General features: G+C 73.3%; 46 protein-coding genes, 1 tRNA gene, 1 other RNA gene, 1 pseudogene and 1 riboswitch. Of the genes and pseudogenes, 37 read left to right on the top strand and 12 right to left on the bottom strand.

All coding sequences use genetic code 11. From position 1 onward, the window contains the following. Positions 1-133: 133 nt before the first annotated feature. The 6 genes from AC07BF_RS27385 to AC07BF_RS27360 all read left to right on the top strand — a co-directional run bounded on the left by AC07BF_RS27385 (position 134) and on the right by AC07BF_RS27360 (position 7,276). Positions 134-1,270, top strand: a complete 1,137-nt coding sequence (locus AC07BF_RS27385) for a S41 family peptidase (protein ID WP_478319096.1) — start codon at positions 134-136, stop codon at positions 1,268-1,270. A 43-nt stretch (positions 1,271-1,313) separates the two neighbouring features. After that, a complete protein-coding gene (smpB, locus tag AC07BF_RS27380; RefSeq protein ID WP_350881115.1) occupies positions 1,314-1,790 on the top strand; it encodes an SsrA-binding protein SmpB in 477 nt (158 codons plus the stop codon). An 85-nt stretch (positions 1,791-1,875) separates the two neighbouring features. Further along, positions 1,876-2,257, top strand: a transfer-messenger RNA (tmRNA) gene (gene ssrA, locus AC07BF_RS27375). Positions 2,258-2,385: 128 nt separating this feature from the next. After that, the gene (locus AC07BF_RS27370) at positions 2,386-4,689 is read left to right on the top strand and encodes a HelD family protein (RefSeq protein ID WP_363587207.1); all 2,304 of its coding nucleotides are present in this window, start codon (positions 2,386-2,388) and stop codon (positions 4,687-4,689) included. A gap of 323 nt (positions 4,690-5,012) precedes the next feature. Continuing rightward, on the top strand, positions 5,013-6,485 hold the full coding sequence (locus AC07BF_RS27365; RefSeq protein WP_063349178.1) for an NAD-dependent malic enzyme: 1,473 nt from the start codon (positions 5,013-5,015) through the stop codon (positions 6,483-6,485). Between the two features lie 509 nt (positions 6,486-6,994). Next, positions 6,995-7,276 carry an HU family DNA-binding protein gene (locus AC07BF_RS27360; protein WP_030059737.1) on the top strand — a complete coding sequence of 94 codons (282 nt, stop codon included), beginning with the start codon at positions 6,995-6,997 and terminating at the stop codon, positions 7,274-7,276. A gap of 113 nt (positions 7,277-7,389) precedes the next feature. Here the strand turns inward: AC07BF_RS27360 and murA are convergent, their stop codons facing one another. Continuing rightward, positions 7,390-8,730: a UDP-N-acetylglucosamine 1-carboxyvinyltransferase gene (gene murA / locus AC07BF_RS27355; RefSeq protein ID WP_363587206.1), complete on the bottom strand. Its 1,341-nt coding sequence runs from the start codon at positions 8,728-8,730 to the stop codon at positions 7,390-7,392. A gap of 299 nt (positions 8,731-9,029) precedes the next feature. Between murA and AC07BF_RS27350 the strand changes: the two genes are divergently transcribed. The 6 genes and pseudogenes from AC07BF_RS27350 (at position 9,030) to AC07BF_RS27325 (ending at position 16,364) form a co-directional block, all read left to right on the top strand. Further along, positions 9,030-9,614: a YqgE/AlgH family protein gene (locus AC07BF_RS27350; RefSeq protein WP_063349180.1), complete on the top strand. Its 585-nt coding sequence runs from the start codon at positions 9,030-9,032 to the stop codon at positions 9,612-9,614. Between the two features lie 61 nt (positions 9,615-9,675). Next, positions 9,676-9,960 carry a DUF3039 domain-containing protein gene (locus AC07BF_RS27345; protein ID WP_063349181.1) on the top strand — a complete coding sequence of 95 codons (285 nt, stop codon included), beginning with the start codon at positions 9,676-9,678 and terminating at the stop codon, positions 9,958-9,960. 129 nt (positions 9,961-10,089) lie between these two features. Further along, positions 10,090-11,700 carry a beta-N-acetylhexosaminidase gene (locus tag AC07BF_RS27340; protein WP_478334049.1) on the top strand — a complete coding sequence of 537 codons (1,611 nt, stop codon included), beginning with the start codon at positions 10,090-10,092 and terminating at the stop codon, positions 11,698-11,700. 310 nt (positions 11,701-12,010) lie between these two features. Beyond that, positions 12,011-12,877, top strand: a complete 867-nt coding sequence (locus AC07BF_RS27335) for an FAD binding domain-containing protein (protein WP_363587211.1) — start codon at positions 12,011-12,013, stop codon at positions 12,875-12,877. Positions 12,878-12,948: 71 nt separating this feature from the next. After that, positions 12,949-13,399 (top strand): annotated as a pseudogene (locus tag AC07BF_RS27330) ((2Fe-2S)-binding protein); the annotation flags it as partial. Between the two features lie 637 nt (positions 13,400-14,036). Further along, entirely contained in the window at positions 14,037-16,364 is a 2,328-nt protein-coding gene (locus AC07BF_RS27325; RefSeq protein WP_079135849.1) for a xanthine dehydrogenase family protein molybdopterin-binding subunit, read from the top strand. A gap of 96 nt (positions 16,365-16,460) precedes the next feature. Here AC07BF_RS27325 and AC07BF_RS27320 read toward each other — a convergent pair. Further along, a tRNA-Cys gene (locus AC07BF_RS27320) sits at positions 16,461-16,532 on the bottom strand. A gap of 85 nt (positions 16,533-16,617) precedes the next feature. After that, positions 16,618-16,684: riboswitch (guanidine-III (ykkC-III) riboswitch) on the top strand. A gap of 43 nt (positions 16,685-16,727) precedes the next feature. Here AC07BF_RS27320 and AC07BF_RS27315 point away from each other — a divergent pair. Continuing rightward, positions 16,728-17,042 (top strand): DMT family transporter, encoded by a 315-nt coding sequence (locus tag AC07BF_RS27315; protein ID WP_350881126.1) that lies wholly within the window; start codon positions 16,728-16,730, stop codon positions 17,040-17,042. Between the two features lie 116 nt (positions 17,043-17,158). After that, on the top strand, positions 17,159-18,616 hold the full coding sequence (locus tag AC07BF_RS27310; RefSeq protein WP_478319090.1) for an MFS transporter: 1,458 nt from the start codon (positions 17,159-17,161) through the stop codon (positions 18,614-18,616). Positions 18,617-18,619: 3 nt separating this feature from the next. On the opposite strand, the gene AC07BF_RS27305 is transcribed toward AC07BF_RS27310, so the two are convergent. Continuing rightward, entirely contained in the window at positions 18,620-19,912 is a 1,293-nt protein-coding gene (locus tag AC07BF_RS27305; RefSeq protein ID WP_478319089.1) for a polysaccharide deacetylase family protein, read from the bottom strand. A 404-nt stretch (positions 19,913-20,316) separates the two neighbouring features. Here AC07BF_RS27305 and AC07BF_RS27300 point away from each other — a divergent pair, with 404 nt between their 5' ends. From AC07BF_RS27300 to AC07BF_RS27290, 3 genes are read left to right on the top strand one after another with little or no spacing between them, the layout of a single operon-like run. Continuing rightward, entirely contained in the window at positions 20,317-20,961 is a 645-nt protein-coding gene (locus AC07BF_RS27300) for a class F sortase (RefSeq protein ID WP_478319087.1), read from the top strand. Next, positions 20,958-22,274 (top strand): alpha/beta hydrolase, encoded by a 1,317-nt coding sequence (locus tag AC07BF_RS27295; protein WP_363628101.1) that lies wholly within the window; start codon positions 20,958-20,960, stop codon positions 22,272-22,274. The genes AC07BF_RS27300 and AC07BF_RS27295 overlap by 4 nt, the downstream gene beginning before the upstream one ends. Further along, the gene (locus tag AC07BF_RS27290; protein ID WP_400810313.1) at positions 22,271-24,811 is read left to right on the top strand and encodes a phosphatidylglycerol lysyltransferase domain-containing protein; all 2,541 of its coding nucleotides are present in this window, start codon (positions 22,271-22,273) and stop codon (positions 24,809-24,811) included. The genes AC07BF_RS27295 and AC07BF_RS27290 overlap by 4 nt, the downstream gene beginning before the upstream one ends. Before the next feature lie 74 nt (positions 24,812-24,885). Here AC07BF_RS27290 and AC07BF_RS27285 read toward each other — a convergent pair whose 3' ends face one another. Continuing rightward, complete coding sequence (locus AC07BF_RS27285; RefSeq protein WP_478319085.1) at positions 24,886-25,326, bottom strand: SsgA family sporulation/cell division regulator; 441 nt, start codon at positions 25,324-25,326, stop codon at positions 24,886-24,888. A gap of 310 nt (positions 25,327-25,636) precedes the next feature. Between AC07BF_RS27285 and AC07BF_RS27280 the strand changes: the two genes are divergently transcribed. The 3 genes from AC07BF_RS27280 to AC07BF_RS27270 all read left to right on the top strand — a co-directional run bounded on the left by AC07BF_RS27280 (position 25,637) and on the right by AC07BF_RS27270 (position 29,428). Then, positions 25,637-27,469: a DEAD/DEAH box helicase gene (locus AC07BF_RS27280; protein WP_363587210.1), complete on the top strand. Its 1,833-nt coding sequence runs from the start codon at positions 25,637-25,639 to the stop codon at positions 27,467-27,469. 466 nt (positions 27,470-27,935) lie between these two features. Then, positions 27,936-28,586 carry an IclR family transcriptional regulator gene (locus AC07BF_RS27275; protein ID WP_350881140.1) on the top strand — a complete coding sequence of 217 codons (651 nt, stop codon included), beginning with the start codon at positions 27,936-27,938 and terminating at the stop codon, positions 28,584-28,586. 35 nt (positions 28,587-28,621) lie between these two features. Then, positions 28,622-29,428, top strand: coding sequence for a S16 family serine protease (locus AC07BF_RS27270; protein WP_363620104.1), 807 nt, complete (start codon positions 28,622-28,624; stop codon positions 29,426-29,428). A 32-nt stretch (positions 29,429-29,460) separates the two neighbouring features. Here the strand turns inward: AC07BF_RS27270 and AC07BF_RS27265 are convergent, their stop codons facing one another. Then, a complete protein-coding gene (locus AC07BF_RS27265) occupies positions 29,461-30,021 on the bottom strand; it encodes an Lrp/AsnC family transcriptional regulator (protein WP_350881144.1) in 561 nt (186 codons plus the stop codon). Between the two features lie 203 nt (positions 30,022-30,224). Here AC07BF_RS27265 and AC07BF_RS27260 point away from each other — a divergent pair, with 203 nt between their 5' ends. After that, entirely contained in the window at positions 30,225-30,755 is a 531-nt protein-coding gene (locus tag AC07BF_RS27260) for a VOC family protein (protein WP_363587198.1), read from the top strand. Between the two features lie 7 nt (positions 30,756-30,762). Here the strand turns inward: AC07BF_RS27260 and AC07BF_RS27255 are convergent, their stop codons facing one another. Continuing rightward, entirely contained in the window at positions 30,763-31,320 is a 558-nt protein-coding gene (locus AC07BF_RS27255; RefSeq protein WP_363587197.1) for a hypothetical protein, read from the bottom strand. Between the two features lie 133 nt (positions 31,321-31,453). On the opposite strand from AC07BF_RS27255, the gene AC07BF_RS27250 reads away from it, so the two are divergent. The 4 genes from AC07BF_RS27250 to AC07BF_RS27235 all read left to right on the top strand — a co-directional run bounded on the left by AC07BF_RS27250 (position 31,454) and on the right by AC07BF_RS27235 (position 37,172). Beyond that, positions 31,454-32,158 (top strand): response regulator transcription factor, encoded by a 705-nt coding sequence (locus AC07BF_RS27250; RefSeq protein WP_350881149.1) that lies wholly within the window; start codon positions 31,454-31,456, stop codon positions 32,156-32,158. A gap of 17 nt (positions 32,159-32,175) precedes the next feature. Next, positions 32,176-33,591, top strand: coding sequence for a sensor histidine kinase (locus tag AC07BF_RS27245; protein ID WP_478334051.1), 1,416 nt, complete (start codon positions 32,176-32,178; stop codon positions 33,589-33,591). Positions 33,592-33,950: 359 nt separating this feature from the next. Then, positions 33,951-35,546 carry a glycoside hydrolase family 18 protein gene (locus tag AC07BF_RS27240; protein WP_478334048.1) on the top strand — a complete coding sequence of 532 codons (1,596 nt, stop codon included), beginning with the start codon at positions 33,951-33,953 and terminating at the stop codon, positions 35,544-35,546. A 225-nt stretch (positions 35,547-35,771) separates the two neighbouring features. Next, complete coding sequence (locus AC07BF_RS27235; protein ID WP_363587195.1) at positions 35,772-37,172, top strand: glycosyltransferase 87 family protein; 1,401 nt, start codon at positions 35,772-35,774, stop codon at positions 37,170-37,172. A gap of 107 nt (positions 37,173-37,279) precedes the next feature. Here the strand turns inward: AC07BF_RS27235 and AC07BF_RS27230 are convergent, their stop codons facing one another. Further along, positions 37,280-37,696: an SsgA family sporulation/cell division regulator gene (locus AC07BF_RS27230; RefSeq protein ID WP_063349195.1), complete on the bottom strand. Its 417-nt coding sequence runs from the start codon at positions 37,694-37,696 to the stop codon at positions 37,280-37,282. Between the two features lie 446 nt (positions 37,697-38,142). Between AC07BF_RS27230 and AC07BF_RS27225 the strand changes: the two genes are divergently transcribed. Beyond that, positions 38,143-39,801 carry an RDD family protein gene (locus AC07BF_RS27225; RefSeq protein ID WP_363628106.1) on the top strand — a complete coding sequence of 553 codons (1,659 nt, stop codon included), beginning with the start codon at positions 38,143-38,145 and terminating at the stop codon, positions 39,799-39,801. A 128-nt stretch (positions 39,802-39,929) separates the two neighbouring features. Continuing rightward, entirely contained in the window at positions 39,930-40,685 is a 756-nt protein-coding gene (locus AC07BF_RS27220; protein ID WP_363628107.1) for an RDD family protein, read from the top strand. Positions 40,686-40,727: 42 nt separating this feature from the next. On the opposite strand, the gene AC07BF_RS27215 is transcribed toward AC07BF_RS27220, so the two are convergent. Further along, on the bottom strand, positions 40,728-40,970 hold the full coding sequence (locus AC07BF_RS27215) for a hypothetical protein (protein WP_363620090.1): 243 nt from the start codon (positions 40,968-40,970) through the stop codon (positions 40,728-40,730). Between the two features lie 202 nt (positions 40,971-41,172). Between AC07BF_RS27215 and AC07BF_RS27210 the strand changes: the two genes are divergently transcribed. From AC07BF_RS27210 to AC07BF_RS27190, 5 genes are all read left to right on the top strand, one after another. Continuing rightward, entirely contained in the window at positions 41,173-41,907 is a 735-nt protein-coding gene (locus AC07BF_RS27210; protein ID WP_478334047.1) for an endonuclease V, read from the top strand. Positions 41,908-42,004: 97 nt separating this feature from the next. Then, positions 42,005-42,430, top strand: coding sequence for a hypothetical protein (locus tag AC07BF_RS27205; RefSeq protein WP_400986681.1), 426 nt, complete (start codon positions 42,005-42,007; stop codon positions 42,428-42,430). A 43-nt stretch (positions 42,431-42,473) separates the two neighbouring features. After that, positions 42,474-43,871, top strand: a complete 1,398-nt coding sequence (locus AC07BF_RS27200; RefSeq protein WP_478334046.1) for a WXG100 family type VII secretion target — start codon at positions 42,474-42,476, stop codon at positions 43,869-43,871. An 86-nt stretch (positions 43,872-43,957) separates the two neighbouring features. Next, the gene (locus tag AC07BF_RS27195; RefSeq protein WP_478334045.1) at positions 43,958-45,169 is read left to right on the top strand and encodes a S8 family serine peptidase; all 1,212 of its coding nucleotides are present in this window, start codon (positions 43,958-43,960) and stop codon (positions 45,167-45,169) included. Positions 45,170-45,256: 87 nt separating this feature from the next. Next, positions 45,257-45,823, top strand: coding sequence for a DinB family protein (locus AC07BF_RS27190; protein WP_363587187.1), 567 nt, complete (start codon positions 45,257-45,259; stop codon positions 45,821-45,823). 6 nt (positions 45,824-45,829) lie between these two features. On the opposite strand, the gene AC07BF_RS27185 is transcribed toward AC07BF_RS27190, so the two are convergent. Both AC07BF_RS27185 and AC07BF_RS27180 read right to left on the bottom strand, forming a co-directional pair. After that, a complete protein-coding gene (locus tag AC07BF_RS27185; RefSeq protein WP_063349204.1) occupies positions 45,830-46,270 on the bottom strand; it encodes an RNA polymerase sigma factor in 441 nt (146 codons plus the stop codon). Between the two features lie 714 nt (positions 46,271-46,984). Continuing rightward, entirely contained in the window at positions 46,985-47,581 is a 597-nt protein-coding gene (locus tag AC07BF_RS27180) for a hypothetical protein (RefSeq protein ID WP_400810298.1), read from the bottom strand. Between the two features lie 256 nt (positions 47,582-47,837). On the opposite strand from AC07BF_RS27180, the gene AC07BF_RS27175 reads away from it, so the two are divergent. Next, complete coding sequence (locus AC07BF_RS27175; protein WP_363620079.1) at positions 47,838-48,845, top strand: hypothetical protein; 1,008 nt, start codon at positions 47,838-47,840, stop codon at positions 48,843-48,845. A gap of 81 nt (positions 48,846-48,926) precedes the next feature. On the opposite strand, the gene AC07BF_RS27170 is transcribed toward AC07BF_RS27175, so the two are convergent. Together AC07BF_RS27170 and AC07BF_RS27165 are read right to left on the bottom strand one after the other, a co-directional pair. Further along, on the bottom strand, positions 48,927-49,517 hold the full coding sequence (locus AC07BF_RS27170; protein ID WP_363587184.1) for an isochorismatase family protein: 591 nt from the start codon (positions 49,515-49,517) through the stop codon (positions 48,927-48,929). 321 nt (positions 49,518-49,838) lie between these two features. After that, entirely contained in the window at positions 49,839-51,155 is a 1,317-nt protein-coding gene (locus tag AC07BF_RS27165) for a nicotinate phosphoribosyltransferase (protein WP_363628114.1), read from the bottom strand. 141 nt (positions 51,156-51,296) lie between these two features. Here AC07BF_RS27165 and clpS point away from each other — a divergent pair, with 141 nt between their 5' ends. From clpS to AC07BF_RS27145, 4 genes are all read left to right on the top strand, one after another. Continuing rightward, positions 51,297-51,590, top strand: coding sequence for an ATP-dependent Clp protease adapter ClpS (clpS, locus tag AC07BF_RS27160; RefSeq protein WP_063351371.1), 294 nt, complete (start codon positions 51,297-51,299; stop codon positions 51,588-51,590). Between the two features lie 153 nt (positions 51,591-51,743). Then, positions 51,744-52,316 carry a DUF2017 domain-containing protein gene (locus AC07BF_RS27155; protein ID WP_363620073.1) on the top strand — a complete coding sequence of 191 codons (573 nt, stop codon included), beginning with the start codon at positions 51,744-51,746 and terminating at the stop codon, positions 52,314-52,316. A 187-nt stretch (positions 52,317-52,503) separates the two neighbouring features. After that, positions 52,504-53,946: an amino acid permease gene (locus AC07BF_RS27150; RefSeq protein WP_363587181.1), complete on the top strand. Its 1,443-nt coding sequence runs from the start codon at positions 52,504-52,506 to the stop codon at positions 53,944-53,946. A 100-nt stretch (positions 53,947-54,046) separates the two neighbouring features. Further along, positions 54,047-54,478 (top strand): M67 family metallopeptidase, encoded by a 432-nt coding sequence (locus AC07BF_RS27145; protein ID WP_363587180.1) that lies wholly within the window; start codon positions 54,047-54,049, stop codon positions 54,476-54,478. Positions 54,479-54,589: the final 111 nt, after the last annotated feature.

The following is a 54,589-nucleotide window of genomic DNA, read 5'->3' as shown; positions in this document are numbered from 1 at the left end:
CCAACGCCCCTATCCACCCAGCCCTCCCAACCCCCCCCCCCCCCCCGCCCCCCCCCCCCCCCCCCCCCCCCGCCGCCGTTTCGCCCGCCGTTGCGGCCCGTCGGGCCCGACGCGGTGTCTACACTCCGGTGCCATGCTGGAAACTCCGCGCAGGGCACGTCAGGTGGCCACCCTCAGCCTGGTGTTCGGCGTCGTGCTGATCGCCGGGGCCGCCACCGGCGCCTGGGGCGACCCGCCGCGGCGCCCGGCCGCCGGTGCCGCCCCGGTCGCGGGCGCCGCCCCGGGCCTCCCGGCGGACCCGGCCGGCACCGCCCTGTCCGAGCAGCAGGCCGAGCACCTGCTCGGGGCCAACGGCGACCGCTGGGGCGCCTACTACAGCGCCCAGGAGTACGCCGCGTTCAGCCAGGGACTGGACGGCCGCTACCTGGGCGTCGGGCTCTCGGTCGGCCGCGGCCAGGACGGCGTCACCGCGATCTCCCAGGTGGCGCCCGCAGGGCCCGCCGCCACGGCCGGGATCGAGGCCGGCGACCGGCTGCTGCGGATCGACCAGGACCAGGCCGACCACCTGCCGGTCACCGAGGTGGTGGCCCGGCTGCGCGGGCGCGACGGCGAGCGCGGGGTGGGCTCCGAGGTCACCCTCGCCGTGCGGCGCGGTGTCGGCGAGGTCCGCGAACTGCGGCTGCGGCGGGCCCTGTTGGACAGCCAGCAGGTCACCGCCGAGCAGTTGGAGAAGGGCGTGCTGCGGATCGCCGTGCGGGCCTTCACCAGCGGCGTGACCGATCAGGTGCGCGCCGCGCTGCGCGCCCCGCACACCGGTGTGGTGCTCGATCTGCGCGGCAACTCGGGCGGGTTGGTTGAGGAGGCCGCCGGCACCGCCGGGATCTTCCTGGACGGCGGCCCGGTCGGCTCGTACCAGGAGCGCGGCGAGACCCGGGAGTTGACCGCCCCGCCCGGGGGCGACCAGCGCACCCCGCTGGTGGTGCTGGTCGACGGTGGCACGATGAGCGCCGCCGAACTGCTCACCGGCGCGCTCCAGGACCGCAGCCGCGCCGTGGTGGTCGGCTCCCGGACCTTCGGCAAGGGCACCGTCCAGCAGCCCAGCCGGCTCGCCGACGGCGCCGTGCTGGAGCTGACCGTCGGCCGCTACTACACCCCGGCCGGCCGCTCCCCGGAGGGCACCGGCCTGACCCCGGACGTCCCGGCGGCGGCCGGCGAGGACGCCGACGCGCTCGCCCTGCGGGTGCTGGCCGGGCTCGGTACCCGGGCCTAAAGGGGCTGCCCCGAACCGGCCGAAGTGCGAGAATGGCCGCGCTATGGCAAAGGAAACCGGACAGAAGCTGATCGCGCAGAACAAGAAGGCGCGACACGAGTACACGATCCTCGACACCTACGAGTGCGGCCTCGTGCTCACCGGTACGGAGGTGAAGTCACTGCGCGAGGGGCGGGCCAACCTGGTCGACGGCTACGCCTACATCCAGAACCACGAGGCCTGGATCGACAACGTGTTCATCCCCGAGTACACCCAGGGGACGTGGACCAACCACGCGGCCCGGCGCAAGCGCAAGCTGCTGCTGCACCGGCTGGAGATCCGCAAGATCGAGAGCACGGTCCGCGACGCGGGCCACACGCTCGTCCCGCTCTCGCTGTACTTCAAGGACGGCCGGGTGAAGCTCGAACTGGCGCTCGCGGTCGGCAAGAAGCTGTACGACAAGCGGCAGACGCTGCGCGAGAAGCAGGACACCCGCGAGACGGCCCGTGCGGTGGCGGCCGCCCGGAGGCGCCAGCGTTAATCCGCTGGACCCTCACCCGCTGCCTCGCGTACTATGGCGGCAGCAACACGGACGGTCACCGTCCGGCTGTTTCTCAACAAAACATGGGGATGATCGGTTTCGACAGGGGATGTTGAAACAGGGGAAGCGAGCCGAGGAACGCGGCAATGATCTCGTTAACCACGTGTCGCAAAAAAATAATCGCCAACTCTAAGCGCGATTCCCAGCAGTTCGCTCTCGCTGCCTAATAAGCACCGATAGCGCTTGGGTGTCAGACCGGGGAGTTCCCGACCCGGACCCTGGCATAATCTAGGGAACTCAACCGTCCACCCGGGCTGCGAGGGTGGATGGGAAATCAAACAGCAGCTGGGCCTGTTGGCGGCTTGTCCGTGTGACTGCCAGGGCCGAGAAAATCACAGCGGACTGCGCTCGGAGAAGCCCTGAATTAACTCCACTGGACCCGGGTTCGATTCCCGGCATCTCCACCACCCCATGTTGACAGTGAAGGCCGTCCACCGCTTTGCGGTGGGCGGCCTTCACGTTTACCCCGGCTGGGGCGTAGGATCATCCGTCCGCTCGTTTTCCGGAGCCGGATTCCGCCGCTACCACCGAGGCCATGCAGAGCAACACGGACACCACCGCCGCCACCGACCGCGAGACCGCGCGCGAGCGCGAGATCGCCGGTGAGCAGCAGCACCTCGACACCGTCTACCGCCGGCTGGAGGAGAAACTCGCCGAGGCCGAGTACATCCTGGAGGACGCCGCCAAGCGGGTCCACGTCGGCACCCCCGGCGCGCTCGCTGAGCGCGACGCCCAGGTCTACCGGGCCGGCGCCCACCTCCAGCGCCTGAACAACGAGTTCGAGGACTTCCTGTTCGGCCGGATCGACCTCCAGCGGGCGGACGCCCCGGAGGAACACGGCATCCCCTCCGACACGCCGCTCGACCCGGCCGACCCGGCCGTCGCCGAGACCCTGCACATCGGCCGTCTCGGCGTGCTGGACGCCGAGTACGGTCCGCTGGTGATCGACTGGCGGGCGCCCGCCGCCGCGCCGTTCTACCGCGCCACCCCGGTCGAGCCGGGCCGGGTGGTCCGCCGCCGGGTGATCCGGTCCAAGGGGCGCCGGGTGATCGGCGTCGAGGACGACCTGCTGCGTCCCGACCTCACCCCGACCCTGAACGGCCGGGAGCTGGCGGTGGTCGGCGACGGCGCGCTGATGGCCTCGCTTGGCCGCGCCCGCAGCCACTCGATGCGCGACATCGTCTCCTCCATCCAGAAGGAGCAGGACGAGGTGATCCGGGCGGCCGCCGCCGGCGCCACGCTCGTCACCGGCGGCCCGGGCACCGGCAAGACCGCCGTGGCCCTGCACCGCGCCGCGTACCTGCTGTACCAGGACCGCCGCCGCTACGCCGGGGGCATCCTGGTGGTCTCGCCGACCCCGCTGCTGGTCTCCTACACCGAGGGCGTGCTGCCCTCGCTCGGCGAGGAGGGGCAGGTCGCCATCCGCGCGGTCGGCTCGCTGGTGGACGGCATCGAGGCGGGCACCTACGACAGTCCGGAGGCGGCCCGGGTCAAGGGCTCGGGCCGGATGGTCCAGCTGCTGCGCCGGGCGGCCCGGGCCGCGCTGGAGCTGGGCGCGCCGCAGGAGCTGAAGGTGGTCGCCCGCGGCGAGGTGCTCAAGCTGGACGCGGGCCGACTCAAGGCCGTGCGCGGCAACGTGATCGGCTCCGGCGGCACCCCGCTGAACCTGCTGCGCCCGCGCGCCCGCCGCCTGCTGCTGGACGCCCTGTGGCAGGAGGTCACCCGGCACCTGCCGAAGCCGACCGACCACTACGCCCGCGAGCAGCGCCAGGAGGAGAAGGAGTCCTTCGACGAGTACGTCTCGGACGAGGCGTCGTTCCTGGACTTCCTGGACGCCTGGTGGCCCGCCGTGACCCCGCGCCGGGTGCTCGGCACGCTCAAGCAGCACCGGCACATCAACCGGATCGCCCGCCGCGCCGTCTCCCCGGACGAGGCGAGGCTGCTGGCGGCGTCCTGGCGCCGGCTGTCCCCGAACGGCGAGGGCGCGCTGTCCGCGCACGACGTCGCGCTGGTGGACGAGCTCCAGGTGCTGCTCGGCGAGGCGGCCCGGCCGAAGGTGCGCGAGGTGGACGCGGTGGACCTGCTGAGCGGGCTGGAGGAGGTCACCACCTTCGCCGACCGCAGCTCCCGCCAGCGCGAGCGTGTCCCCGTCGAGCGCACCGAGTACGCGCACGTGATCGTGGACGAGGCGCAGGACCTCACCCCGATGCAGTGGCGGATGATCGGCCGCCGGGCCCGGATGGCGACCTGGACGATCGTCGGCGACCCGGCGCAGTCCTCCTGGCCGTTCCCGCAGGAGGCGCAGGCCGCGCTGGACGAGGTGCTGTCCGGCAAGCCGCGCCGCCGCTTCACGCTGACCGTCAACTACCGCAACCCGGCGGAGATCGCCGAGGTCGCGGCCAAGGTGCTGGCGCTGGCCGCGCCGGGCACCCCGTCGCCGACCGCGGTGCGCCGGGTCGGCGTCGAGCCGCGCTTCGCGGCCGTCGTGGACCCCGCCCCGGAGGCCTTCGGCGCGGCGGCCCGGGCGGAGCTGGAGCGGCTGCTGGGCGAGGTGGACGGCACCGTGGCGATCGTGGTGCCGATGGACCGCCGGGCCGAGGCGGCCGGCTGGGCCGAGGGCCTGGGCGAGCGGGCGGTGGTGCTGGGCAGCCTGGAGGCGAAGGGTCTGGAGTACGACGCGACCGTGGTGGCCGACCCGACCGGCATCGCCGGCGAGTCGGAGGCCGGCCTGCGGGTGCTGTACGTGGCGCTCACCCGGGCGACCCAGCGGCTGACCGTGCTGTCCGGTCCGGACGACCTGCCGGACGCGGCCGGCGTGCCCGCGCTGCTGCACGGCTGACGGCCGGTCCGCCGGACGAAGAAGGCCCCTCACCGGATGGTGAGGGGCCTTCAGACGTTAGTGACACCGACCCGCCATGCTCGCCTCGCGGCAAGTGGTCCCTCGAAGGGACGAAGGTTGGGCCCGGGGGCTTGGATCGAGCCGGTGTCCCGTCCAATGTAACGCATCGGCCCGGAGAGGCAAGAAGTTGTCGGGTCCGCACACTCAATGAACGTTATTTCTGGCTACCCCTTGGAAGGTGCGACGATCGAGGTCTAGCATGCGCAGGCGATGCCTTCAACAAAATGTTGAACCTGCCGCACGGACGGAAGAAGGAAGCGTCGATGGCGACGGTGCCCAGTGTCTCCAACTCGATCACGGTGCGGCTGGAGGTCCCGGCCCGGGGCAACGCCGTCAGTGCGATCACCACGGCCGTGGAGTCCTCCGGCGGTTCGGTGACCGGTCTCGACGTCACCGCCTCCGGCCTGGAGGCGCTGCGGATCGACGTGACGGTGGCGGCCTCCTCGGTCGCGCACGGCGAGGAGATCGTCGAGAAGCTGCGGGCGATCGACGGCGTGTCGATCGGCAAGGTCTCGGACCGCACCTTCCTGATGCACCTCGGCGGCAAGATCGAGATGTCGTCCAAGCTCCCGATCCGCAACCGTGACGACCTCAGCATGATCTACACCCCGGGCGTCGCCCGGGTCTGCATGGCGATCGCCGAGAACCCCGAGGACGCCCGCCGCCTCACCATCAAGCGCAACAGCGTCGCCGTGGTCACCGACGGCTCGGCGGTGCTGGGCCTGGGCAACATCGGCCCGGCCGCCGCGCTGCCGGTCATGGAGGGCAAGGCGGCCCTGTTCAAGCGCTTCGCCGGGATCGACGCCTGGCCGATCTGCCTGGACACCCAGGACACCGACGAGATCGTGGCCATCGTCAAGGCGATCGCCCCCGGCTTCGCGGGCATCAACCTGGAGGACATCTCCGCGCCGCGCTGCTTCGAGATCGAGGCCCGGCTGCGCGAGGCCCTGGACATCCCGGTCTTCCACGACGACCAGCACGGCACCGCGATCGTGGTGCTGGCCGCCCTCACCAACGCGCTGAAGGTGGTCGGCAAGGAGATCAGCGACATCCGGGTGGTGATGTCGGGCGCCGGCGCCGCCGGTACCGCGATCCTCAAGCTGCTGCTGGCGGCCGGCGTCGAGCACGCCACCGTGGCGGACGTGCGCGGTGTGGTCCACCAGGGCCGGGAGGACCTCAACGACAGCCTGCGCTGGATCGCCGAGCACACCAACCGCTCGGGCCGCACGGGCAGCCTCAAGGAGGCCGTGGCGGACGCCGACGTCTTCATCGGCGTCTCGGCCCCGAACGTCCTGGACGGCGACGACCTGGCCACCATGGCCGAGGACTCGATCGTCTTCGCGCTGGCCAACCCGGACCCGGAGGTCGACCCGGCCATCGCCCGGCAGACCGCCGCCGTGGTCGCCACCGGCCGCAGCGACTTCCCCAACCAGATCAACAATGTGCTGGTCTTCCCGGGTGTCTTCCGCGGCCTCCTGGACGCCCAGAGCCGCACCGTCAACACCGAGATGATGATCGCCGCCGCCCGGGCGCTGGCCACCACCGTCGCCGACGACGAGTTGAACGCCAACTACATCATCCCGAGCGTCTTCCACAAGGACGTCGCCAAGACGGTCGCCTCGGCGGTGCGCGAGGCGGCGCTGGCGGGCGTCCAGGAGAGCACGGAGCCGGCCCGTCCGACCCCGGGAATCGTCGGCACGCTCGACGCCTCCTCCTTCCCCACCGTCAAGCTCTGACCGGCGAGGCGGCCGACGTGTCGCTGATCGGTCAAATGTCCGAATAGCGGCCTTACCCGCCCGAGCCCGCCCCGAACCCTTGCGACACAAGGGCGAGGGGCGTGTTTGGGCTTGTCGTGCCTAGGGCGTACGGTAGCCCTGCACGGGGCAGGCGTGTCCGACAAGTACGGAACGTCCCCCTGGTCTTCCGGCGCGTCATCCCGACCGCCGCCCGGGCCCGGTCCGCCGGAGCCGACGGAGCGTCACACCTCCAACGGGTGGGGTTCGTTCGGGTGTCGTGGCCGGGGCCCGATTGGCTTTCTCGGGGCTGGTCGGGGCAGGATTCGTATCCAGGCAGGCGGACGGGCCTTCGACGGCACCGGCGCGCGGCATCGGGTACGGACCCGGCCTGCGACCACGCATTGCCTGCATGAGCACAGTGTGCGGACCTGCGGCCTATCCGGGTGCCCCCCGGTGGGAGTACCGATGGGCCCCCGCACACCGCAAGCGAACAGACCACAGGAGTACACATGAACCGCAGTGAGCTGGTGGCCGCGCTGTCCGAGCGCGCCGAGGTGACCCGCAAGGACGCCGACGCCGTTCTGGCCGCCTTCGCCGAGATCGTCGGCGAGGTCGTCGCCAAGGGCGACGAGAAGGTCACCATCCCCGGTTTCCTGACCTTCGAGCGCACCCACCGCGCCGCCCGCACCGCCCGCAACCCGCAGACCGGTGAGCCGATCCAGATCGCGGCCGGCTACAGCGCCAAGGTGAGCGCCGGCTCCAAGCTGAAGGAAGCCGCCAAGGGCGCCTGAACCACCCCTTGAACGCCCGAGAGGCCGGGCTCCCCTTCTGGGGAGCCCGGCCTCTCGTCGTGGGCCCGTGGGCCCGTGGGCCCGTGGGCCCGTGGCCCGGTGGGCCCTGCGGATCAGGCGTCGACCAGCTGCTCGGACGGCAGCTCGACGTGGGCGCCCAGGTCGCGCAGCTTGTCCATGAAGTTCTCGTAGCCGCGGTTGATCAGGTCGATGCCGTGCACGGTCGAGGTGCCCTCGGCCGCCAGCGCCGCGATCAGGTACGAGAAGCCGCCGCGCAGGTCGGGGATGACCAGCTCGGCGCCCATCAGCTTGGACGGGCCGGAGACGACCGCCGAGTGCAGGAAGTTGCGCGCGCCGAAGCGGCACGGGGTGGCGCCCAGGCACTCGCGGTACAGCTGGATGTGTGCACCCATCTGGTTGAGCGCGCCGGTGAATCCGAGCCGCGACTCGTACACCGTCTCGTGGACGATGGACAGGCCGGTGGCCTGGGTCAGGGCGACGACCAGCGGCTGCTGCCAGTCGGTCTGGAAGCCCGGGTGCACGTCGGTCTCCAGGGCGATCGCCTTGAGCTCGCCGCCCGGGTGCCAGAAACGGATGCCCTCGTCCTCCACCTCGAAGGCGCCGCCGACCTTCCGGAAGGTGTTCAGGAAGGTCATCATCTCCAGCTGGCGGGCGCCGCGGACGTAGATGTCGCCCCTGGTGGCCAGCGCCGCGCAGGCCCAGGAAGCGGCCTCCAGGCGGTCCGGCAGCGCGCGGTGGGTGTAGCCGCCCAGCTCGTCGACGCCGGTGATCAGGATGGTCCGGTCGGTGCCCAGGGTGATGATCGCGCCCATCTTCTGCAGCACGCAGATCAGGTCGACGATCTCCGGCTCGATGGCCGCGTTGCGCAGCTCGGTGACGCCCTCGGCGAGGACGGCGGTGAGCAGCACCTGCTCGGTCGCGCCGACCGAGGGGTAGGGCAGCTCGATCTTGGTGCCGCGCAGGCGCTGCTGGGCGACCAGGTAGGTGCCCTGCGGGTGCTTCTCGATGGTGGCGCCGAACTGGCGCAGCACCTCGAAGTGGAAGTCGACCGGACGGCCGCCGATGTCGCAGCCGCCCAGGCCCGGGATGAAGGCGTGGCCGAGGCGGTGCAGCAGCGGGCCGCAGAACAGGATCGGGATCCGCGAGGAGCCCGCGTGCGCGTCGATGTCGGTGACGTTCGCACTCTCCACGTGCGACGGGTCGAGGATCAGCTCGCCGTCCTCGTCGCCGGTCCGCACGGTGACCCCGTGCAGCTGGAGCAGTCCGCGGACCACCTTGACGTCGCGGATGTCCGGGACGTTGCGCAGTCTGCTGGGGCCCTGGCCGAGGAGGGCGGCGACCATGGCCTTGGGCACCAGGTTCTTCGCACCGCGGACGCGGATCTCGCCTTCGAGCGGGTTTCCGCCGTGGACCAGCAGGACGTCGTCGGTCATCGTTCTCGCAATCCGGGGTGCCAGAGGAGTGGGAAGGCTCCGGTAGAGAGCCGGTGGTGGACCGGTTGGTACGGGCGCGCTCGGGCCCCCGGCAAAACCGAGTCGGCACCGTAGAAGGGCGTCCACCATCCGTAGATGGTAGTGGGCGTGCCGATGGTTCCCGTGAGCCTCTCCCGTGATGGTCCTCTCTCCGGGCTCGCTCCCGCCCGCCGGAGGGGCCGTTCGGGTGTTTGTCCGGCGTGGCGGGGTTTCGATCGTTGAGGTGTCCGACCCCGGCCGTTCTGCGGGATCATGTGGGCATGACGGCGGCCCACTCGCACGCAGGACGGTCCCACACCGGCCGTCTGCTCGTCGCGACGCCCCTGCTCACCGACCCGAACTTCGCCCGGGCGGTGGTGCTGCTCCTCGACCACGACGTCGAGGGGGCGCTCGGCGTGGTCCTCAACCGGCCGACGCCGGTCGAGGTGGGCAGCGTGCTGGACGGCTGGGGGCGGCTGGTCGGGCAGCCCGCCGTGGTGTTCCAGGGCGGACCGGTGGCGCTGGACTCGGCGCTCGGCCTCGCCGTGGCGCCGGGGGAGCCGGGCACCGGCGAGCCGCTCGGCTGGCGGCGGGTGCACGGCGCGATCGGCCTGGTGGACCTGGAGGCGCCGCCCGAGGTGCTGGCCGGCGAGCTGGGCGCGCTGCGGATCTTCGCCGGGTACGCCGGCTGGTCGCCGGGCCAGCTGGAGACGGAGCTGGGGAGCGGCGCCTGGTACCTGGTGGACTGCGAGCCGGGGGACATCTCCAGCCCGGAACCGGAGCGGCTGTGGCGCTCGGTGCTGCGCCGCCAGCGCGGCCCGCTGGCGCTGCTCGCGACCTATCCGGACGACCCGACGCTGAACTGACGTACGGGCCGCCGTCGCGATACTGGCCGGGTTTCGCGGGGCGCCCATAGACTTGGCACCTATGAGCACTCTTGAGCCCGAGCGCGGCCTCGGCACCGGCACCCTGGTCGAGCCAGTCCCCCAGGTGTCCCACGGGGACGGCGACCACGAGCGCTTCGCGCACTACGTCCAGAAGGACAAGATCATGGAGAGCGCGCTCTCCGGCTCGCCCGTGGTGGCGCTCTGCGGCAAGGTCTGGGTGCCCGGGCGCGACCCGAAGAAGTACCCGGTCTGCCCGATGTGCAAGGAGATCTACGACGGCATCGGCAAGCCGCAGGGCGGCGACGACAACAACGGCGGCAAGTAGCACCGACCGCCGCGGGCCGGTGCCCGGCGCCGTTGCGCAGGGTGTGGTTGTGCACAGCGCCGTTTTGCATAGTGCCGCGTTTCCGAAGTGGTCTATGCCAGTCGTCCGGGGCGGGGGCAGGATGTCGGAATGGACCTCATTCCCGTGCCTTCGAGTGCCGTCCGCCGCCCGGACGAGGACTTCCCCCTCGACGACGCCACCACGCTGACCGCGCCGCCCGGGCTGGCCGACGCCGAGCGGTGGCTGCGCACCGCGCTGTCCGCGGCCACCGGGCTGCCGCTCGGCCCGGGCCGGCCGGGCGCGGGCATCGAACTGGTCCAGGACGACGCGCTGGCCGCCGAGGCGTACCGGATCACGGTGCGCCCCGGCCACGCCCTGATAGCCGCGGGCGGGCCGGCCGGTGCGCTGTGGGGGGCGCAGACCCTGCGGCAGCTGCTCGGCCCGGACGCCTTCCGCCGTTCCCCGCTGCGCGGCACCGGCTGGGTGCTGCCCGGTGCGGACATCGAGGACGCCCCCCGGTTCGGCTGGCGCGGTGCGCTGCTCGACGTCGCCCGGCACTTCCTGCCCAAGTCGGACGTGCTGCGCTTCGTCGACCTGCTGGCCGCGCACAAGCTCAACGTGCTGCACCTGCACCTGACCGACGACCAGGGCTGGCGGGTGGAGATCAAGCGCTACCCCGGCCTGACCGAGCGCGGCGCCTGGCGGGACCGCTCGATGGTCGGCTACCGGGCCGGCCAGCGCCGCGACGACCGCCCGCACGGCGGCTACTACACCCAGGACGACCTGCGCGAGATCGTCGCCTACGCGGCCGCGCGCGGGGTCACCGTCGTCCCGGAGGTCGACCTGCCCGGGCACACCCAGGCCGCCGTCGCGGCCTACCCCGAGCTGGGCAACACCGACGTGGTGGACACCGCGGCGCTCGGCGTCTGGACGGACTGGGGCGTCAGCCACAACGTGCTCAACGCCTCCGAGGACACCCTGCGCTTCTTCGAGGGCGTGCTGGAGGAGGTCCTGGAACTCTTCCCGTCCGAGTTCATCCACCTCGGCGGCGACGAGTGCCCCAAGGAGCAGTGGAAGGACAGCGCGGCCGCCCAGGCGCGGATCCGCGAGCTCGGCCTGGCCAACGAGGACGAGCTGCAGAGCTTCGTGATCCGGCACTTCGACCGCTGGCTGGCCGAGCGCGGCCGCCGGCTGATCGGCTGGGACGAGATCCTGGAGGGCGGGCTCGCCCCGGGCGCCGCCGTCTCCTCCTGGCGCGGGTTCGGTGGCGGGATCGCCGCGGCCAAGGCCGGGCACGACGTGGTGATGTGCCCCGAGCAGCACGTCTACTTCGACCACCGGCAGGCCGACGGCCCGGACGAGCCGATCCCGGTCGGCTTCGTGCGCACGCTGGAGGACGTGTACCGCTTCGAGCCGGTGCCCGGGCAACTGGACGAGACCGCGGCCCGGCACGTGATCGGCACCCAGGCCAACCTGTGGAGCGAGTTCATGGACAGCGCCCGGGACATCGACTACCGGGCCTTCCCCCGGTTGGTGGCCTTCGCCGAGGTCGCCTGGTCCGACCTGCCCACCGATCCGGCCGAGCGCGACTACGCCGGCTTCCAGCACCGGCTGGAGGCACACCTGAAGGTGCTGGACGCGCTCGGCGTGGAGTACCGCCCGGCGGACGGCCCGCACCCCTGGCAGTGCTGGCCCGGGGTGGCCGGCCGGCCGATCGAGGGCCCGCCGCCGGTGCGCTGAGCGCGACGGACTCGTTCCGGCGGGAACTTCTGAGTGGTCATCTGACGTCAAGAACAGATGAACATCTGCCCTGGTCCGGTTCGGGCCAGGGCAGATACCGCCCGGTATCCGTCCCAATCGGGCAGTCCCGTTCACCTGCCCCGAAATGATCATCGAGCATTGTGTGCCAGAGTTGCCCAACCCGGCCCGATCGCCCGTACCCTACGGGCCAGGCCGGGCTGCTGACGCGGACACCACGGCCGAAGGCCGCGGGCGGCAGCCGATCGATGAGCAAGTGGAGCACGGTGGGACCCAGGTGAACCGGACGATCATGCTGCCGGCCTCCCTCGACGAGGCCGTCGACGCGCTGGCCGCCACCCCGGCCGCGGTACCGGTGGCCGGAGCCACCGACCTGATGGAAGCCGTCAACGCCGGACGGCTACGCCCCGCCGCCCTGGTCGGCCTCGGCCGGATCACCGAACTGCGCGGCTGGCGCTACGAGGACGGCGGCACCGCCGTCCTCGGCGCCGGACTCACCCACGCCCGGATGGACCGCCCCGACTTCGCCGCGCTCATCCCCGCGCTCGCGGACGCCGCCCGCACCGCCGGCCCGCCGCAGGTCCGCAACGTCGGCACCCTCGGCGGCAACATCGTCACCGCCGCCCCGGCCGGCGACACCCTCCCGGTGCTCACCGCCCTGGAGGCCAGCGTCACCCTCGCCCGGGCCGGCGCCAGCCGCGAGGTGCCGGTCAGTCACCTGCTCACCGGCCTCGACCCGGTGCGCCCCGGCGAACTCCTCACCTGGGTGCGCGTCCCGCTGCTGCACGCCCCGCAGGTCTTCCTCAAGGCCACCGGCCGCAGCGGCCCGGCCCGCGCCACCGCCTCCGTCGCGCTGGTCCTCGACCCCGCCCGGCGCGCCGTGCGCTGCGCGGTCGGCGCCGTCGCACCGGTGCCGCTGCGCCCGCTGGAGGCCGAGGCCTGGGTCGCCGGCTGCATCGACTGGGACGGCAGCCGGGAGATCGACCCGGCCGCGACCGCCGCCTTCGGCGAGTACGTGGCCACCGCCTGCGTCCCCGACAGCTACGGCGCCGAAGGCGCCTGGGAGGCCGTGACCGAGGGGCCGAGCGCGGCCGCCGTTCGGCTGCGGCGTACCGTATCGGTGCTGGCCCGACGGGCACTGGGAAGGGCGCTGAAGTGACCACAGACCCCATCGAGACCCTCGACGCCGACCCGCTCGGCCTCACCCCGCAGGTCAGCCGCGAGCTGCGCCCGTGCGCCTCGTACACCTTGCGGGTCAACGGTTTCGAACGGCCCGTCACCGACGCCTGGATCGGCGAGAGCCTGCTCTACGTGCTGCGCGAGCGGCTCGGCCTGGCCGGTGCCAAGGACGGCTGCGAGCAGGGCGAGTGCGGGGCCTGCTCGGTGCAGGTGGACGGCCAGCTGGTGGCCGGCTGCCTGGTGCCCGCCGCGCTGGCCGCCGACAGCGAGATCAACACCGTCGAGGGCCTGTCGGCCGCCGGCGGCGCGAGCGACGTCCAGCAGGCGCTGGCCGAGTCCGGCGCGGTGCAGTGCGGCTACTGCACCCCCGGCATGGCGATGGCGGTGCACGACCTGCTCCAGCGCAACCACCGCCCGACCGAGGTCGAGGCCCGCCAGGCGCTCTGCGGCAACCTCTGCCGCTGCACCGGCTACCGCGGCGTGCTGGCCGCCGTCCAGAGCATCGCCGACGCGCGCGCCGAGGACGCCGAGGAGACGGAGGAAGCGGCCTCTCCGGTCGCCGCCCAGGCCGCCGCCCCGGTCGCGGGACAGCCCGCCGAACAGCCCGCCGGGGAAGCGGCCGCCGGACCGGAGCCGGCCGCCGAACCGCCGGTCTACGCCGACGCCGACGCCTGGATCGAGCACGTCCCGCAGCCGCCCGCCGAGCAGCCCCCGGCCGGCACCGACCAGCCGTACGGCGACGGCCAGGGCGGCTACGACACCGGCGTGTACGACACCGCCGTCCTGACGCCGGTCCAGGGCATCCCCGCCCAGACCGCCGACGACCAGGTGTACTACCCGCCCCAGGGCTACCCCGAGCAGCCGTACCAGGGCACCCCCGCCCACGGCACCTACGTGCCCGGCGGCTACCCGCAGCAGAACGGCTACGACGCCGGGTACGACGCCCCGGTCTACGAACCCACCCCCGCGCACGGCACGCCGCTGCCCGGGGCCGCCTTCGACGGCACGCCCCCGCACGGCACGCCGTACGTCGCCACGCCCCCGCACGGCGCTCCGGCCGGCGGCACCGCCCCGGCCGGCGTCCCGTACGGCGCCACCCCCGCCCACGGCATCCGGCTCCCCGAGGACGACCACGCATCATGACGTCGCCTACCGACATCGGCGCAGCACTCCAGCAGGACGGCGGCGAGGGCGGCGCACCGGAGCCGTTCGGCCTGGGCAGCTCACCGCTGCGCAGCGACGCACTGCCCAAGGCGCTCGGCATCTACCCGTACGCGGCCGACCTGTGGGCCGAGGGGCTGCTCTGGGGCGCGGTGCTGCGCTCGCCGCACCCGCACGCCCGGATCAGGGGTATCGACACCGCGGCCGCGCTCGCGCTGCCCGGCGTGCACGCCGTGGTCACCGCCGCCGACCTGCCGCCCGGCCCGGACGGAACCCCGGACGGCGCCCCGGCCGGGCCGATCGTCGCCGACCGGCCGGTGCTGGCCGCGGGCGTGGTGCGCCACCACGGCGAGCCGATCGCCGCGGTGGCCGCCGACCACCCGGACACCGCCCGGCTGGCGGTCGGTCTGATCGCGGTCGACTACGAGCCGCTGGAGGCCGTCACCGACCCCGAGCAGGCCTTCACCGCCCCGTCGCTGCACCCGGACGGCAACCTGTTCCGCCACCTGCCGCTGCGCACCGGGGACCCGGACGCGGCCGGCGAGATCATCATCGAGGGCCTCTACCAGGTCGGCCGTCAGGACCCGGCCCCGCTCGGGGCCGAGGCCGGGCTGGCCGTGCCGCGCCCGGACGGCGGCGTCGAACTGCACCTGTCCTCCACCGACCCGCACGGCGACCGCGACCGCACCGCCGCCTGCCTCGGCCTGGAGCCCGACCGGGTCCGGCTGGTGGTCACCGGCGTGCCCGGGGCCACCACGGACCGCGAGGACCTCTCCTTCCAGGTCACCCTGGCGTTGCTGGCGCTGCGCACCGGCCGCCCGGTGAAGATGACCCTCACCCGCGAGGAGTCCTTCCACACCCACCCCTCGCGCCACCCCGCGCTGCTGCGCTACCGCCACCACGCCGACGCCGAGGGCACCCTGGTGAAGGTCGAGGCGCAGATCCTGCTGGACGGCGGCGCGTACGCGGACGTCTCCGCCGAGGCGCTGGCCGCCGCCACCGCGTTCTCGGTCGGCCCGTACGTCTGCCCGAACGTCTTCGTGGACGCCTGGGCGGTGCGCACCAACAACCCGCCGGCCGGGCGGATGCGCGGCGAGGGCGCGTTGCAGGCCTGCTTCGCCTACGAGTCGCAGCTGGACCAGCTGGCCGCCCGGATCGGCGTGGACCCGGTGGAGATCCGCCGCCGCAACGCGATGGCCACCGGCGACCCGATGCCCACCGGACAGGCCGTCACCTGCCCGGCGCCGGTCGGCGCGCTGCTGGAGGCCGTCGCGGCCGAGCCGCTGCCGGCCCTGCCGGTGGACGACCCGGACGCCGAGTGGCTGCTGCCGGGCGGGCCCGGTGGGGCCGGCGACCCGGCGGCGGTGCGGCGCGGGATCGGCTACGCCGTCGGCATGGTGCACATGCTCGGCGCGGAGGGCGAGGACGAGGTCTCCACCGCCACCGTGCGGGTCAGCGGCGACCACGCCACGGTGATCTGCGCGGCCGTCGACTCCGGACAGGGCTTCGCCACGCTGGCCCGGCAGATCGTGCAGACCGTGCTGGGCGTCAGCGAGGTGTACATCGCGCCGGCCGACAGCGACCAGTCCATCGCCGGTCCCTCCGCCCGTGGCCGGCACACCTGGGTCTCCGGCGGCGCCGTCGAGCGCGCCGCGCTGATGGTCCGCCACCAGCTGCTCCAGCCGATCGCCGCCAACTTCGGGATGTCGGTGGAACTGCTGCAGATCGCCGACGGAAAGATCACCTCGTACGACGGGGTGCTCGGCATGCCGGTCGCCGAGGCGCTGGAGGGCAAGGAGCTCTGGGCGACGGCCCAGTGCCGCCCGCACCCCACCGAGCCGCTGGACGAGTCCGGGCAGGGCGACGCCTTCGTGTCGATCGCGTTCTGCGCGATGCGCGCGGTGGTGGACGTGGACATCGAGCTGGGCGCCGTCCGGGTGGTCGAGATGACGGTCGCCCAGGACGTCGGCCGGGCGCTGAACCCGCGGCAGATCGAGGACCGGATCGAGGCGGGCGTGGCCCAGGGCGTCGGCCTGGCGCTGCTGGAGGACCTGCGCACCGAGGGCGGCGTGCTGCTGAACCCCTCGCTCACCGGCTACCGGCTGCCCACCGCGCTGGACACCCCGCAGGTGCGCATCGCCGCCCTGCTGGAGGAGCGGGACGTGGTCGCCACCTTCGGGGCCAAGGCGGTCAGCGCCGCCCCCGCGGTGGTCGCCCCGGCGGCCGTGGCCGCCGCCGTCCGGGCGGCCACCGGCCTGCCGGTCGGCCGGCTGCCGATCCGGCCGGAGGACGCGGTCGCGGTCTGACGGGCGGGGGCGGCGGCTTCGGCCGACCGCCCCGGAAATACCGGAAACAGGAATTGCCGGTCGACGGAATGTCGACCGGCAATTCCATTTCCGGCGAGGCCATGACGGGAATCGAACCCGTGTACACCGCTTTGCAGACGGTTCCCTAAGCCACTCGGGCACACGGCCAGTGAATTCATAGTGGCGGAATGCGCGGGGGGCCGTCAACGGCGGAATGTAAATTCTGTATGGCGGCTTGTGCTACGGTCGGAACCAGGTGGTCGGTTGCCCGGCCGCCCCGGACGAGCGCGTCGTACCCGGTGACGACAAGACGGCGCAGTTCAGCGGCAATCCGGCCGCTGTGGACTGCGGAGGTAGGCCGTCATGGCATGGCTCGTTCTGATCATCTCGGGTGTCCTGGAGACCGTGTGGGCGGTGGCCCTGGAGTCGTCCAAGGGCTTTTCCCGGCTCACCCCCAGCCTCGTCTTCGGTGTGGCCCTGCTGCTGAGCATGGGCGGGCTGGCGTACGCGATGCGCACCATTCCGATCGGCACCGGCTACGCGGTCTGGGTCGGCATCGGTGCGGTCGGCACCGCGCTCTACGGCATGGCCGTCCTGGGGGACGCGGTGACGGCGGCCCGGATCGGCTGCCTGCTGCTCATCGTCTCCGGCGTGGTCGGCCTGAAGGTGCTCCACTGACCGCCGCCTGAGCTTGGCCCGCCCTTCCCCCGACCCCGGTCCTAGGCCCAGCGACCTAGCTGGTCACCGACTCGGGTCAGGGGTCATGAAGGCAGACGGCCCTTACGATGTTACGTATGACCACTGCCTCCCCCACCTCGGTCGACTCCGCCTCGATACCCTCCGAACTCGACCCAGGTGGCGGGGTCCTCAGCGGCCGCTACCGCGCTCTGACGCTGGGGATCGTGTCGGTGGTCCTGGTGATCGCCTTCGAGGCGACCGCCGTCAACACCGCGATGCCGACCGCGGCCCGCCAGCTGAACGGCATCGGGCTGTACGCCTTCGCCTTCTCCGGCTACTTCACCACCACGCTGTTCGCGCTGGTCGTCTCCGGGCAGTGGTGCGACCGGCGCGGGCCGATGCAGCCGCTGTTCACCGGCATCGCGGTGTTCGGTGTGGGCCTGGTGGTGGCCGGGACGGCGCCGGGCATGTGGGTGTTCGTGGCCGGGCGGGCGATCCAGGGCCTGGGCGGCGGGCTGGTGATCGTCGCGCTGTACGTGGTGGTCGGCCGGGCCTACCCGGAGCGGCTGCGGCCGGCGGTGTTCGCGGCCTTCTCCTCGGCCTGGGTGCTGCCCTCGATCATCGGGCCGCTGGTCTCCGGCGCGATCACCCAGCACCTCGGCTGGCGCTGGGTGTTCCTGGCCGTGCCGGTGCTGATCCTGCTGCCGCTGGCCGTGATGGGCCCCGCGCTGACCCGCTCCGAGCGGGAGCACCCGGTGGCCAGGGGCTCGGACTTCGACCGCCGGCGCACCCTGCTGGCCGCGATGGCGGCGCTCGGTGCCGGCCTGCTGCAGTACGCGGGCGGGCGGCACGACCTGATCGGGCTGCTCCCCGGGATCGTCGGGGCGGCGCTGCTGGTGCCGGCCGTCCTGGGACTGTTGCCCGAGCGGACCCTGCGGGCAGGGCGGGGGCTGCCGGCGGTGATCCTGCTGCGCGGACTGGCGGCCGGGGCGTTCCTCGGGGCCGAGGCCTTCGTCCCGCTGATGATGACCACCGAGCGCGGCCTCTCGCCGACGATGTCGGGGCTCACCCTGACCAGCGGCGGGCTCACCTGGGCGCTGGGCTCCTGGCTACAGGGGCGGCCGGGAGCCGAGCGCTACCGCGAGGCGATGATCCGGGGCGGGTTCGTGCTGACCACGGTGGCGATCGCGGGCGCCGCGCTGGTGCTGGTCCCGGCGGTGCCGGCCTGGGTGGCGGCGGTGGCCTGGGGCGTCGGCGGCATCGGGATGGGACTGACGGTCGCGAGCGTCAGCGTGCTGATGATGAAGCTCTCCGCGCCGGAGGACGCCGGGGTGAACTCGGCGGCCCTGCAGATGAGCGACGCGCTGGGCAACGTCCTGCTGACGGGCCTGGCGGGGGTGATGTTCGCGGTGCTGGGCGGCGGCTCGCTCGCCGCCGCCCACGAGGGCGCCGGGGCCACCGCCTCGTCCGGGGCCGCCGGCTCGCCCGGGGCCTTCGCGGTGATCCTGCTGGCCATGGCCGGCGTGGCGCTGCTGGGGGCGCTGCTCGCCGGCCGGGTCCGGGCCAGGTCCTGAGGGTCAGCCGGCAGCGGCGGCGGAGGGCACCGGCGGTGCCCCGGGGGTGCCGAGGAAGGCCTCCCAGCCGCCGGTCGGCGCCTGGCCCGGGGCGAGGCCCTGGAGCTTGCGCAGCACCGCCGGGTCCTGGGCGTCCAGCCAGTCCACCAGTTGGCGGAACGAGACCAGCCGGACCTCCGGCTTGTCCGCGATCGTCCGGAGCACGTCCTCGACGGCGTTCATGTAGATGCCGCCGTTCCACTCCTCGAAGTGGTTGCCGATGACGTACGGCGCCCGGTTGCCGTTGTAGGTGCGGTCGAATCCCAGCAGGTAGGAGTCGCGGGCCTGGGCCTGGAAGCCCGGGTAGAGCGCCGGGTCGGCCTTGGTGTTGGGGCCGCACTGGTTGTACATGATGTTGTAGTCCATCGACAGCACCTGGAAGGTGTGCCCGGGGAAGGGGATGGACTGCAGCGGGAGGTCCCAGAGCGCACCGCCCTGGATCTTCTGCGGCCACACCTGGGTGCCGTTGCCGCTGCTGTCGTAGCGCCAGCCGCGCTTGACCGCGGTGGGCAGCAGGTTGCGCTGGCCCTCCAGGCAGGGGGTGCGGCTGCCGATCAGCTCCCTGCGGTAGTCGAAGGGCAGGGCCGGCAGGTCGGTGAAGCCGGTGTTGGTGCGCCAGTTCGTCACGAAGTCCATGGCCTGCTGGATCTCGCTGTCCCACTCCTCCGGGGACCACTTGCCGACGCCGGTGGCGCCGCAGAAGTGGCCGTTGAAGTGGGTGCCGATCTCGTGGCCCTCCAGCCAGGCCGCGTGCACGTTCTCCAGGGTGTCGTGGATGTGCTGGTCGGTGAGGTAGCCGATCTCGGAGGCGCCGACCTTGTGCTGCGGGGGGCGGTAGAGGTCCTTCTTGGACTCGGGCAGCAGGTAGAGGCCGCTGAGGAAGAAGGTCATCGAGGCGTTGTGCTCCTGCGCCAGCCGGCGGAAGCGGGCGAACAGTCCGTTGTCGAGTTCGCCGGCGCCGTCCCAGGAGAAGACCACGAACTGCGGCGGCCGTTCGCCGGCCTTGAGCCGCTCGGGGGTGGGCTGGTGGGGCTGGGCCCCGGTGTCGGAGGTGGAGCCGTCGCCGATCAGGACGGCCTGCTGCTCGGCGGCGTCCGTGGGGCCGGCACTCTGGTCGACGGCCGCGCCGGTGGGAGGGACGGCCGAGCCGATCATCGGCTTCTTGCTGTCGGCGCTGTTGCTTCCGCAGCCGGTCGCCAGGGTGGCGGCGGAGGCCGCACCGGCGGCCAGCAGGGTGCGGCGGGAGAGAGCGGCCATGGTCACTCCGTTCATGAGGCGTTCGGCAGGCGTACAGGCGTGCGGAAATCCGGTCGGACAAGTGGGGTGATAGAACCCGTGACCGGGTCAGCATGGCAGCTGGGCTCGATCGGTCGGCCAGGCGCCACTGGCGGTCTTCATCGATCGCCCGATTGACGCAACCGGACCGACCCCCCGCGCCGTCGAAGCTCGTACCGAGGCGTTCCGGTGGCGCCGTCACCTGGGAAACGGCCGTCGCGTTCCGTCACCGGATGCCCACTGGGCGCACGGATTCGGGCGGTTGCCCTGCCGATCGGGGGGTGTCATTACGCCCATCGTGTGGACGTGCTTTAAGGTCCGATCCGATTGAATTGTTTCCCAGGAAACTCCCAGGATCGGGAATCCGTCGGTAGAGGGGAGCGCCCGTGGGCGTCCAGCAGAGCAGGAGCCCGTGGCCGGGCACCCTGGCGGCCGGTGCCGCGCTGGTGCTCGGTGCCTGGCTGCTGCACGACGGCGGGCAGGGCGTGCTGCCGCCCGCCCCCGGCAGCACGCAGACGCTGTCCGGCTTCGCCCCGGTCTCCGTCGTCCCGCCGCTGGGCCCCTCCGACCCCATCCGCATCCGCATCCCGGCCGTCCGGCTGGACGCCCCGGTCACCGCGCTCGGGCTCGACCCCGACGGCCACCTCCAGGCCCCGCCCGAGGCGGACCGCAACCTGGCGGGCTGGTACCGCGGCGGAGCCAGCCCCGGGCAGCGCGGCACCGCCATCCTGGCCGGGCACGTCGACAACAAGGCCGGCCCGGCCGTCTTCTACAACCTGGGGGCGCTCCGGCGCGGAGACCGGATCGAGATCGCCCGCGCGGACGGCGCCGTCGCCGTCTACCAGCTGTACGCCATCGAAGTGCACGACCGAAAGGACTTCCCGGACGACCGGGTCTACCGCCAGGCCGCCGACGCTCAGCTGCGGGTCATCACCTGCGGCGGCGCGTACAGCGCCGAGCACGGCTACGAGGGCAACGTCGTCGCCTACGGCTTCCTGGCCGACACCACCCGGCCGGGCAAAGCCGCATGACCACGCTGACCCTCGCCACCCGTTGGAACCCGATCGACTGGCCGCTCACCCACGGCCCGATCCCGTACGCCGTGCTCGCCGCGGGCTGGGGGTCGCTGGTCCTGCTCGCGTTCTCCCGCCACGAACGCTGGCGGGCCCCGCGCCTCTTCGGCGCCCTGATGCTGGCCGGAACGCTCACCGCCCTGGTGAAGCTCGGCGTCGACGGCTGGTGGCACCCCTTCCCGGAGGGCACACCGGACTTCGTCCTGCGCTGGATAGCCGTCGCGCTGTTCGCGATATCCCTGGTCTGCTTCCGCGCGCCGCTGCTCGCCGTCCGCCGCCGGCTGCTGGCGACCGGAGCCGCCGTCCTGGTGCTGCTGATGGCCGCCTCGCAGGTCAACCGGGGCTTCGACCAGTACCCGACCGCCCGGGCCATGCTGGTGCCCGGGGTCCAGGCGCTGACCACGGGCAAGGTGGCCAGCACCGTCGCCGCCACGCCCGGCAAGCCCGTCGAGGAGCTCTGGCACGCGCCGCCCGGCCTGCCCGCGAAGGGCACCCTCTCCACGGTGACCATCCCCGGCACCAAGTCCGGCTTCACGGCCCGCGACGGGTACGTCTACCTGCCGCCCGCCTACCAGGCCAACCCCCGGCCGCTGCTGCCCGTCGTGGTGCTGCTGCCCGGCCAGCCCGGCGCCCCGGTGGACTGGATCACCTCCGGGGCCATCCAGGAGACCCTGGACGCCTTCGCCGCCGACCACCAGGGCCTCGCCCCGATCGTGGTGGTCGCCGACCCCACCGGCAGCCCGTTCACCAACACGCTCTGCATGGACTCCCGGATCGCCAAGGCGCACACCTACCTGGCCACCGACGTCCCGGACTGGATCCACCACAACCTGCAGACCGCCACCGGCCGGGGCGCCTTCGCCATCGGCGGGCTCTCGCTCGGCGGCACCTGCTCGCTCCAGCTGGCCGTCAACGCGCCCGGGGTCTACGGCACCTTCCTGGACATCTCCGGCCAGGACGAGCCGACCCTGGGCGACCGCGGCGAGACCGTCGACAAGGCCTTCGGCGGCGACGAGGCCGCGTTCGACGCCGTCGACCCGGTGCACGTCATGGCCCGGCAGAAGTTCCCCGACACCGCAGGCATGTTCGTGGTCGGCGCCAACGACCCGGACTTCCGACCCATGCAGGAGAAGGCCTATGCGGCGGCACAGGCGGCCGGAATGAAGGTCGGCTACCAGACCATCCCCGGCTGGCACAGCTGGGTCGTGTTCCGCCAGGCCTTCGAACAGAACCTGGCCTGGCTCTCCCAGCAGACCGGGCTGATCCGGTGATCCGGCTCCCCGCGGCCCCCGCGCCGGCCAAGGAGCAGGAGTGGCCGTCGGACCGCGCGCCGGTCGCCGGGACGCCGGAGCCGCGCCCGCAGCGGGCCTGGCGGGCGACCCGGACGTTCGGCGTGTGGCTGCGCTCGGCGCCGCTCACCCTGGTGCTGCTGGCCGGGCTCTGGGCGCTCGGCGCGGCCACCGGCAGCCTGGCCCACGGGCCGTCCGAGCGGCTGCTCGACCGGGTCGGGGCCGGCGTGCCCACGCTCGCCGAGGGCCACTGGTGGACGCCGTTCACCTCGCTGTTCTGGTGCTCCGGCCTGGGCTCGTACGTGTTCACCAGCCTGCTGCTGGTCCTGGTCGGCCCGGCCGCCGAGCACCGGCTCGGGTGGCTGCGCACGCTCGCGGTGCTGGTCGGCGGGCAGCTGGCGGGCACCCTGCTCGGCACCGGGCTGATCGCGGTCGGCTCCCGGGTCGGCGAGCAGTGGACCGTCTCGGTGGCCGACCAGACCTCGGTCGGCCCCGGTGTCGGCCTGTTCGCGCTGGCCGGGGTGCTCGGCTACCGGCTCACCGTGCTCTGGCGCCGCCGGCTGCACCTGCTGGTGCTGCTCGCCCCGCTGGTCATGACGCTGTACGTGGGCCACCTGCAGAGCGTCCAGCGGTGCGCCGCCGCGTTCGTCGGGCTGGGCGCCGGCGCGCTGCTCGCCCGGGGCGGGCTGCACCTGCGCACCCACCGCTCCTCGCACTCCGAGACCCGGGTGCTGGTGGCGCTCTGCCTGGTCGCCGCCGCCCTCGGCCCGCTGATCGCCTCGCTGTACGACAACGCCAGCGGGCCGTTCAACACCTTCTCCGAGCTGTACTTCTCGCACCGGCTCAGCCCGGAGGAGGTGGCCGACTTCTGCGCGCTGTCGGCGCACGACTGCGCCCGCGCGCACGCCGTCGAGCGGATCTTCGACACCCCGGGCCGGCTGATGGCCGCGCTGTTCCCGGCGCTGCTGCTGGTCCTGGCCGAGGGGCTGCGCCGGGGGCTGCGGCTCGCCTGGCGGATCACCGTCGCCACCGAGCTGCTCTGGGCGGCGCTGCTGGGCTGGCTGTACCTCGACTCCGGCCCGGTCAGCGGCGACGTGGTCCAGTACTTCGTCGAGGCGCTGCTGCTGCCGCTGCTCACCCTCGGCCTGCTGCTGGCCACCCGGCAGCGCTTCCGGCTGCGGCTGGCCGGCCGGGCGGTGCTGCGGCTGGGCGCGCTGCTCGGCGGCGCCGCCCTGGCGGCCTCGGCCGCGTACGTGGGGCTCGGGCGCCTCGCGGCCGACCAGTTCGAGCCGGGGGCGAACATCCGCCGGCTGCTGCACGGGCTGCCCGCGCAGTTCCTGCCGCCCGCCTACAACGACCTGCTGCCGGACTACCCGATCGCGGTCGGCCCGGTGGCGCTGTTCCTGGAGACGTACTGCGGGCTGGCGTTCTGGGTGGTCGCGCTGACCGCGCTGCTGCTGGCCTTCCGCCGGCCGGTGCTGCACACCGACGCGGAGGCGGCCGCCCGGGCCAGGGCGCTGCTCACCGCGTACGGCGGCGGGACGCTGTCCTTCATCACCACCTGGGACGGCAACCACTACTGGTTCGACGAGGAGGGCCGGGCGGCCGTCGCCTACCGGGTGCACAACACGGTGGCGCTGACCACCGGCGACCCGTTCGGCGCGCCGGAGGCCCGGGCCCGGGCGGTGGCCGGGTTCGCCCGGTTCTGCGACCAGCGCGGCTGGACCCCGTGCTTCTACAGCGTCTCCCCGCAGACCCGGGAGGCCGCCGCGCAGCTCGGCTGGCGCTCGGTGCAGGTCGCCGAGGACACCGTGGTGGCGCTGCCCGAGCTGGCCTTCACCGGCCGCAAGTGGCAGGACATCCGGACCGCGCTGAACAAGGCCGGCAAGCAGGGCATCACCGCCGAGTGGTGGTCCCACCACGAGGCGCCGCGCGCGCTGCGGGACCAGATCCGGGCGATCTCCGAGGAGTGGGTCTCCGAGAAGGGCCTGCCCGAGATGGGCTTCACGCTCGGCGGACTGGAGGAGCTGGACGACCCGGACGTGCGGGTGCTGATCGCGGTGGACGAGCAGCGTGTCGTGCACGGGCTGACCAGCTGGATGCCGGTGTACGAGAACGGCGTGCCGGTCGGCTGGACGCTGGACTTCATGCGCCGGCGCTCGGACGGCTTCCGCGGCGTCAACGAGTTCCTGATCGCCTCGGCCGCGCTGGGCTTCAAGGAGGAGGGCGCGCGCTTCCTGTCGCTGTCCGGCGCGCCGCTGGCCCGCTCCGGGCAGGACGAGGAGCCCTCCGGCCTGCAGCGGATGCTGGACTGGATGGGACGGGTGCTGGAGCCGGTGTACGGCTTCCGCTCGCTGCTCGCGTTCAAGGCGAAGTTCCAGCCGGAGTACCGGCCGATGTACATGGCCTACCCCGACCCCGCCGCGCTGCCGAGCATCACCAGGGCGATCGGCAAGGCGTACCTGCCGCACCTGACGCCGGCGCAGGGCGTCCGGCTGATGCGCAGGCTGTCGGGCTGAGGCGCCCTGGGCCCCGGACCCGGGTGACGGCCGGAAGCGCGCTGACGCCCCCGGACGCCGGCCCCGCGCGCCGCTCAGCCGAGCAGCTCGGCGAGCGCGCGGTCGGCGTCCAGGTGCAGGTGCTCCTCGCCCTCGGGGACGAGCAGCCGGCTGCGCCACAGGAAGCGGCGCAGGTCGGTGGTGTCGAACTGGAGCAGCGCGGTGCCCTCCGGCGCCCGCAGCTCGACCATGGTGCGCCGGCCGACCGTGGGCCGGACGTGGACGTCGCCGACGCCGGCCGGCAGCTCCAGGCCGGCCGAGAGCAGCTGGCGGGCGAAGACCCAGACGATGTCGTCGGCGCCGTCCGAGCCCGCGCCGCCGTCCGCCGGTTCGTCCAGCGAGAACTCGGCGGGAAAGGCCATCCGGACGGCGAGCGGGTCCTCCGGCAGGTAGCTCAGGAGCACCCGCAGCCGGACGGAGCGGTGCAGCGAGAGGATCAGACGGGCCTGGACGGTCTCTTCGGCGGCGGTGTGCACGGCGAGTCCCTTCGGGTCGGTGTGAGGCCGGTCGACAAGGGGGAGGGTTGGGGCGGCCTCACCCTGGTGAGAGTCCCGGGACCGGCCGTGATTACTCGGTTTCGGAATCGATCGGATGTGATCCGGGTCACGTCGATTTCCGGCCGCCCGGGCCCGGCGCGGAGCCTCGCCTGGCCGCCCCGACGGCGCCGGGCCGGTACGCTGGGCGGGTTGTCCGATCGCCGCCCTTCCGCGGGGCGGGGCTGAGAAACCGCCCCTGACCTGCGATGATCCCCCCTCGGAGACCGTGAGTACTGCCGCCGCCTCCTCGATGCCGCTGTTCTCCGACGTGCCGGAGCCGCAGGCGCCCGCCCGGGGCGCCGGACCCGCCGCGTCCGCCGCCTCGCACCACCTCTCGCCGGCCTTCCCCGGCCGCGCCCCCTGGGGCACCGCGGGCAAGCTGCGGGCCTGGCAGCAGGGCGCGCTGGACAGGTACATCGAGACGCAGCCGCGCGACTTCCTCGCGGTCGCCACCCCGGGCGCCGGTAAGACCACCTTCGCGCTCACCCTGGCCTCGTACCTGCTGCACAACCACCTGGTGCAGCAGGTGACCGTCATCGCGCCGACCGAGCACCTGAAGAAGCAGTGGGCCGAGGCCGCCGCGCGGATAGGCATCCGGCTCGACCCGGCCTACTCCTCCGGCCCGCTCTCCCGGGACTACCACGGCATCGTGGTCACCTACGCGGGCGTCGGGGTCAACCCGATGCTGCACCGCAACCGGACCGAGGCGCGCAAGACCCTCGTGATCATGGACGAGATCCACCACGCCGGCGACTCCAAGTCCTGGGGCGAGGCCTGCTTCGAGGCCTTCGAGCCGGCCACCCGCCGGCTGGCGCTGACCGGGACGCCGTTCCGCTCCGACACCAACCCGATCCCGTTCGTCCAGTACGAGGCCGGCGGCGACGGCATCCGCAAGTCCGTCGCCGACTACACCTACGGCTACGGGCACGCGCTCGCCGACCACGTCGTCCGCCCGGTGATCTTCCTCAGCTACAGCGGCAACATGCGCTGGCGCACCAAGTCCGGTGACGAGCTGGAGGCCCGGCTCGGCGAGCCGATGACCAAGGACCTGATCGCCCAGGCCTGGCGCACCGCGCTGGCCCCGCAGGGCGAGTGGATCCCGTCCGTGCTGCAGGCCGCCGACCGGCGGCTGTCCGAGGTCCGCAAGGCGATCCCGGACGCCGGCGGGCTGGTCATCGCCACCGACCAGAACACCGCGCGCGCCTACGCCAAGATCCTGCGCGAGATCTCCGGCGAGAAGGCCACCGTGGTGCTCTCCGACGAGACCGAGGCCTCCCAGCGGATCTCCGACTACGCGGCCGGGGACTCGCGCTGGATGGTCGCGGTCCGGATGGTGTCCGAAGGCGTCGACGTGCCCCGGCTGTGCGTCGGGGTGTACGCCACCTCGATCTCCACCCCGCTGTTCTTCGCCCAGGCCGTCGGCCGCTTCGTGCGAGCCCGCAAGCGCGGCGAGACCGCCTCGGTGTTCCTGCCCACCATCCCGACGCTGCTCGGCTTCGCCAACGAGATGGAGGTCCAGCGCGACCACGTGCTGGACCGGCCGAAGAAGGAGGGCGAGGGCCTCTTCGACGAGGAGGACCGGCTGCTCGCCGAGGCCGAGCGGGCCAACGACGGGCCGGACGGCGCGGGCGGCGACGAGTTCTCCTACGAGGCGATCGGCTCCGACGCGGTCTTCGACCGGGTGCTGTACAACTCCATGGAGTTCGGCATGCAGGCCCACCCGGGGAGCGAGGAGGAGGACGACTACCTCGGCATCCCGGGCCTGCTGGAGCCGGACCAGGTGCAGATGCTGTTGCAGAAGCGCCAGCACCGGCAGATCCAGCGCAGCAAGGGCAAGCCCGCCGAGGAGGCCGACCTGCTGGAGCTGCCGGCCGAGCAGCGGCCGGTCGTCACCCACCAGGAACTCCGGGAGCTGCGCAAGGAGCTGAACGCGCTGGTGGCCGCCTGGCACCACCGCACCGACCAGCCGCACGGCACCGTCCACAACGAGCTGCGCCGCCAGTGCGGCGGCCCGCTGACCGCGCAGGCCACGGCCAACCAGCTGAAGGCGCGGATCGCCAAGATCCGCGAGTGGGCGAAGTAGCCGCGGCAGGCGGGCAGGCGGGCAGGCGGGCAGGCGGGCCGGGCAGGCGGGTTCGGGAACGGGCTCGGAAACGGGCTTGGAGTCAGCCGCGGAATCAGGCGCGGGAACGGCACGGCGCGCGGCCGCGGGCCGGCCGCTCCGTTCCCGCGTGTCCGGACTCCGGAGCGCGGCCGGACCCGCGCGCCGGCGGGCCCGGAGAAATGCGGGCATTTGTCCCGGTTCCGTCGCGCTGTTGAAGTCGATCACGCCCGAATTTTGGACAACCACTTCCGTCGCGACATTTCCTTCACTACCTTTCCCCCACGCTCTTCCACCGGGCAACCCCCACAGGACGGGCGCCGCAGGACCGCACGCACGTCAAGGACGACACCGCGAGCGGTCCGAGCGCGGCCACCCCACCTGCGCGCGACACCGAACCCGGTCCGGCGCCGCCTGCCCCGCGAGCGCCGCGGAAAGGATGCCCGTCGTGACTGCCGAGACCTCCCAGACCCTGGACCGTGGAGTCCGGGTCCTCAAACTCCTCGCCGACTCCGAGCGCGGGCTCACCGTCACCGAGCTGGCCGCCCGACTGGCCGTCAACCGCACCGTCGTCTACCGGCTGCTGGCCACCCTGGAACAGCACGGCCTGGTCCGCCGGGACATCGGCGGCCGCGCCCGGGTCGGCCTGGGCGTCCTGCGCCTGGCCCACCGGGTGCACCCGCTGCTGCGCGAGGCCGCGCTGCCGGCCCTGCGCAGCCTGGCCGAGGACCTCGGCGCCACCGCCCACCTCACCCTGGTGGACGGCAACGAGGCGCTGGCCGTCGCCGTGGTCGAGCCGAGCTGGACCGACTTCCACGTCGCCTACCGCACCGGGCTGCGCCACCCGCTCGGCGAGAGCGCGGCCGGCCGGGCCATCCTGGAGGCGCGCACCTTCCCCAGCCAGCGCCGGCCGGAGCAGGGTTTCGTCATCACCCGTGCGGAGGAGCAGTCCGGGGCCTGCGGCGCGGCCGCCGCGCTGATCGGACTGAGCGGCATCGAGGGCAGCGTCGGCGTGGTGATGCTGAACGGGCTGGTCCCCGAGCGGGTCGGCCCCCGGGTGGTGGAGGCGGCGACCGAGGTGGCCGACGCGCTGCGGTAGGCCGGCACGGGCCCCGGTGTGTTTGGATTCCCCTTGTGTCCGACACCAAGCTGCCCAAGGCCCTCACCTCCCCGCGGACCCGCGCGCTCACGCTCTGCGGGGTGCTGGTCGCCGCGCTGTTCGGCGTGGCCGCCTTCGTCCCGCTGCCGTACACGCTGACCTGGCCGGGCCTGACCGCGGACACCCTCGGCACGTACAAGGACAAGCCGGTCCTCACCGTGACCGGGGCGCCGCTGCGCACCACCGAGGGCGAGCTGCGGATGGTCACCATCTCGGCCACCAACCCGGGGGAGAAGACCACCTTCTGGCGCGCGCTCCAGGCCTGGTTCGACCAGGACGAGGCGGTGCGCCCGACCGACACGGTCTACCCGCCGGGCAACCCGGCCAAGGCCGAGGAGCAGACCGCCCAGCAGATGGCCGAGTCGCAGAACAGCGCCACCGCCGCCGCGCTCGGCTACCTCCACCTCTCGCCGGACCAGGTCAAGGTGAAGGTCGACCTGGGTGACGTCGGCGGCCCGAGCGCCGGGCAGATGCTGGCGCTGGGCATCATCGACAAGCTCGCCGGCGACGGCAAGGGCGGCGACCTCACCGGCGGGCTCACGATCGCGGGCACCGGCACCATCGACGACCAGGGCGTCGTCGGCGCGGTCGGCGGCGTCCCGCTCAAGACCCAGGCGGCCGCCCGGGACGGCGCGACGGTGTTCCTGCTGCCCAAGGACGAGTGCACGGACGCCAAGGTCAACACGCCCAAGACGCTGCGCCTGGTACCGGTCGGTACGCTCGGCGAGGCGGTCTCGGCGCTGGAGGCGCTGAAGAGCGGCGGCGGCGTCCCCAGCTGCTGACGGGGGCGGAGGCCTCTGCCGTCGCGCGGGCCCTACTCGGCGGCGGCCTGGTCCACCAGCGGCAGGATGCGGTACGGCACCGGGTTCTCCAGCGCGATCGCGGTCGCCGAGCGGACGATCCCGTCGAAGCCCACCACCCGGTCGATCACCCGTTGCAGATCGGCGTTGGAGCGGGCCACGATCCGCACCATCATGTCCCCGGCCCCGGTGATGGTGTGCAGTTCCAGCACCTCCGGCACGTTCGCCAGGTGCGTCCGGACGTCGGCGCCCTGGCCCTGGGAGATCTCCAGGGTGGCGAAGGCCGTCACCGGGTAGCCGAGCGCCGCCGGGTCGACCTCCGGGCCGAAGCCGCCGATCACCCCCTTGGCCTGCAACCGGTCCAGCCGGGCCTGCACGGTGCCCCGGGCGACCTGGAGCCGGCGCGAGCACTCCAGCACCCCGATCCGGGGCTCCTCGGCGAGCAGCCGGATCAGCCGGCCGTCCAGCGCGTCGATCGAGTCGTTCCCGCCGCCCGTCCCGGGGGCGGCCGAAGCGCCCGGCGGGGCGGGGGAGTTGGGCGAGCCGGGGGAGCTCGGGGACTGGGCGGGGGGCATCGCGGCTCCGTCCTCCGGTGGGCATTCTGTACAGCGGCGCCGCCGATTCTCCCGCCCCGACGCACAGCTTGACCAGGAGGAAACGGAACAGTTGCGCGCCGGTCGGCTCGGCGCCACCCTCCAGCCACAACGCCGTGCGCCGGGCCCCACACCGGCGCACGGTCGCACCCGCCGTGGTCCGCACGCCTACCGGGAGGGCCGTCATGACCGACACCGCCGCCGAACCCGTCCTGCTCGCCGCAGGACCCGGACAGTCCGGCCCCCTCCCGATGGGCCGCGCCGACGCGGTGGTCTTCGCGGTCGGCGACGCCGAGCGGGCCGCCCGCCGCTACACCGCCGCGCTCGGACTGCGCTGTACCGCGTACGCCGGGCCGGAGACCGGGGAGCCGGAGACGGTCTCGTACGTGCTGGACGCGCCCGGGACCAGGATCGTGCTCACCTCGCTGGTCCAGGTGATCGGCCCGCGCGGCCGGGAGCTGGCCGCGCACCTGGCCCGGCACGGGGACGGGGTGCTGGACCTCGCGGTGAGCGTGCCGGACGTCTTCTACGCCTACGACTACGCGGTGGACCGGGGCGCCCTGTCGCTGGCCGAGCCGTACGAGGCGCGGGACCGCTTCGGCACGGCGGTGCTCGCGACGATCGGGGTGCCGGGCGGGACCAGGCACACCCTGGTCGACCGGTCCGGCTACGCCGGGCCGTACCTGCCGGGGTACCTGCCGTTCGAGACCTGGTGAGGGGGGCTCAGCGGATGGCCGTCTCGACCACCGGCGGGTGGCCGTTCCAGTAGACGAAGACCGAGTTGGCCTGCTCGCCCTTGGTGAAGTCCACCCGCATCCACTGGTCGCCGTTCCACACCTGCATCTGCCAGCCGGGGTCGGGAGTGGCGGAGACCAGCGAGGCCTTGTCGGGGCGGATGTCCAGGGCGACCTTGCCGCCCGGCACCGGGTAGCTCTTCACAGAGGACACCGCCGTGGCGGTGGCGGGAGCGGGGCGGCGGGTGGCCGGCGAAGAGGCGGCGGCGAGGGTGGTGGCGGGGGCCGGCCCGCGCGTCGTCGTGGCGGCGGTCGGGGAGGCCGGTGGTGGGGTCGGGGTCCCGGTCTGGGTGGCCGACCGCGCCTGGTCGGGGGTGACGGTCGCGGTGTGCGGCGTGCCGTCGGCCCTCGGCGAGGGCAGCGGCAGGGCCGTGGGCTGCTCGAACGCGGCACCGGTCAGCACCGCGTGCACGCCGAGCCAGGACAGCGCCACCGCCGCCCCGGTGGCCGCCGCCCAGGCGCCGAGCTGTACCAGTCCGTTCCGCATCGTCCGCTCATCCTGCCGTATTCCGGGCCTGCGCAGCCGGGCAGCCCCGTTATTAGTCAGGGGAGTTGCACAATGTCCGGAGGCCACCCCGAGGTACAGACCACTGCCCGTCGATGGCGTACCGTGCAGGGCCATGGCAACAGTGCTCGTGGTCGAGGACGACCCTTTCGTACGCTCCGCCCTCATCCGGCACCTGACCGACACCGGTCATGCGGTCCGCAGCGTGGGCACGGCACTTGAGGCGCTGCGGGAGGTTGCCCAGGTCGGCTGTGACCTGGTGATCCTCGACCTGGGACTGCCGGACCTGGACGGCAGCGAGGCACTCAAGATGATCCGGGGCCTGACCAATGTGCCGGTGATCATCTCGACCGCCCGCGACGACGAGGCCGAGATCGTCCGGCTGCTCAACGACGGCGCCGACGACTATCTGGTGAAACCTTTCTCCGGGGAACACCTCAGCGCCCGGATGGCCGCCGTGCTGCGCCGGCTCGGCGGCGGCGCCGCCCCCGTCGCCCAGGTGCTGCGGGTCGGCGGCCTCGCCATCGACCTCCAGCGCCGCGAGGCCTCGCTGGACGGGCGGCTGCTCGACCTGACCCGCCGTGAGTTCGACCTGCTGGCCTTCCTGGCCGGACGCCCCGGCGTGGTGGTGCCGCGCAAGGAGATCCTGGCCGAGGTCTGGCAGCAGACCTACGGCGGCGACCAGACCATCGACGTCCACCTGTCCTGGCTGCGCCGCAAGCTCGGTGAGACCGCCTCCAGCCCCCGCTACCTGCACACCGTCCGGGGAGTCGGGGTCCGGCTGGAGGCCGCCGGGGGACTGGCGGAGCACCGGACATGAGGAGGTTCGGGCGCTCGCTGCGCTGGGCCCTGATCAAGGCCGCCGTCGCCGGGACCACCATGGTCGCGCTGGCCTTCCTCATCCCGCTCGGCCTGATGGTCCAGCAGACCGCCCGGGACCACGCCTTCACCGCCGCCGAGCGGCAGGCCGCCGCGCTCGGCCCGGCCCTCGCCATCACCACCGACCAGATCGCCATCGACCGAGCCCTGGCCAGCACCGACGCCGGCGGGCAGGGCAGGATGGCGGTCCACCTGCCCGCCCCGGCCGCCCCGGACGCGCTCCCCGGCCCCGGCGGCCCCGGCGGGCCCACCATCGGCGAGGCCCGGGCCGCCGCCGGCGACGTGTCCACCGCCGGAGGCCAGGGCCGCTCCTTCACCGTCGAGGTGCCCGGCGGCTACGCGCTGCTCCAGCCGGTCGCGGTGGACACCGGACGCACCGCCGTGGTCGAGGTGTTCGTCGCCGACGGCGACCTCACCCGGGGCGTCTCCACCGCCTGGCTGGTGCTCTCGGGCGTCGCGCTCGGCCTGGTCGCCATCTCGGTCCTGGTCGCCGACCGGATGGGCGGCCGGATCGTGGCCTCCGCCCGGCGGCTCGCCGGCGCCGCCCGCTCGCTCGGCGCCGGCAACCTCGCCGTACGGGTCCCGGTGGACGGCAAGCAGGCCGCCGGCAGCCCCGAGGAACTGCGCGAGGCCGCCCACGCGTTCAACACCATGGCCGACCGGGTGGTCCAACTCCTCGCCGCCGAACGGGAACTGGCCGCCGACCTGTCCCACCGGCTGCGCACCCCGCTGACCGTGCTGCGGCTCAACGCCGCCTCGCTCGGCGAGGGCGACGCCGCCGACGCCACCCGGCACGCGGTCTCCCAACTGGAGCGCGAGGTCGACCAGATCATCCGCTCGGCCCGCCGCGACCCCGAGGACGTGCCCGCCGTCGCGGTCGGCTGCGACGTCGCCGAGGTGGTCCGCGAACGGGTCGGCTTCTGGTCCGCGCTGGCCGAGGACGAGGGCCGCTGCTGGCAACTGGCCGGCGCCGACCGGGCGACGCCCGTCCCGGTCCAGCGCGCCGACCTGGCCGCCACCGTCGACGCGCTGCTCGGCAACGTCTTCCGGCACACCGCCGTCGGCACCGCCTTCTCGGTGGACGTGCTCGCCACCGAGACCTCGGTGATCGTCCTGGTCGGCGACGCCGGCCCCGGCTTCAGCGACCCGGCCGCCGCCCTCAAGCGCGGCGAGGGCCACGGCGGCGAGGGCTCCACCGGCCTCGGCCTCGACATCGTCCGCAAACTCGCCGAGTCCACCGGCGGCGACCTGGGGCTCGGCCGCTCCGCCGTGCTCGGCGGCGCCGAGGTCCGGCTGCGGCTGCGGACCCGCCCGGACGGCACCCCCGCGCGGGCGGGGCGGCGGCGCGGCCGGGGCGCGCTGTTCCAGAAGTGACCGCCTCCTCGGCTGTTGCCTCGGCCGCTTCCTCGACCGTTCCCTCAGCCACTTCCTCGACCGTTCCCTCAGCCACTTCCTCGACCGCTTCCTCGATCGCTCCCTCGACCTCGGCCGAGGCTCGGGGAACCGTGGTGGCCAGTCTTCGTGCGCGCCTGACGCCCTGCCGGCTTCGGGATCTTCCTTAAGCGCGGCCTAAGGGAGTTCTTCCCCTCGCTCAGCCCGCCGGTTCGGCCCCCCGGCCGCCGCTAGCGTCGGTCGCGCCGGTCACCCGACCGAGCCGGGCCGGCCGCCCGGACGTCCGCACGCACCCGCGCCCGGACCGCGGCCGACCGACGGCACCCCGGAGGTAACGCGCCATGACCACCCAGCCCAACCGCCGCCCAGGCCGCCGCAGGCGCAGCCGCAAGGGCGCGATCGTCGGGGCCTCGGCGGTCGCCGCCGCCCTGGTCGCGGGCGGTGTCGTCGTCCTCGCCTCCTCGGCCAGCGCCGCCTCGCTCGGCGCCGTCTACAGCCGGACCAGCAGCTGGGACTCCGGCTACACCGGCCAGTACCTGGTCACCAACCCGGACAGCGGCCCGATCGAGGACTGGACGCTCAGCTTCGACCTCCCGGCCGGGGCGAAGATCGACTCGCTCTGGAACGCCACCTTCACCGCCGCCGGCCAGCACGTCACCGTCAAGCCGGAGGCGTGGAGCAAGCGGCTGGAGCCGGGCAAGAGCGTGGTGGTCGGCTTCGTCGCCCAGGGCGCCGGCGCCGCGCAGGCCGAACCCGGCAACTGCCTGATCGACAACACCTCCTGCAAGGCCGGTGACGGCACCGCGCCCACCCCCTCGGGCCGCCCCACCACCACCGCGCCGACCAGTCCGGTGTCGACCGCTCCCAAGCCGACCGGGACCGGCACCGCCACCGCGGCCCCCTCCCCCACGGGGACCGCGAGTGCCACCCCCTCGGCGAAGCCGACCACCCCGGCGCCGACCCCCACCCCGACCGCCACCCCCACGGCGACCGGTGTGCCCGTACCCCCGGCCGGCGCCGGGGCCGGCTTCGCCCCGTACGTCGACACCTCGCTCTACCCGCCGTACGACCTGGTCGCCACCGCCAAGGCCACCGGGGTCAAGAACTACACCCTCGCCTTCGTGGTGTCCGGCGGCGGCTGCCAGCCCAAGTGGGGCGGCGTCAGCGACCTGTCCGCCGACGCGGTGGCCGCCCAGATCGGCGCCCTGCGGGCGATCGGCGGCGACGTCCGGGTCTCCTTCGGCGGCGCCAACGGCAGCGAGCTGGCCCTCGCCTGCGGCTCCACCGCAGACCTGGCCGCCGTCTACCAGAAGGCCGTCGACGCCTACGGCCTGACCAGGCTCGACTTCGACGTCGAGGGCGGCGCGATCGCCAACACCGCCGCCAACACCCGCCGCGCCCAGGCCATCGCCCAGCTGCAGAAGAACGCCGCCGCCAAGGGCAAGGCGCTCGACGTCTCCTTCACACTGCCCGCGCTGCCCTCCGGCCTGACCCAGGAGGGCGTCAACCTGGTCGCCGACGCCAAGAACAACGGCGTCGCGATCGGTGCGGTCAACATCATGGCCATGGACTTCGGCGACGGCGTCGCCCCGAACCCGCAGGGCCAGATGGGCAAGTACGCGATCGCCGCGGCCACCGCCACCCAGGCCCAGGTCAAGAGCGTGCTCGGACTGGACGACGCGGCCGCCTGGCGCAAGGTCGCCGTCACCCCGATGATCGGCGTCAACGACGTCGCCAGCGAGGTCTTCACCGTCGCCGACGCCAAGCAGCTCGCCGACTTCGCGGCGTCCAGGCACCTCGCGTGGCTGGCCATGTGGTCCGGCACCCGAGACAAGGCCTGCGACGGCGGGGCCAAGGCCTACGCCGATGCCAGCTGCAGCAGCGTCGTCCAGCAGCCGCTGGACTTCACCCGGGCCCTCGGCGCCTACACGGGCTGAGGCACGGGGCCGCTGAGGCCCTGAGCCCCTGGGGCCACTGAGGCCGCTGAGGCCGCTGAGGCCCTGAGCCTCCCCCCGGTGGCCTCGGCCGTCCGTGCTCCGCCCGCAACGGAGTACGGCCGGTCGGGGCCCATTCGTCACCCTGCGTGACTACCTGTGCCCAGGCCCGGTCGGCCCGCATCCGGTATCGTCGGCGATTGGTCGAGCGGTGGACGGAGTGGACTGGTGACAGCGGTGCAAGACGAGCGCAGCCCGGTGCGGACCGCACCCGACCCCGCGCCCGCCCCCCTGTCGGACCGGCTGCGGACCGTGCTCGGCGCCCCCGTCCGCGCGCTGCGCGAGGCCCCCCGTCGACCGTTGCTGGCCGCCTCGGCCCTGGCGCTCCTCTCCCTGGTCGTGTACGCGGTGGTCCGCCACTTCGTCAACACCTCGATGGTCGACATGATCGTCTACCGGGCCGAGGGTGCCGCCGTGGCCAACGGCACCGACCTGTACGCACTGCGCGTCACCGAGTGGAACCTGCCCGCGACCTACCCTCCGTTCGCGGCCATGCTGTTCGTGCCCACCACCTGGTTCCCGGTCCCGTTCCTCCGGGTGGCGATCACTCTCGGCAACCTCGGGCTGCTCGCCCTGTTGACCCACCTGTCCTTCAAGCTGGTCGGCTGGCCGCGCCGCGAACTGCGGCCGATCGGCGTCATCCTGGTGACCGGCCTCGGCGTCTGGCTCGAACCCGTCTTCACCACGCTCCGGTACGGCCAGATCAACCTCGCGCTCGCCTGCCTGATCCTCTGGGACCTCACCCGTTCGGACGCCCGCCGCAGCAAGGGCATGGCGATCGGCATCGCCGCCGGCCTCAAGCTCACCCCTGGCCTGTTCGCCGTCTACCTGCTGATCACCGGCCGGGTCCGGGCCGCCTTCGTGGCCGGCCTCACCTTCCTCGGCACCTTCCTGATCGGCGCCGTCGTCCTGCCCGACGCCACCTGGGGCTTCTGGACCAAGTACCTCTACGACTCCTCCCGGGTCGGCAAGACCGAGATCGTCGACAACCAGTCGCTGCGCGGCGCCCTCGCCCGGCTGCTGCACACCGCCGACCCCGGCACCCTCGCCACCCTCGCGGCCGGCCTGGTCGCGGTGGCCGGCCTCGCCGTCGCCGCCTGGGCCCACCGCAGCGCCCGCTGGCTGCCCCGGGCCGAGGCCTGGGGCGTCTGCTGCGCCGCCGTCACCGCCGTGCTGATCTCGCCGATCAGCTGGACCCACCACTGGGTCTGGTGCGTGCCGGTGCTCGTCCTGCTCGCCACCGAGGCCTCCGTCGAGCACGCCCGTCCGGTCGGCGTCCGCCGGTTGCGCTGGCGGGCCGCCTTCTGGGCGACACTGCTCGCGTTCCTCTCCTTCGCGATGTGGGCCGCCAAGCCGCTCGGGCCGGCCGTCCTCCACATGGCGCCGCTGCGCCAGCTGCCGACCTCGGTCTACCCGTGGGTCGGGCTCTGCTTCCTGCTCGCCGCCGCCATCCGGATAAGGGCCAGGCGACGCTCCGCCGGGGCACCGCTGGTCCGGCTGCCCGGACAGCGCGACGGCGGTGGCCCGGACGCCACCCGCGGCCGTCAGCAGGCCCCCGCGGCCCGCTGAGCCGGCGGGGGCGCGGCTCCCGTCGCGTCGCGCGGTCCCGGCAGGGTGCGTGCTGTGGCCGGCCGGTGCGTTCGCGGTCGTGCGCGTGCTGGTGGTCGTGCGCGTGCTCACGCAAGCAGGTCCGCGAGCGAGCCGTCCATGTCCAGCGCGGCCATCTCGCTGCCCGGCGGGACCAGCCGGTGGGCCCGCTCCAGCCAGGCCGCGACGACCGGCAGCGGTGCCTCCAGCAGGGCGTCGCCGGCCGGGGAGCTCAGCGCCAGGCAGAGCACGCTGCGCCGGCCCGAGCGGGTCGGCCAGATCCGCACGTCGCCCTGGCCGCACGGCCGGAAGGTGCCCTCGACCAGCAGCTCGCGGGCGAACACCCAGGTCACCGGGGAGCCGGTGTCCAGGTGGAAGGTGATGTGCACCGCGTACGGGTCGTGGCTGCCGTAGGACAGCCGGGCCGGGACGGGGACACTGTGCTCGGGGGAGAGCACCAGGTTCAGCTCCAGTTCGTGCTCGACCACGCTGGTGGGGCGCTCCATGATCGTTTTCCTCTCGACCTTGGGTTCCTGCCCGGTTCCGGGCCCGGTGACCTTTGAGAGGGCGGTCCACGCCGGCTCTTACACACGTTTCCGGGATTTCTTCGGGAAGTTCGACGAGGGGTGTGGTGAGGCGACGGGTGGTGAGGCGCGGGGTGGTGAGGCGACGGGTGGTGAGACGCGGGGTGGTGACCGGTGGGGACCGCGGCGCGCGGACGCCCGCCGCGCGCCGGGACGGTTCGGCCGCCCTTACCCCGGAGGGCCCTCCGCTGTCCGGTGATTGACCAACTTTCCGTCGGCACCTCGACGAGGCACTACCCTTTGTTACTGTCCGGCGACTGTCCGCCTACCGGCGGTGCCCCCCACCCACGCGCGCCGGACGGCTCGCGGGTGCGCCGGGCGGGCGTGCCGTGTCGGCCCCGCCAGGACCCGCCAGGAGAGAAGACCCCATGACGGACCGCCCCTTCGCCGGCGCCGGCGACTCGGCCGTCGGACCCGAGCCGGGCTACTACCCCGACCCCTCCATCCCCGGCTTCGTCCGGTACTGGGGCGGCTCGGCCTGGGTGCCGGGCACCAGCCGGCTCGCACCCGCCGAGGGCGAGGTGCTGGATCCGCCCCGGTTCGCGTCCCGGCGGCCCGCCGCCGGCGCGGCGGGGACGGCGCGGGCGGTGCCGCCACCGGCGGTGCCGGAGGCGGCCGTTCCGGAGGCGGCGTCCCCGGAGCCGTCCTGGGGCGGGACCGCGCACGGCGGGGGTGGGGGCGGGGACACCGGGCCGGTGTACTTCGACCAGACCGCGGGCGGGGCGAAGTTCGTCCTCGGGTCGCGGGTGGCGGAGGTGATCGGCGGGCCGGTGTTCCGGACGGTCGGGGAGCCGGAGGCGTCCGAGAACCCTGAGGTGTCCGGGGTGGCTGGGGCGTCCGGGGTGGCTGGGGCGTCCGGGCCGGAGATGGCGGCGGTCGAGGTGCCGGTCTTCGGCGAGGCGGTCCTGGGCGAAGCGGTCCTGGGCGAGCCGGTGGTCGAGGTTTCGGCGGTCGGGGGTGCGGCAGGCCAGGGCGAGGTGGAGGAGCTCGGCTGGCAGGCCGTTCCGCAGGCGCAGCGGGGGCTGATGGAGACGGGTGGCGAGCCGCACCGGGTCTCCTGGGGGGTGCTTTCGGGGGCGCCCGACGGGGAGGAGGGGCGCGCGAGGGAGGTCCGCGCTTCGGTTGCTGTTCCGGTCCGGGCTTCGGCCGGAAGGCCGGCCGCCGCTTCGGCCGGGGTGGAGGTGGCCGCCGCCTCTGGAGCGCCCGCGACCGTCCCGGCGGCGGTGGCGGTGCGGGAGGCGCCGTCGCCCGTTGCGTCGCCCGTTGCGTCACCCGTCGCGGCGTCCGTTCCGGCGGCTGCGCGCGGGGCCGGGCGTGCCGTCGAGTCCGAGTCCGAGTCCGCGTCCGAGCCCGAGCCCGCCGTACCGGCCCCGGCCCCGGCCGCCGCCGGAGCGGTTCCGGTCCGGGCTCAGGGCCGACCCCCCGCGCCTGCCGCGCCCGCCGGGTCGCTGCCGGTCGTGCGCCCGGCCCGGGAGGCCGTCGCGCGGCGCCGACCCGCCCCGGCCGCGCCTGCCCCCACCGTGCCCGCCTCCGTGACGCCCGCCGGACTCGGACGTCGGCTGGCCGCGCGCGCCGTGGACACCGTCGTACTCCTCGTGGTCGCCGTCGCCGCCGGAATCCCGCTCGGCCGCTCGGCGTCCGAGCACCTCCAGCAGAAGCTCGACCAGGCCAGGATGGCCAGTTCCCTCACCCGGCGCCAGGTCCAGGTCTGGCTGGTGGACGACGTGGTGCTGGGGAAGGTCGCGGTCCTGCTCGGCATCCTGCTCTTCGTCAGCCTGCTCTACGAGGTGCTGCCGACCGCCCGCACCGGCCAGACCTTCGGCAAACGGCTGGCCCGGATCCGGGTGGCGGACGCCGCCGCCCCCGGCGCCCGGACCAGGTTGAGCCTCGGCCGCTCGCTGCTCCGGTGGGCCGTGAGGCAGCTCGGCCTGCTGCTGCTCGTCGGCCTGGTCTGGCCCGTGTTCGACCGCCCGGCCCGGCGCGGCTGGCAGGACCGGGCCGCCCGCACCCGGGTGGTCCGCGACTGAGGCCTCCCGGCGTGGCGGTCGGCTCCCGGCGCGGAGGCACCATCCGGAGCGGGGGCGTCGTCCGGCCCTGGCGGCAAAACGGACAGAATGTCCCAAACGGCGAGAATGTGTGATGTTCTACTCGACGGATGAGCACTCACGACCCCTCAGGCTCCCAGCCGGAGGGGGGCGGCCAGCCCTCCTTCGACAAGCAGTCCCCGCAGCCGGGCGGCGGCACGCCGGAAGACCGGCCGTCGGACCCGAACCCGCCGCCCGCCCCGCCGCCCGCCGACGGCCCGTCCGACGGCACCTCCGACACCCCGTCCGACGGCCCCGGCGCGTACGGCGGCACCTACGGCGGCCCGACCGGCGGCCAGAGCCCGCCCGGCGGCAGCCCCTACGGCCGGAACCCCTACGACCAGCCCCCGCCCGGCTACGGCCCCACCGGCTACGGAACCCCCGGCGCCGGGCCCGTCCCCGGCATGCCGCCGATCGGCAGCTGGCCCAGGCGCATCCTCGCCCGCCTGATCGACTACCTCCTCGTCCAGGCCGTCGCCGTGATCGTGGTGGCCCCCTTCGCCGACTTCGGCAACCGCTCCGGCGAGGTCGGCGCGTTCTGGCTCGGCTGCGGCATCTACCTCCTCTACGAGGGACTGATGCTCGGCCGGGACGGCCAGACCCTCGGCAAGAAGGCGATGCACGTCCGCGTCGCCATGCTGATCGACGGCAACAAGCCCACCCAGGGCGCCGCCTGGACCCGCGCGGCCGTCTACATCCTCCCGGCCGTGATCTGCTGCGCCGCCTTCTGGTGGATCATCGACGGGATGTTCGGCGTCTTCGACAAGCCCTACCGGCAGTGCATCCACGACAAGGCCGCGAAGACCGTGGTGGTCACCACCGACTGACCGGCCGAGCGGGCTGCGACGCCCGGCGGCGGACTGGCGTTGCTAGCGCTGCCGGGCGTACTCGTGTCCGGCCGGGGCCGGGGAGGCCGCTCCCGCCCTCGCCGCCGACCGGCCGGACACGGCGACCGACAACACCGTCACCACGGTGCCGAGCGCCAGGGCGAACCCCTCCAGCACCGCGACCTCCAGGACGCCCGAGGCGCCCGAAACGGCCAGCAGCGCCACAGTGGCGGCGACGACGGTGAACGAGCCGAGGCAGTACTGGGCAGCGGACGGACGAGGCATGGCGGGGGTCCTTCGCACGTCGGGGGGAACGAGCGGGAATGGCGCCGGTCCCAGAAGTGCTGCCCGGCAAGGGAGTTCGGTAAGTCCAGGCTAACCCGCCGGACCGGGAGCACGGGGGGCGCACAGGCTCACCCCGGGGTCGTCCGCCCCCTCGGTACGGTGAACCCGACCGCGCCCGCCCCACCCACCCGGGGGAACACCCGTGCCCATCCCCGCCGACTGGCCCACCACCGAAGCCCAGGCACTCGCCGAACAGGAACGCCTGCGCCCCCTCGTCCAGACCCACGACTCCGACGACCCCGACGGTTCCGGCTCAGGTTCCGGCGGTGGCGGGGTCGGGCGGCTCATCGCCGGCGTCGACGTCGCCTACGACGACGAACACGACCTCGTCGCCGCCGCAGCCGTCCTCCTCGACCACGACACCCTCGCCGTCGTCGAACAGTCCACCGCCGTCGGCCGCATCCCCTTCCCCTACACCCCCGGACTGCTCGCCTTCCGCGAACTCCCCGCCGTCCTCGACGCCCTCGCCGCCCTCACCCGCACCCCCGACACCGTCGTCTGCGACGGCTACGGCCTCGCCCACCCCCGCCGCCTCGGCCTCGCCAGCCACCTCGGCGTCCTCACCGGCCTGCGCACCCTCGGCGTCGCCAAAACCCCCTTCACCTTCCGCCACCACGACCCCGACACCCCCCGCGGCTCCACCACCCCGCTCACCGACCCCGCCACCGGCGAAGAAGTCGGCCGCGCCCTCCGCACCCGGCCCGGCGTCAAACCCGTCTACGTCTCCGTCGGCCACCGCATCAGCCTCGACACCGCCGTCCGCACCACCCTCCAACTCGCCCCCCACTACCGGCTCCCCGAAACCACCCGGCACGCCGACTCCCTCTGCCGCCGCGCCCTCGCCGACGCCCTCCACACGAGGACGCCTGCGAACTGACCAGGTACCAGGCGGAATTCGGGCCCCGTGTGTTAGACATGAGATACCGGGGCCCAACTCCGGCAGCGACCCACGGACGCACGGGGGAGGCGCCGAAATGGCAACAGGAACCGGTACGACCGGAGGCGCCGGCCGGGGCTACCGCGTCGAGGTCGAACAACTCCGCGCCTTCGCCGCCCAAGTCCGGCTCCTCCTCGCCGAATTCCAGCGCCACGCCGACGGCACCGGCACCCACGGGCGCAGCGGCATCGGCAAGACCGCCTTCGGCACCTTCGCCGAAGCCACCGAGATCCACAACCGCTACAACACCATGCGCGACGGCCTGCGCGACGTCCTCAACCAACTCCAACAAGCCGTCGACGAAGCCCAGAAGAACGCCGAACTCACCGCCACCACCTACGAAGAACACGACCAGCACACCGCGAAGAAACTCAAACTCGGCGACGACGGCTGGTCCGTCGCCAACCCCTCCGCCAGCAGCAAGGCCGCCTACGAGCACACCGTCGCCCCACCCGCCCCCTGACCCCCGGCCACCACCGGCCGAGCCCGAACGGAGGCGACCCCCCATGGCCTACACCGACTTCACCGCCTACAGCCACGCCCAACTCCGCACCATGGCCCAGGCCCTCAACCCCGGCGAAGTCATGGCCGCCGGCGACCCCTGGCGCCACGCCGCCGACACCCTCAAGGCCATCCGCACCACCCTCACCCGCGCCAGCACCGAAGCCGCCGTCACCTGGGAAGGCACCACCAGCGACGCCTTCCACACCCGCATGCTCCACCTCGCCGACAGCATCAACAACGCCGCCTCCTACGCCAACGACGCGGCCAACACCCTCCACAACATGTCCGAGGCCATCGCCAAGGCCAAGCGCGACATGCCCGAGGAACCCAGCACCTGGGAAAAGGTCAAGGACACCGTCGGCGACGGCGTCTCCTCCGTCTTCGGTGGCGACGACGAACACATCCCCGTCGCCGACCGCCGAAAAGCCGAAGCCGCCACCGTCATGCAAACCCTCGCCATGCACTACCGCATCGCCACCCCCACCCTGAAGCCGCCACCGAACCTGCCAACGCTGCAGAAGTCGGGTGAGACGCGCGACGTGACACCACAGGACGATCCGGCCGGGGCGGCGGCGGTGGCGAGCGCGATGATGTCAGGAACCTCCATCGGCGTCGTGGGTACATCAGGGCGGGTGACGACCAGCCCACCACCACAGGGTCCGAAGTCCTCCGGGCCGGCGATGCCAGCCCGCTCCACGTCGAGGAGTGCGTCTGTTCCGACCGATTCGGGGATCAAGGGCGGCGCGGCGCAGACTCCGCCGAAGCCCCTGGGCTCGGTGAACCACGGCCCGGGTGCAGGCATCGCCGACACGCCGACGGTCGCCCCCAACAGGACTGTGGCCACCACCGCCCTCCCGGTAACTCTGGTGTCCGGGGCGGGTGTTGTGCCGCCTGGTGGCGCTGCGGGCGGCCTCCCGGGAAGCAACGGCGGGCAGGGGATCTCCAATCCCGCAGGCCCGGCGGCTGGTCTACCGGTCGGCCCCGGCATCGGCCAGGCCAAGGTCGGATTCGGCGGTCGGGAACTCCCGGGCGGTGACAATCCGGCGGGCGGCCGTGGACCGGGTGGGGGCATCGGAGGTCGAGGTGGCTCCGGTGCCCGGCCGATGGGTGGGTCTACAGGCCGACCTGGTGGGATCGTCGGTGGGACCGCAGGGCCGGTCGAGGGAATGCGCGGCAAGCAGGCGTTCACGGAAGGCGGTTCCGGCCTGGGAGTCCGGAACCGGCCCAGGGGCGAACCCGGTGCTGGCGTCCCTGGCGGTATGGCCCCCGGCCTGCCGCCCACCGGCGCGCAACGGCACGATAAGGGCCGGGAGAAGGGCCGTCGGAGGCCCGACTACCTCGTTGAGGACGAGGAGACCTGGGCGTCGGACAAGCCGGCCAATCCGAACGTGGTGGAATGAGCCCGGTCCTGAAGCGGACGGGTGATCTGATCGCGTCCCGCGGATCGGTGATCTGCGGGACGCCTCGCTGAGTGGGGTGACCAGGCTTGACGAGCCGCCGGTTGGCGCGTGGTACAGCGGCCCTTGCCGCCGGGGCATTGGTCTGGAGTGTCGCGACACCGACGGCATCGGCGGATCAGATCAGAGACAAGCAGTGGGCCCTGAAGGCCTTCGAGGCCGAGACGAAAGTCTGGACTGTCAACCAGGGCGAGGGCGTGATCGTCGGAGTGGTCGACAGTGGGGTCAACCCGGACCACCAGGACCTCACCGGACAGGTGCTTGCGGGGGGTGACTTCTCCGGTACGAACACGGACGGTCGTACCGACGGCGACGGCCATGGCACCGGGATGGCGAGCCTGATCGCAGGGCACGGGCACGGTGCACAGGCGGGGGTCATGGGCTTGGCGCCGAAGGCGAAGATCCTGCCGGTGAAGGTGCGGACCGACGGCGAGAATCAGGATGTCCAGCAGAACGGCCTCGCCGAGGCGATCCGCTTTGCCGTGGACCACGGTGCGAAGGTCGTCAACATGTCGGTCGGGGGGACGTCGAGGTTCGACTCCTCGGCACGTGAAGCCGTCAACTACGCGGTCTCCAAGGACGTCGTGCTGGTCGCCGCCACCGGGAACAACGGCGACAGCCTGAGCGGTGTCCAGTACCCGGCGGCCTTTCCCGGAGTGGTGGCGGTGGCGGCTGTGGACTCCACGGGCAGAGTTTGGGACCGCTCGACGCCGGGTGCCGAGACGACACTCGCCGCGCCCGGTGTGGAGATCTACCAGGCCACGGCCAAGTCCTCGTCGAGCTACGGCGTGGGCAACGGCACCTCGGATGCCACCGCCTACGTCTCCGCCACCGCCGCGTTGATCCGGGCGAAGTATCCGGAGCTTTCGGCGGGGCAGGTGATCAATCGGATGATCAGGACTGCCACGCCGCCGCAGGACGGGTCGGCGGTGCCGGGGAGCAGGTACGGCTTCGGGGTGCTGGCGCCGGCGAAGGCGTTGGAGGCCGATCCGGGGGTGGACGGCGGGTCTCGGGAGAATCCGTTGGTGGGGCGGGCGGAGTCGCGGGGGGCTGCGGGGGACGGGGTGACGGAGCCGCCGGGTGGCGAGGCCGTGGTGCCTGCGGCTGGGGCCGGCGGGGGCGGCTGGTTCGGGGTCGGGGTTGCGGTGGGGGTGGCGTTGTGGGGGGTGCTGGTCGGCGGGGTGGTGGCGGTCGTGGTGTGGGTGGTGCGGGTGCGGCGGCGCAGGGGTGCGGGTGGCTGAGGGCTGCGGGCGGGGTGGCAGCATTTTGGTGGCGGTTGGCGTCCTTGCCGCTGGTGGGGCGGGTGGTGGGGTGGCCATGCTGGGGTCATGAGTGCTTCTGAGCGTGGCGTGGATCCGGTGGGTGTGGTCGTGCCGGACGGCAAGGACTGGACGTGGGTGTTGGAACGCCCGTGTCCGGATTGTGGGCTGGACGTTCCGGCGGTGGTGCGGGAGGACGTCGCGGGGATGGTCCGGGCCAATGCGGAGGCCTGGGTGGCGTTGTTGGCCGGGGCCGAGGAGGGTTTGCGTCGGCGGCCGCGGCCGGGGGTGTGGTCGGGGCTGGAGTACGCGTGCCATGTCCGGGACGTGTTCCGGCTGTTCCGGGTCCGGTTGGACCTGATGCTGGCCGAGGACGACCCGCTGTTCCCGAACTGGGACCAGGACGAGACGGCGGTCGCCGAGCGGTACGGGGAGCAGGTGCCGGCGGTGGTGGCCGGGGAACTGGCGGCGGCCGCGGAGGCGCTGGCGGCGGCGTTCGGGCGGGTGGCGGGCGAGCAGTGGGGGCGGACCGGGGGCCGTAGTGACGGGGCACGGTTCACGGTGGAGTCGTTCGCCCGTTATCTGATCCACGACCCGGTGCATCACTTGTTCGACGTGACGGGTGAGCGGGTCTGAGGGGGCTCACCAGCCGGAGGCCTCCCACAGCATGGTGCGCCGGAGCCGGCCGGCGACGCTGGCGGTGTCGGTGCCGATGACGTCGGCGATCTCGGGGGCGGCGAGGCCGACGACGTAGTGCAGGATCGCCAGGTCGTCGTCGGCGGGGTGGCGGTCCGGTGCGGCGGGCACGTGCCGGGTGTGGTCGGCGACGGTGCTGCGCAGGATCTGCCAGGCGTTCGCGGTGGGGTTGGAGCTTCCCAGCAACTCGCGCCATTGGACGGCGATTTCGGCGAACGCCTGTTGGACGGCGGTGGCCGCGCTGCTGTGCTCGGTCAGCCACACCCGGGCGTAGCTGAGGTACCGGGGGCGGTGGAGTTCGCAGAAGGCGGCGAACTCCAGTGGTACGTCCTCCGGTTCACCGGGCCTCGGGGGCGGCTCGGCGGAACTCGCGTGACGGTTGGTCATCTCGGCTTCTCGGAAAGGGAGATGGGTGGCTGACGGTCGATCATCTGCGCTCACTCTACGATATGCCCTCGGTGCGCTGGGTTACCAATCGGATTGAATGCCCGGAACCCGCCGCCGCTCGGCCGGTTCCGGTGTCGACCGGTGGGGCGTGGTGGTGCGGCGGTGGTGGGGCGGCCGGGCGGGGGATCGGTGGGGGAGGGTGGCGCAGTGGTGCGGGGGGTGTAGTTGCGAGCGCGTCGCGGCTGGTCAGGGGGTGCAGAAGGGCCGTGGTTGCAGGACGGTTGATGTGCCACCGTAGGGCTTATGGAGGCTGGCGTCCACGCCCACGGCGCGAAGCTGCGGCCGCACAACCGTCCGCGCAACCACACCTTCGGTCGCGCCCGTTCCGGCGTGGCGTGACGGGCCGGGTGGACTCCGACGTGCATGTCTCCACCGGGGGCGCGCAGCCCGGGTGCGGGCGGTGGGTGCGGACGGTGGATGCGCGCGGTGGATGCGAGGTGGACGCGCTGCGCGCCGAGGTGGGCGTGGCAGCAGGGGTGGTGGGTGGGCGGTGCGCTCGCCGTGGCGGCGGCGCACCGGGTGGCCGAGGGGGCGGAGCAGGCGCTGATCCGGACGGTCCCGCGCCTGCTGGCCGCCACCGTGCACGTCGGCCACGCCTCGGCGGCCTGGGGCCGTCCGGCCCGGGGGTCGAGGCGCGGGTGGGGTGGTCTGCCGTCAGGACTGCGGTCGGGCCTCCGTCGGGGAGAGGCGGTCGTCGACGGCGCTGCTCCGTTCGACCTGGGCGGGGAAGGACTCGATGGCCAGCCGCCGGGCGAGTTGGGCGGCGGTGGCGGCTGCGACCGCAGTCGCCGCAGCGGCCTCGGTGGCAGCCTCCTCGCGTTCGCACCGGTGCGCGGCGCCGCTGGGGTGCCCGGCGGTGGCAGGGTGTGCGGTGCCGGTGGGGTGTCCGGTGGCGGGGTGTCCGCCGGCGGTTCGTCGGCGGCGGCCGAGCGCGGTGCGGGCGGCGTGTTCCTCGGCCGCCTGTCTCGCGGCCAGGTAGGCCTGGACGGCGGCCATGCCGTAGACCGGCTGGATGAGCTGGTGGCCTTTGAAGAAGGGTCTGGCCGGGGCGAACCCGGCGGCGACCACGAGGTCGCGGATCTCGGCTATCTCGGCCTCGCTGCGGGCGGTGAAGCGGACCTCCCAGCCCTTCTTGTACGTATGGCCCTGTTCGCCGCTGCGGCGGGCCGGGTCCGGGCGGCGGACGTATCCGGGCAGACGGCCAAGGCGGAGCTGGGCCGCGCGGAGGCCGGCGGTCTCGTCACGTGACATGACGCAAGCCTAGGCAATTCCCGGGGCGGGTTTGACGCCTGAAGGGTCTCCCGGCGTATGCCTTTGGTCACTCTGGGTCAGGCGGCCTGGTGGGCGATCGGGTTCGATCAGATATGACAACCTGACGACCGTCAATTACTCCGATTGAGTGAGGGTATGGGGACTTTAGTGCGAGCTGATCCCGGTTTCGCGACGGTTGGGTAACAGTGCGTCAGGTGGCCGGTGGCGGGTCGGAGCGGTTGGGGATGGTGTCCGCATGAGCTACCGGATTCCCACGCCGCCGCCGTCCCTGGAGGAGCTGGCGAAGCGTCAACAGAACGTCGTCACCGCGAGCCAGTTGCGCGCCCGGGGCGTGCCGGCCCGGGTCATCACCGAGCACTGCCGTCGCGGCGGGCCCTGGCGGCGGCTGCTGCCCCGGGTGTACCTGCTGCAGTCCGACGGGCCGACCCCGGAGCAGCGGATGTGGGCCGCCCTGCTGTACGCGGCGCAGAACGGTCGCGAGGAGGGCCGCCGCGAGGGCGCGGTGATCACCGGTGCGGCCGCGCTCGCGCTGTACGGATTCGCCGCGGTGCCCCGGCTGCCGGCGGTGACCGGGGTGGACGTCCTGGTGCCCCGCCAGCGTCGGCTGAAGGACGCCGGGGAGGTGCGGATCCGGCGCACCGAAAGGGAGTTGGTGGCCCGCTCGGTGCACGGCCTGGCCTGCGCGCCGGTCGCCCGGGCGGTCGCGGACGCGCTGTGCGAGTGGACCGCGGAGGAGGGTGGCACCCCGGTGCCGGTGCGGGCGCTGCTGCGCGAGGCCGTCTCGCGGCCCGACGGCCCGTGCACCGTACGGGAGTTGGCGTCCGAGCTGACCGATTCCGGGCTGACCGGCGAGCCCCGGGTGCGCGCGGCCCTGGACGAACTGCTGGCCGGTGAGCGGGACTTCGTCCTGGAGCGGGTCGGCGAACTGGTGGACGAGTGCCTGCTGCCCGTCCCGCTGGTCGGCCCCGAGCTGCGGATGCGCGGCGGCACGTACATCGCCGTCCCGGACCTCTACTGGCCGGAGCAGGGCGTCGCCGTGGAGGTGGACTCGGACCTGCGCTGCGTCAGCGAGGGCGAGGCCGCCTGGGTGCGCGGCGGCCAGCACCGGATGGAGTACCTGGGGATCCGGGTGGTGTATGTCTCCGGCGCCCGGCTCGCGGCCGACCGGGACGCGGTCGGCGCCGAACTGCGCGAGGCCCACCGGGTGGGCGGTTCGGACGTGGTGGAGTTGATGGTCGGTTAGCTCCGGGCCGGATCCGTCCGCACCCGGATCCGGGGCCGCGCCCGAGCCGCGCCCGGGGCCGCTTCCGAGTCGGAGCCGGGGCTACGCCCGAACCACCGGGGCGCCGACCAACTCGACCCCGGCGGCCCGCAGTTCGGCGAGCGCGGCGGTGGTGGTCGCCGGCGCGACCCCGGCGGTGAGGTCGAGCAGGACGCGGGTGGTGAAGCCGGCCCGGGCGGCGTCCAGGGCGGTGGCCCGGACGCAGTGGTCGGTGGCGATGCCGACCACGTCGATCTCGTCGACCTGCCGTTCGCTCAGCCACTCCACCAGACCGCGGTTGTTCTCGTCCAGCCCCTCGAAACCGCTGTACGCCGCCGAGTAGGCGCCCTTGTCGAAGACCGCCTCGACCGCACCGGAGATGACGGACGGGGCGAAGTTGGGGTGGAAGCCCACGCCTTCGGTGCCGGCCACGCAGTGCACCGGCCAGCTGGTGACGTAGTCGGGCTCGGTGGAGAAGTGGTCGCCCGGGTCGATGTGGTGGTCGCGGGTGGCGAGGATGTGCTGGTAGCCGGGGGAGGACTCGGCGATCAGGTCGGTGATGGCGGCGGCCACCTCGGCGCCGCCGGCGACGGCCAGACTGCCGCCCTCGCAGAAGTCGTTCTGCACGTCGACGACGATCAGTGCCCGGTGCATGGCTCGCATCCTCGGATGTGGGGGGCGGCCGTGGTGGCGCCCTGGTGGGGGGAGCCCTCGGGAGTACTCGGCCCGCGGCGGGGCTCGGGGGTTCTCGGGGAGCTCCGGGGGAACTCTACGGCTGACTCTAGGGAGTGGCGTGCGGGGGCGGAAGGCCTGGGGCGGACCCCGGGCCGGCGCCCGGCGCGAACCGGCGAACCGCGGCGAACCGGTGAACCACGGCGGACCGGCGAACCGGCGATCCGCGGCGGACCGGCGGCCCGGAACCGGCGGACGGCCCCGGGGTCGTCCGCCGGTCCGCGCGGGTCGGCCGGGGCGGGGTCAGAGCACGAGTTCGGTCGGCAGCACCGGGTCGCCCTTGGAGAGCTGGGTGGCCGACAGCGGCAGTGCGGCCCGGGCCCGGATGTGCCGTTCGCGCGCGGCGGTGAGCGGTTCGCGGCCGACGGCCCGGCCGGCCCGCACCAGCGGCACCTGCATCAGGTGCGGCTCCAGGTCGGCGGGGACCGCTCCGGTGCCGACCACCTCGGCCTCGGCGACGCCGTCGGCGTCGGGCCGGCGGGCGGCCCACTTGCGGCCGCCGATGCTGGTCTTGCCGCCGGCCGCGCGCTTGGCCACCGGCACCAGCGGCCCGTCCGCGCTCTCGGCGCGGGCGACCAGCTTGTAGACCATCGCGCAGGTCGGGTGGCCGCTGCCGGTGACCAGGCTGGTGCCGACGCCGTAGCCGTCCACCGGGGCGGCGGCGAGCGCGGCGATGGCGTACTCGTCGAGGTCGGAGGTGACGATGATCCGGGTCTTCGTGGCGCCGAGGTCGTCCAGCTGGCGGCGGACCCGGTGGGCCAGCAGGGTGAGGTCGCCGGAGTCGATCCGGACGGCGCCCAGTTCGGGGCCGGCCACCTCGACGGCGGTGCGGACGGCCTCGCGCAGGTCGAAGGTGTCGACCAGGAGCGTGGTGCCCTTGCCCATGGAGGCGATCTGCGCGCGGAAGGCGTCCCGCTCGCTGTCGTGGACGAGGGTGAAGGCGTGGGCGGCGGTGCCGGTGGTCGGGATGCCGTGGGTGAAGCCGGCCTCCAGGTCGGAGGTGGCGGCGAAGCCGGCGACGTACGCGGCCCGGGCGGCGGCGACGGCGGCCTGCTCGTGGGCGCGCCGGGCGCCCATCTCGATCACCGGGCGGCCGCCGGCCGAGGCGGTCATCCGGGAGGCGGCGGCCGCGATCGCGGAGTCGTGGTTGAGGATCGAGAGGATCACCGTCTCCAGGATCACCGCCTCGGCGAAGCTGCCCTCGACGGTGAGCAGCGGCGAGCCGGGGAAGTAGACCTCGCCCTCGGGGTAGCCGTGGATGTCGCCGGCGAAGCGGTAGTCGGCGAGGTAGCGCAGGGTGTCGTCGTCGACCACGCCCTGGCCGGCCAGCCAGTCGAGCTGCGGGGTGGTGAAGCGGAAGTCCTCGATGGCGTCGAGCACCCGGCCGGTGCCGGCCATGACGCCGTAGCGGCGGCCGCTGGGCAGGCGGCGGGTGAACACCTCGAACACGGAGCGGCGGTGCGCGGCCCCGCTGCGCAGGGCGGCCTGCAGCATGGTGAGCTCGTAGCGGTCGGTGAGGAGCGCGGTCGAACCGGCCGCGCGCACTGAAGTGGCGTCCATGCGGATGATGCTACTACCACTTAGCGTCAGAGTGACGATTTCTCGTGCTGCGAGCCGGGCCGGAATCGCCCGGGGATCCCCCGGATGGCAGCATGGGGCTGAAGAGGCGTGGACGGACTGCGCAGCGAGGAGGATCCGGCGGTGAGTGTCGCGCCCGTGGAGATCGAGCGCCCGGAGGTCGAAGGACTACCGGTGGTGGAGCCGGACACGCCCTGGGTGACCATCGTGCACAACGACCCGGTGAACCTGATGAGCTACGTCCAGTACGTCTTCCAGGCCTACTTCGGCTACCCGAAGGACAAGGCCAGGAAGCTGATGATGGAGGTGCACACCAAGGGCCGGACGGTGGTCTCCAGCGGCTCCCGCGAGGAGATGGAGCGCGACGTCCAGGCGATGCACGGCTACGGCCTCTGGGCGACGCTGCAACACGACTGACCGCGGCACGACAGACCGCGGCACGACTGACCGCCGCACGACAGACCGCAGCACGACTGACCGCAGTGCGACCGGCGCAGTGCGGACCGCGGCGCGACCGGCCGCGGAGCCGGTACCCCACCCGAGACGACGAAGACGGGCTGACCGATAGACATGGCTGGGTTGTTCGAGAGTGCCGGCGGCGGGAGCGCGGCGATCGCGCTGGACGAGGTGGAGGCCTCCATCCTGCGCTCCCTGGAGGTGGGGATCCTGCAGCTGATCGGGCCCGGCCCGGGCGGGGACGGCGGCGATCCGCTGGCCGCGCTGTTCGCCGAGGGCCCGACCGAGGCGCCGGCCAACCCGATGCTCGCCCGGCTCTTCCCGGACGCCTACGGCGACCCGGCCGGGCCGGAGAACGAGGAGAGCCGGGCCGCCTCGGGCGAGTTCCGCCGCTACACCGAGGTGGACCTGCGGACCCGTAAGCGCGAGGACGCCCTGCACGTCGTCCGGATGCTCGACCGGCTCGGCGGTGAGGGTGGGGTGGTCAAGCTGGACCCCGCCGACGGCCTGCGCTGGCTGGGCGCGCTCAACGACCTGCGGCTGACCCTGGGCGTCCAGCTGGAGGTCAGCGAGGACGACGAGGAGCTCTACGAGCTGCCGGACGAGGACGACCGCAAGCCGCTGGTGATGGCGTACGTCTGGCTGGGGGCGCTCCAGGAGACGCTCCTGGAGGCGATCGCGGACTGATCGTGCCCGCTTCCGGGCAGGCCCCGGTCGATTCGTCCAATATGTGGACGGACGGCCGGGGCATTTCTCTTTAAATCGGGCAAAACATAGCAGGTCATGCTCAAATAACGCTCAGATGAACACCGCTATCCGAACCCTGCGTGGTACGACTTCTCCACCCCACGAGACCCACCCAGGACGGTGCACCATGGCCGAGCAGCTGTACGACGACGTGGTCGACGCGAAACCGGACGAGGAGGGCTATCACCGGGGGCTGGGAAGCCGCCAGATCCAGATGATCGCGATCGGCGGTGCCATCGGCACCGGACTCTTCCTCGGCGCGGGCACCGCGATCTCCCGGTCCGGCCCGAGCCTGATCCTCTCCTACGCCGTCGCCGGCGTGGCGATCTTCGTGATCATGCGCGCCCTCGGCGAACTCCTCACCTACCGCCCGGTCTCCGGCAGCTTCGCCGAGTACGCACGCGAGTTCCTCGGCCCCTTCGCCGGCTACGTGACCGGCTGGACGTACTGGCTGTTCTGGGTGGTCACCGGCATGGCGGAGACCACCGCCGCCGCCGTGTACGTGAGGTTCTGGGCGCCCGACATCCCGCAGTGGGCCAGTGCACTGACCTTCCTGGTGATCCTCTACGCGGCCAACCTGATCTCGGTGAAGCTGTTCGGCGAGATCGAGTTCTGGTTCTCGATGGTCAAGGTCACCGCCATCATCGGCATGATCCTGATCGGCATCGGGGTGCTCACCCTCGGCTTCAGCAAGGCCGGTGACACCGCGTCGATCACCCACCTGTGGCAGGACGGCGGCTTCTTCCCCAAGGGCATCGGCGCCACCGTGATGACGCTGCAGATCGTCATGTTCGCCTACCTGGGCGTCGAACTCGTCGGCGTCACCGCCGGGGAGAGCGAGAACCCCGAGAAGACCCTGCCGCGCGCCATCAACACCCTGCCCTGGCGCATCATGCTGTTCTACATCGGCGCGCTGGTGATCATCCTCTCGCTCGTGCCGTGGACCGAGTTCCAGCCCGGCGTCAGCCCGTTCGTGGCCGCCTTCGGCAAGATCGGCATCCCGGCCGCGGCCGGCATCATCAACTTCGTGGTGCTCACCGCCGCGCTCTCCTCCTGCAACTCCGGCATGTACTCCACCGGCCGGATGCTGCGCGACCTCGCCCTGCGCGGCCAGGCCCCGGGGCAGCTCACCAAGCTCAACACCCACCGCACCCCGGCCTTCGCGATCACCCTCTCCTGCCTGCTGATGGGCGTCGGCGTGGTGCTCAACTACCTCGTCCCGGCCAAGGCGTTCGAGTACATCACCTCCGTCGCCACCGTCTGCGGCCTGTGGACCTGGGCGATGATCCTGATCTGCCAGATCCGCTACCGCAAGGCCTGGCGGGCCGGCCACCTGCCGCCGCCCACCTTCAAGGCGCCCGGCGGCGCCTGGACCAGCTGGACCGCGCTCGCCTTCCTCGCCCTGGTCGTGGTGCTGATCGCGTTCGACGCGGACAACCGGATCTCGCTGTACGTCTTCCCGGGCTGGGCCGTCCTGCTGGTGATCGGCTACCAGGTGCTCAAGCGCCGCAACCCGAGGGCCGCCCACGGCGTCGCCCACGACCACCTGCACGTGCGCAACGGCGGCTGAACCGCCGGGACCTGGCCGCCGCGCCCAGGTGGCGGACACCCGGTGACCGCGCTCCGGACGCCCCGGCGGACACCCGCCGGGGCGTGGCTATCCTGACCGCATGCTGACCATCACCCGAGAACTCCGCGACCGGATCGTGGCCCACGCCCGCGCCGACCACCCGGACGAGGCCTGCGGCGTGGTCGCCGGACCGGCCGGCAGCGGACGGCCCGAGCGGTTCGTCCCGATGCTCAACGCGGCCCGCTCGCCCACCTTCTACGAGTTCGACTCGGGCGACCTGCTCAAGCTCTACCGCGAGATGGACGACCGCGACGAGGAGCCGGTGATCGTCTACCACTCGCACACCGCCACCGAGGCCTACCCCTCGCGCACCGACGTGAGCTACGCCTCCGAGCCGTTCGCCCACTACGTCCTGGTCTCCACCGCCGACGGCAATGGCGAGGACGACCCGTTCCAGTTCCGCTCGTTCCGCATCGTGGACGGCGAGATCACAGAGGAAGACGTCCAGGTCGTCGAGGCCCACCCGGCCTGACCAGCACCCACCTGGGCGCGGGGGGGGGGGGGGGGGGGGGGGGGGGGGGGGGGGGGGGGGGGGGGGGGGGGGGGGGGGGGGGGGGGGGGGGGGGGGGGGGGGGGGGGGGGG

This window comes from Kitasatospora sp. NPDC043950, assembly GCF_056435345.1.
Note: the sequence above shows the minus strand (reverse complement) of the source record. Positions and strands in the feature narration are given on the sequence as shown.

Excerpts from the sequence above, each read along its gene's own strand:
- AC07BF_RS27385 (WP_478319096.1), top strand. The coding sequence starts at position 134 with ATGCTGGAAACTCCGCGCAGGGCACGTCAGGTGGCCACCCTCAGCCTG.
- smpB (WP_350881115.1), top strand. The coding sequence starts at position 1,314 with ATGGCAAAGGAAACCGGACAGAAGCTGATCGCGCAGAACAAGAAGGCG.
- AC07BF_RS27370 (WP_363587207.1), top strand. The coding sequence starts at position 2,386 with ATGCAGAGCAACACGGACACCACCGCCGCCACCGACCGCGAGACCGCG.
- AC07BF_RS27365 (WP_063349178.1), top strand. The coding sequence starts at position 5,013 with ATGGCGACGGTGCCCAGTGTCTCCAACTCGATCACGGTGCGGCTGGAG.
- AC07BF_RS27360 (WP_030059737.1), top strand. The coding sequence starts at position 6,995 with ATGAACCGCAGTGAGCTGGTGGCCGCGCTGTCCGAGCGCGCCGAGGTG.
- murA (WP_363587206.1), bottom strand. The coding sequence starts at position 8,730 with ATGACCGACGACGTCCTGCTGGTCCACGGCGGAAACCCGCTCGAAGGC.
- AC07BF_RS27350 (WP_063349180.1), top strand. The coding sequence starts at position 9,030 with ATGACGGCGGCCCACTCGCACGCAGGACGGTCCCACACCGGCCGTCTG.
- AC07BF_RS27345 (WP_063349181.1), top strand. The coding sequence starts at position 9,676 with ATGAGCACTCTTGAGCCCGAGCGCGGCCTCGGCACCGGCACCCTGGTC.
- AC07BF_RS27340 (WP_478334049.1), top strand. The coding sequence starts at position 10,090 with ATGGACCTCATTCCCGTGCCTTCGAGTGCCGTCCGCCGCCCGGACGAG.
- AC07BF_RS27335 (WP_363587211.1), top strand. The coding sequence starts at position 12,011 with ATGCTGCCGGCCTCCCTCGACGAGGCCGTCGACGCGCTGGCCGCCACC.
- AC07BF_RS27325 (WP_079135849.1), top strand. The coding sequence starts at position 14,037 with ATGACGTCGCCTACCGACATCGGCGCAGCACTCCAGCAGGACGGCGGC.
- AC07BF_RS27315 (WP_350881126.1), top strand. The coding sequence starts at position 16,728 with ATGGCATGGCTCGTTCTGATCATCTCGGGTGTCCTGGAGACCGTGTGG.
- AC07BF_RS27310 (WP_478319090.1), top strand. The coding sequence starts at position 17,159 with ATGACCACTGCCTCCCCCACCTCGGTCGACTCCGCCTCGATACCCTCC.
- AC07BF_RS27305 (WP_478319089.1), bottom strand. The coding sequence starts at position 19,912 with ATGGCCGCTCTCTCCCGCCGCACCCTGCTGGCCGCCGGTGCGGCCTCC.
- AC07BF_RS27295 (WP_363628101.1), top strand. The coding sequence starts at position 20,958 with ATGACCACGCTGACCCTCGCCACCCGTTGGAACCCGATCGACTGGCCG.
- AC07BF_RS27280 (WP_363587210.1), top strand. The coding sequence starts at position 25,637 with ATGCCGCTGTTCTCCGACGTGCCGGAGCCGCAGGCGCCCGCCCGGGGC.
- AC07BF_RS27265 (WP_350881144.1), bottom strand. The coding sequence starts at position 30,021 with ATGCCCCCCGCCCAGTCCCCGAGCTCCCCCGGCTCGCCCAACTCCCCC.
- AC07BF_RS27260 (WP_363587198.1), top strand. The coding sequence starts at position 30,225 with ATGACCGACACCGCCGCCGAACCCGTCCTGCTCGCCGCAGGACCCGGA.
- AC07BF_RS27255 (WP_363587197.1), bottom strand. The coding sequence starts at position 31,320 with ATGCGGAACGGACTGGTACAGCTCGGCGCCTGGGCGGCGGCCACCGGG.
- AC07BF_RS27250 (WP_350881149.1), top strand. The coding sequence starts at position 31,454 with ATGGCAACAGTGCTCGTGGTCGAGGACGACCCTTTCGTACGCTCCGCC.
- AC07BF_RS27240 (WP_478334048.1), top strand. The coding sequence starts at position 33,951 with ATGACCACCCAGCCCAACCGCCGCCCAGGCCGCCGCAGGCGCAGCCGC.
- AC07BF_RS27230 (WP_063349195.1), bottom strand. The coding sequence starts at position 37,696 with ATGGAGCGCCCCACCAGCGTGGTCGAGCACGAACTGGAGCTGAACCTG.
- AC07BF_RS27225 (WP_363628106.1), top strand. The coding sequence starts at position 38,143 with ATGACGGACCGCCCCTTCGCCGGCGCCGGCGACTCGGCCGTCGGACCC.
- AC07BF_RS27220 (WP_363628107.1), top strand. The coding sequence starts at position 39,930 with ATGAGCACTCACGACCCCTCAGGCTCCCAGCCGGAGGGGGGCGGCCAG.
- AC07BF_RS27215 (WP_363620090.1), bottom strand. The coding sequence starts at position 40,970 with ATGCCTCGTCCGTCCGCTGCCCAGTACTGCCTCGGCTCGTTCACCGTC.
- AC07BF_RS27205 (WP_400986681.1), top strand. The coding sequence starts at position 42,005 with ATGGCAACAGGAACCGGTACGACCGGAGGCGCCGGCCGGGGCTACCGC.
- AC07BF_RS27200 (WP_478334046.1), top strand. The coding sequence starts at position 42,474 with ATGGCCTACACCGACTTCACCGCCTACAGCCACGCCCAACTCCGCACC.
- AC07BF_RS27190 (WP_363587187.1), top strand. The coding sequence starts at position 45,257 with ATGAGTGCTTCTGAGCGTGGCGTGGATCCGGTGGGTGTGGTCGTGCCG.
- AC07BF_RS27185 (WP_063349204.1), bottom strand. The coding sequence starts at position 46,270 with ATGACCAACCGTCACGCGAGTTCCGCCGAGCCGCCCCCGAGGCCCGGT.
- AC07BF_RS27180 (WP_400810298.1), bottom strand. The coding sequence starts at position 47,581 with ATGTCACGTGACGAGACCGCCGGCCTCCGCGCGGCCCAGCTCCGCCTT.
- AC07BF_RS27175 (WP_363620079.1), top strand. The coding sequence starts at position 47,838 with ATGAGCTACCGGATTCCCACGCCGCCGCCGTCCCTGGAGGAGCTGGCG.
- AC07BF_RS27170 (WP_363587184.1), bottom strand. The coding sequence starts at position 49,517 with ATGCACCGGGCACTGATCGTCGTCGACGTGCAGAACGACTTCTGCGAG.
- AC07BF_RS27165 (WP_363628114.1), bottom strand. The coding sequence starts at position 51,155 with ATGGACGCCACTTCAGTGCGCGCGGCCGGTTCGACCGCGCTCCTCACC.
- AC07BF_RS27155 (WP_363620073.1), top strand. The coding sequence starts at position 51,744 with ATGGCTGGGTTGTTCGAGAGTGCCGGCGGCGGGAGCGCGGCGATCGCG.
- AC07BF_RS27150 (WP_363587181.1), top strand. The coding sequence starts at position 52,504 with ATGGCCGAGCAGCTGTACGACGACGTGGTCGACGCGAAACCGGACGAG.
- AC07BF_RS27145 (WP_363587180.1), top strand. The coding sequence starts at position 54,047 with ATGCTGACCATCACCCGAGAACTCCGCGACCGGATCGTGGCCCACGCC.